Below are 57,671 nucleotides of genomic sequence, written 5' to 3'. Positions count from 1 at the left end.
GGTGCTCAAGCACTCCAAGGACTTCAACCTCGCCCGCGAGAGCGTGCTGGGCAGCAAGCTCTCGCCCGCGACGGCGGCGTCGGACGTCCAGATGGCGTGCGGCACCGGATTGCAGGCAGTCATCAACGTCGCCCACAAGATCGCCCTCGGGGAGATCGATTCGGCGATCGCGGGCGGCGTGGACACCACGAGTGACGCCCCACTGGCGGTGAACGCCAACCTGCGCCAGATCCTCGTGCAGCTCAACGCCGCGAAGACGCTCGCCGACCGGCTCAAGCTGGTCGCGAAGCTCCGGCCGGGCCACATCGTCCCGGAGATCCCGCGCAACGCCGAACCGCGCACCGGATTGTCGATGGGGGAGCACGCCGCGCTCACCGCGCAGGTCTGGGACGTTACCCGCGAGGCGCAGGACGAACTCGCCGCGACCAGTCACCGCAACCTCGCCGCCGCCTACGACCGCGGATTCTTCGACGACCTGGTCACGCCGTACCTCAAGCTCGCCCGCGACCAGAACCTCCGCCCGGACTCCTCGGTCGAAAAGCTCGCCAAGCTCAAGCCGGTCTACGGCGGCCCGGACGGAACCATGACGGCGGGCAACTCGACGCCGCTCACCGACGGCGCGTCGACCGTGCTGCTCGCGACCGAGCAGTGGGCGAAGGCGCACAACCTGCCGGTGCTGGCGTACCTGACGTTCAGCCAGACCGCCGCCGTCGATTACGTGCACGGCGACGAGGGACTGCTGATGGCCCCGGCGTACGCGGTGCCGCGGATGCTCGAACGCGCCGGATTGACGTTGCAGGACTTCGACTTCTACGAGATCCACGAGGCGTTCGCGTCTCAGGTGCTCGCCACGCTCAAGGCATGGGAGGACCCGGCGTTCGCCAAGGAGAAGCTCGGCCTCGACGCGCCGCTCGGCTCGATCGACCGCGCCAAGCTCAACGTGAACGGCTCCTCGCTGGCGGCCGGGCACCCGTTCGCGGCGACCGGCGGCCGGATCGTCGCGACGCTCGCGAAGCTGCTGAACGAGAAGGGTTCCGGGCGCGGCCTGATCTCCATTTGCGCGGCGGGCGGCCAGGGCGTCACCGCGATTCTGGAGAAGTAAGCCAAGGTCCGTGAAGGGCTCCTTGAGGGAATCTGATTCCCTCAAGGAGCCCTTCACGGACGTTGAGCCAAGTCAGTCGGTGAGCGACTTCTCCGCGCGCTTGGCCAGTTTGTCGGCGCGCTTGCCCGCCTTCTTCGCCGTGCGCCGGGCCCGCCAGCCCAGCGACGGCTTGCCCGCCGTGTCGCCCGCGGCCAGCAGCAGCCCGCCGGCCAGCGACGCGTTCTTGATGAACTGGATCTGCTGGGCCTGCTTCTCGCCCGGATCGGTCAGCGCCCAGAACCGGTGCGAGGCCAGCGTCGTCGGCACCAGCGACCCGAGCAGCGCCACCGCCGCCAGGCGCGGGGCCTTGCCGCTCGCCAGCGCGAGCCCGGCGCCGATCTTGACCGCCGCGTCGATCCGCACCAGCGTGGCCGGATCGCGCGGGACCTGGTCCGGCACCAGTCCCTCGACCTTGTCGAAGGTCTCGGTGAGGAACGGTTCGGCCGCCTTCGCGTGGCCCTGGGTGTCGCGCAGGGCACCGATGCCGCCGAACACGAAGATCGACGCGAGCAGTGGACGTGCCACCCGGCGCAGTATCACGGTCTCGCCTCTCTGGTCTGGAATCCCTGAAGAAGAACCTACAACCGGGATTGCCCGCCCCGCTCCCCGCCGAACCGAGCTAGCGATACCTAGCAGAATATTGCTCTGGTCCTAGATTACCTTAGACAGCTCTATCGGGCTGCGGGCTTGACCTTGACGCTACGTCAACCTCTACCGTCGAAGCCGTGGTCAGGACGGAATGGTCGATCCAGGACATCGCCCGGTCCGCGGGCACGACGAGCCGGACCCTGCGGCATTACGACGCCGTCGGGCTCCTGCCGCCGACGCGGATCGGCAGCAACGGCTACCGCTACTACGACGAGAACTCGCTCGTCCGGTTGCAGCGGATCCTGCTGCTGCGCGAACTGGGACTGGGTCTGCCCGCGATCGCCGAGGTGCTCGACGGACAACGCGACGGTGTCGCGGCGCTCGAAACGCACCTGGCGCTGCTGAAGCAAGAGCAGCAGCGGATCGGGCGGCAGATCGATTCCGTGCGGACCACGCTCCGGAAACTGAAGGGAGGTGAACGACTGATGGCAGAGGAAATGTTCGACGGTTTCGACCACACCCAGCACAAGGAAGAGGTCACCCGGCGCTGGGGAGCCGAGGCCTACCGCAAGGGCGACCAGTGGTGGAGTTCGCTGTCAGCGGCCGAGAAGAAGGCCCACCAACAGGAGCAACTCGACATCGGCACCGCGTTCGGAGCCGCTCGCGACGCTGGTCACGACGCCGGTTCAGCTGAGACGCAGGCTGTCACCGCACGGCTGCACGAGTGGTTGAAGCCCACCGGGATGGAGATCTCGAAGGGTTACTTCGCCGGTCTCGGACACATGTATGTCGCCGACCCCCGGTACGGCGCGTACGACGAGCGGCACGGCCCCGGCACGGCCGAGTACATCCGCGACGCGATGAAGATCTACGCGGAGCGGAACCTGACGGACTAACTCTCCGTCAGAGTGTGCGCTGGGGGTAAGGATGGACGGGGCTGCAGACCCGGCCATCCTTCTGCGACACGCCTCCGCCTTCCTCCCCTCCGCCGCCCTCAACGGAGTGGCTGCGCCACGCTGTGCTATCTCGGTATATCCCTGAATATCGGGTCCACGCTAGATACCTCGATACGGTGACAGAGTGGACCCCATCCGCAACCCCTTCGCGCCCGGCGCCGGGCAGCGGCCGCCGGAGCTGGCAGGCCGGGAAAGGGAGCTGAAGGCGTTCGAGGTCGTCCTTGAACGCGTCGCTCGCGGACGCCCCGAGCGCAGTCTCGTGCTGACCGGCCTGCGCGGGGTCGGCAAGACGGTGCTGCTGGGGGAGTTGCGGTCGATGGCCGTCCGGCACCGGTGGGGTGCGGGCAAGATCGAAGCGCGACCGGACGCGGAGCTGCGGCGTCCGCTGTCGGCGGCCCTGCATCGGGCGATCCGCGACCTCGCCGTGCGGCATCGCGCGCCGGACCGGGTCGAGGAAGTGCTCGGGGTGCTGAAGGCGTTCGCGCTCAAGGCGAACAAGCCGGACGCGAAGCTGCGCGACCGCTGGCAGCCCGGCATCGACGTGCCCGCCGCGCAGGGCCGGGCGGATTCCGGCGACATCGAGATCGACCTGGTCGAGCTGTTCACCGACGTCGCCGAGCTGGCCGCGGACGTCGGCACCGGTGTCGCGCTGCTGATTGACGAGATCCAAGACCTGCAGCCGGACGACGTTTCGGCGCTGTGCGCGGCTTGCCATGAGCTGTCGCAGTCCGGCGCGCCGCTGGTCGTGGTCGGAGCGGGGCTGCCGCATGTGCCGGCGGTGCTGTCGGCTTCGAAGTCGTACTCCGAGCGGCTCTTCCGCTACTCGCGCATCGACCGGCTCAGCCGCGAGGACGCCGACTACGCGGTGATGGCCCCGATAGAACGCGAGGACGCCGGGATCGAACCGGAGGCGCTCGACGCGCTCTTCGACGCGTCCGGCGGTTATCCGTATTTCATCCAGGCCTACGGCAAGGCCGCCTGGGACGCCGCGCCCGCGGACCCGATCACGGTCAAGGACGTGCAGGTCGCCGCGCCTGAGGCGGAGTCCGAGCTGGCGGTCGGGTTTTTCGGGTCGCGCTACGAACGCGCGACGCCGGCCGAACGCGAGTACCTGCTCGCGATGGCCGAGCTGACCCAAGGCCGCGACGAGGCCGCCGGCACCGCCGATGTGGCCGTCTACCTGGGGCGCAAGCCCTCGTCGCTGTCGCCGGCACGCGACAGTCTGATGAAGAAAGGCCTGGTCTACTCCGCCGAACGCGGGCAGATCGCCTTCACTGTGCCGCACTTCGGGCACTACCTGCTCGGCCGCGACTGAGCGAATCTTCCCCTCGCTACCGGTCTATGCGGCTGCCTAGCTGTTTCTAGCGATTGTGCTAGATAGTCGTAGAGAGCGTTAGCGCGTTAGCGGCTTGTGACTGCCGACACGCGATCTGTCCGGTGATCTTCAGGAGACCGCCGATGATTCTTCGGCAAGTGCCCCATGTCACCGTAGATTCGTTGGCTTCCTTGTGAAAAAAGGTGCATACTAGAGACACAGCCACCGAAGACCTCTGAAGGGGATGCAAGAGACCATGAGCAACATCGCCGCCAAGCTCCGTGCCCGTCGCGCCGAGGCTCGCACTCGCCGGGCGCTGAACCGGGCGATCGACACCGCGGCCACCTCGACGGTCCGGCAGGAGCTCATCGCGCTCGCCCAGGCGCGTCAGCCGTTCATGCGCTGACCTGCACAACCAACCTGTTGGTGGGTCACTCACGCGAGTGATCTAGACCACAGCGAATCCTGGGTGTAACGCCGCGGAGAGCCGCGTCGATACCCACTACGACCCCGTGATGCTGGCGGACCCCCGACCTGGCAGCATCACGGGGTTTCCATATGTCTGGACCATTTTCGCTCCGGCTCCACCACCGGGGGAATTCCCTTGCCCCGAGCGGGCGACGGGGAGATGCTTGACTTAGTCAACGATCGAGTCAAGGTGGTCCCCGTGCCGGATTCCGTCCTCGCCGAACGCGTCGCCACGGTTCGCGCTTTCAACCGGCTCTACACCGGCGTGATCGGTGTCCTCGACGAGGGGCCGGCCGACGCCGAATACTCGCTGAGCGAAGCGCGGGTGCTGTTCGAACTCGCCCAACAGGACCAGCTGCAGGTCAGTGATCTGCGCAAACGGCTCGCCCTGGACGGCGGCTACGCGAGCAGGCTGCTCGGCAGGCTGGAAACCCGCGGCCTCGTCACCCGCGAACGCTGCGCGGACGACGCGCGCCGCCAGCTCGTCACGCTCACCGCCGAGGGGCACGCCGCGTTCGCCGACCTCGACCACCGCTCGGCCAGCCAGATCGGCGGCCTCCTCGACCAGTTCGCGGACGCCGACCAGCGCCGCCTGCTCGGCGCGATGGGGACCATCACCGCACTCGTCGGCGAACAGTCACCGGAACCGGCGGTCACCGTGCGCGCGCCACGACCGGGCGACCTCGGCTGGGTGGTGCATCGGCACGGCGCGCTGTACGCCGAGGAGTACGGCCTCAACGAACGCTTCGAGGCCATGGTCGCGCGCGTGGTCGCCGATTTCGCCGAACACCGCGAAGACCCGCGCCAAGCCGGCTGGATCGCCGAACTCGACGGCGAACGGGTCGGCAGTATTTTCTGCACCCCCGGCGACGAGGACGGCACCGCGAAACTCCGGCTGCTCCTGCTGGAACCGGCCGCGCGCGGACACGGCGTCGGCAAACGGCTGGTGCGCGAATGCGTCGAATTCGCCGCCGCGCAGGGGTATCGGGCGATGGAGCTGTGGACGCTGTCGCTGCTCGCCGCCGCGCGCGGGATCTACCGCGGCGCCGGATTCGAACTCGTCGGCAAAGAGGAGACGGACGCGTTCGGCCCCCTCGTGACCGGCGAAACCTGGCGGCGGGAGTTATAGATGTTCGTCTTGTACTGCCCGGTGTGCGATCGCCGGACGCTGCTGGGCGTCGACGAGGTCGACTGGGTCGAGAACCTGACACGCGGCGTGATCTCGGTGTCCGGCCACTGCCCGCTGGGCCACGCCGCGGTCATCCTGACCGGCGACGCGTTCACCCCGCACGCGGACCCGAGGTATTTCGGGCCCGCGCCGCGAGTGTGGACGAAACCGGTGCACCGCCTGCGCGGCTGGCTGCGCACCCGGTTCGAAATGAGCCGCGATCTGCCCGGCCCGTTCTACCGTTTCTGACGCCCCATCAAGTAAAACTCCGGATTCGGCTTGAGCGCGGTCAGATGCGCGAGCCGGTTGGACATCGCGAACAACGCGGTGATCGCGCCGACGTCCCAGATCTCGTCCTCGGTCAGCCCTGCCTCGCGCGCCATCGCCAGGTCGCCCTCGCCGAACAACGCGGAATCGCGGGACAACGCCAGCGCGAGATCGACGATCGCCCGGCCGCGCTCGTCGAGTTCGACCTGCCACGGGTTGGTCGCGACCTGGTCGGACAGTTCGGGGTCCTTCGCGCGGATCCGCAGGATCGCTCCGTGCGCGACGATGCAGTAGGTGCAGTGGTTCGCGCCGGAGGTGGCTACGACGACCAGTTCGCGTTCGGCTTTGGTGAGTCCGCCTTCGCGTTCCATGAGCGCGTCGTGGTAGTCGAGGAAGGCCCTCAGCTCGGCGGGGCGGTGGCCCAGCGCGCGGAAGATGTTCGGCGTGAAGCCGGATTTCTCCGCGATGGCGCCGATGCGCTCGCGGAGATCGTCGGGAAGGTCTTCGAGTTCCGTCACGGGGAACCGGCTCACGGGGTTGGTCATGCCGCCCACGCTAACCCGCGAGGTTTGCGCACGGGAGGGGGTCGGATGGGCCAAGGTGGCGGGGTGAAGGAACGACTGGCGCTGAAGCCGATACCGCGGTGGGTGATCTGGGCCGGGCTTCCGGCGATGGTGGCGCTTGCCGCGGTGGCGGTGTGGGTGCTGCTCGCGTTCGCGCCGGATTCGGCCCAGCTTGACGCGATCCGCACCGGTGGGACGCTCGGGGTCGGGCTTGGCGGTGCGGTGGCGTTGTGGCTGGCGGTGCGACGGCAGCGGTCGACCGAATTGGATTTGCTGCAGAAGCACGAAACACATCGCCTTGCGGAACAGGTCGCCGCGGACACTCGGGAGCATCAGCTTCGGACGGCTGCGGATGCTCGGGAGGACGCGCTCGCGCGGCGGGTGACGGAGCAGTACGGGAAGGCCGTTGACCAGCTCGGGTCAGAGCGCGCGCCGGTGCGGCTGGGTGGGTTGTACGCGCTGGAGCGGCTTGGGCAGGACCATGCGGACAGCCCGTTGCGGCAGATGATCGCCGACGTGTTGTGCGCGTATCTCCGGATGCCGTCGGAGGACACGGCGGAAGAGGCGCAGGTCCGGCGGACCGCGCAGAAGATCATCGCGAACCATTCCCGCCCGGCCAACGAGCGGCATTGGCCGGGGCTGCACCTCGATTTCTCCGGGGCGAACCTCGACCAGGCCGATTTCGGCCAATGCCGGTTCGACAACATCCTCTTCACCGGAACCGCTTTCACCGGCATCGCCAACTTCGCGGGCACGGTGTTCAGCGTCCGCGCCGGTTTCATCGGAGCGAGTTTCCACGGGACCGCGGACTTCGAGAACGCGAGATTCCCCGCGGAGGCGGACTTCCGCGGCGCGGACTTCGCCGCCACCGCGGAGTTTTCGAGCGCCCGCTTCGCCGACGCACACTTCGACATGGCGACTTTCGCCGACGCACATTTCCGCGACGCGAAGTTCCGCGGCCGAACTTCCTTCGACGGCTCGGTCTTCGCCGAACACGCCGCGTTCCAGCAAGCCAGGTTCGGCGGGCACACCTCGTTCGACCACGCGAAGTTCCGCCACGATGTCTCCCTGCACCGCTCCCGTTTCGCCGACAGCACGTCCTTCGCGGACGTGTCTTTCCAGCGCTATGCGGGTCTGCGTTCGATCCGTTTCGACGGCCCGGTGAGATTCCGCAAGGTCCGATTCGGCGGAGACTTCGATTTCGGCGAGTCGGAGTTCGCCGGGGCAGCCGAACTCGGGCATGCCCTGGTGTGGCTGGACCGCGAGGGAGCAGTGCTGCACAACTGCCCGGAAGGCTGGACGCTCGGCGATCCCGAGGACGGCTGGGCGCCGCTGACCCGGACCGACTGACCCCCGGATGTGGCCCGTTCACCCGGAAGGGGTTTGCTTACCCGGTGAACTGGACCGCGTACGTGGACGGTTACTGCGAGCGCACCGCGCCCGGACTCTGGGGTGAACCGCTCAACGACTTGGCCAACCTGGCCTTTCTCGTCGCCGCCGGGATGGTCTGGTGGTACGCCAACGGGCAGCGAACCGGGCGGGTGCTCGCTGTCCTGATCGGGTTGATCTTCGTTGCCAGCAGCGTGTTTCACCTGGTCGCGACGCGATGGGCGGCGGTCGCCGACTCCACCGCCATCCTGCTCTTCGTGCTGTTCTACGCCGCGCTCTTCCCGCGGGTCTTCTTTCGGGTGAAAGCGAAGTGGGCCTGGCTCGGCGCGGCCGCGTTCCTGGCACTCACCGTCGCGTCCGGGGCGCTCGGCGGCGGGCTCTATCTGCCCGCGCTCGTCGGGCTCGCGGGATTCGCCGTCGCGCTGGGGGTCAACCGCGACTCGTACTGGCTGGACTTCGCCATGGCCGCCGCGGTGTTCGCGTTGTCCTTGGCGTTCCGCGGCATTGACGACGTGGTCTGCGGGGACTTCCCGGCCGGCACGCATTTCCTGTGGCACGTGCTGAACTCGGTCGTGCTGTACCTCGTCGCGAAGGCGATGATCGGCAAAATGCGAGAGGCCCCCTCGCCGGACGACGGCGAGGGGGCCTCTGTCTAAAAAGGACTCAGTGCGCGCCGATCGGGCGCAGGTCCTTGTCGTGTTCGTCGGCGTGGTAGTCCTCGGGTGCCGTTTCGTCGTTGCCCGGGCTCCACTTCAGCGCCCGTGCGATGACCGAAACCACCGCGGCCACCACGATGTTCGCGACCAGGGCCACGAAACCGGGGTAGATCTGCACCACCGCGAGACCGGTGCCGCTGAACGGGTGCCAGCCGAAGATCGACAGGTTGCCCATCGCCAGCGCGGAACCGCCGAAGTGGAGTTTTCCGTTGGCCGGGTTGGGGATTCCGTACAGCATGATCAGGCCCCAGCCCATGCCGACGATCCAGCCGGCGATGAGACCCGCCTTGTGGAACCAGCGCGTGTACAGGGCGATGGCGACCGCGGGCAGGGTCTGCAGGATCAGCACGCCGCCGATGAGCTGCAGGTCGATCGAGAACTGCGGGTCGATCAGGATGATCACCAGCACCGCACCCAGCTTGACCACCAGCGACGCCAGTTTGGCCTGCTTCGCCTCCTGCTGCGGCGTCGCGTCCTTGCGGAGGTACTCCTTGTAGATGTTGCGCGTCCACAGGTTCGCCGCGGCGATCGACATGATCGCGGCCGGCACCAGCGCGCCGATGCCGATCGCGGCGAAGGCGATGCCCGCGAACCAGTTCGTGAACTGCGAGTCGAACAGCAGCGGGACGATCGTGTTGCCGTCCGGCTTTCCGGTGGCCGCGTTCGTCAGCGGCTTGACGCCCGCCGAGATCGCGACGTAGCCCAGCAGCGCCAGCAGGCCCAGCACGAAGGAGTAGGCCGGAAGCGCCACCATGTTCCGCTTGATCACGTTGCGGCCGCGCGAGGCGAGCACGCTCGTGAGCGAGTGCGGGTACAGGAACAGCGCGAGCGCCGAACCGAGCGCCAGCGTCGCGTACTGCAGCTGGTTGCTCGAGGTCAGCAGGATCGAACCGGACGGCTTGCCCGTCTTCGGGTTCGGCTTGGCGAGCGTTTCCTTGGCGGTGTTGAAGATGTGGTCCCAGCCGCCGAGCTTCGAGGGCAGGTAGATGATCGCCACGATGATCACGATGTAGATCAGGATGTCCTTGACGAACGCGATCAGCGCGGGCGCGCGCAGGCCCGACTGATACGTGTAGAGCGCCAGGATCACGAACGCGATCAGCAGCGGCAGGTGCCCGACGATGCCGGAACCGTTGATGCCCATCGTGCGCAGCACGGCTTCGAGGCCGACCAGCTGCAACGCGATGTACGGCATGGTCGCGACGATGCCGGTGATCGCGATCAGCAACGCCAGCGTCGGCGAACCGAAACGGCCGCGGACGAAGTCCGCCGGGGTCACGTAGCCGCGCGAACGGCTGACCGACCACATGCGCAGCGCGGGCAGCAGCACGATCGGGTAGACGACGATCGTGTAAGGCAGCGCGTACAGGCCGAGCGCGCCGGCGCTGAACACGAGCGCGGGCACGGCGACGAAGGTGTAGGCCGTGTAGAGGTCGCCGCCGAGCAGGAACCAGGTGATCCACGAACCGAACTTGCGGCCGCCGAGGCCCCATTCGTCGAGGTGGTCGAGGCTGCCGCCGGCTTTCCAGCGCGAGGCGACGAAGCCAAGCACGGTGACGACGACGAACAGGAACGCGAAGACGATCAGTTCGACCCACTGAATGTTGTTCATCGGGCGTCCCCCTCGTCCAAGTCGTCAACGCTCAGCTCGTCCTGGCCCTGGTTGCGCGGCTTGTCCTTGGTCGCCAAGTAGACGATGCCGGTGCACAGCACGCCCAGCACGACGAACGCCAGCTGGAACCAGTAGAAGAACGGAAGGCCGAACAGCCGCGGCCCGTCGAAGTTGAACAGCGGCGTGACCAGGATCAGCAACGGGATCAGCAACAGCAGGTTCCAGGCACTGAACTGGAACCCGCGCACCCGACCGCCCGGTTTGGCAGTGGACATCGAACCTCACCTAACACTCACGTGACACGCGACCGCCTGACCCTAGACCGCGCTCATCCCGCCGTCATACGACTTCGATATCGATTCGATCAGCACTGCGAACACGTTCCAGGGTGTGGACAACCTCGGGGACAACCCGCTCCCGCGCGGCCTCAGTGAGCTGTTCGCTACCCCTATCGGCGGGACCGGACCGCCCCGAATGCCCCAAGGACTTGTGCCGACCGGCGGTTGTCCACGGGGTTCGACAGCTTGTGCACAGAGTTATCCACAGGCAGTGGACAACTCTGTGGCTAAACTGAACGGCATGGTCCGCGTGCCCCTCACCGACGAAGAACGCTCCCGCGGCGAGCGGCTCGGCCTGGTGCTGCGCGCCGCCCGGGCCAGCCGCAGCATGGTCGACGTGGCCGCCGAAGCGGGCATTTCGGTCGAAACTCTGCGCAAAATCGAGACCGGCCGGATTCCGACGCCCGCGTTCTTCACCGTCGCCGCGATCGCCGACGCGGTGGGCATGCCGCTGGACCGGCTGCGCGTCGCGTGCGATGGCGATCCGGCGGCGTTTTCGCAGGCCAGTTGAGGTTTGCCGGGCTTGGCGGGTTGATCGGGCAGCCGCGCTGGGCGGACGGGCAGAGCAGCTGAGTCCGGCCGCGCGGGGCAGGATGGGCGAGCTGAACGGGCAAGCGCCCGACGTCTGTGGACAACTGTGGACAGCTCACGACTCGACGCGCGACCGCGGACCGGACGAACGCGGCCACCTCCGGCGAGCGGCTGGTAGACGGCATCGGTGCACAACTGGGGACAACTCAAGCCCCGGCGCGAAGCGCGACCGCGGCCCGGACGAAAGCAGCCACCTCCGGCGAGCGGCTGGTGGACGGCCAGGCGAGCAGCGTCGTGACCTCCGGCGCGTCGACGACCGGGACCGCGACGTGTTCGGGCCACTGCCAGGCTCGGCTCGAGGCCGGGATCACCAGCAGCGTCCGGCCGAGCGCGACGAGCTGGGCCAGTTTCGACTGGGTGCGTGCCTCCGGACCCGGGCCATCCGGGTAGCTGCCGTCGAGGCGGGGCCAGCGGGCGATCGGCAGGTCCGGCACGTCGCTGACCTCGGCCAGCGTGAGCGTTTCCCGGGCGGCGAGCGGATGGGTCGCCGGAAGGATCGCGACCTGGCCCTCGACCTGCAGCGCCTCGGTGTCGAATCCGGCGAGGTCGTCGTAGGGGTGGTGCACGATCGCGACGTCGGCGGAACCGTCGCGGAGCAGTCCGGCCTGTTCGCCGACTTCGCACAGCAGAATCTCGACCGGCGGCGCGTCCGGGGCGTCCAGCAGCCGTTGCAGGAGTTCGTGCGACGCCCCGGCTTTGGTCGCCAGGATCAGCTGCGGGTCCCCGGCTCGGCGCGTGCGACGGGCGGCGGCTGCGACTGCGGCGAGGGCCAGCCGGGATTCGCGGAGCAGCACCCGGCCGGCCTCGGTCAGCGCGACGCCGCGGCGGTTTCGGTCGAGGAGTTGGACGCCGAGCCGCCGTTCCAGCTGGGCGATCGCGCGGGACAGCGGCGGCTGGGCGATCCCGAGGCGCTCAGCAGCGCGGCCGAAGTGCAGTTCATCCGCGACCGCGGCGAAGTAGCGAAGCTCGCGGGTCTCCAGGTCGTCCACAAAACCAGCGTAATACCCGGTGGGTATCACAGCGGACCTCATTGATCTTGGACGACGCATCGACCGGTGCCGATCATGGGCGGAGTGAACGACACGAAGACCGCGCTGGTCACCGGCGCGAACAAGGGAATCGGCCTCGCCATCGCGCACGGCCTCGGCTCGATCGGCTTCACGGTTGCCGTGGGTGCGCGGGACGAAACCAACCGCGAGAAGGCCGTCGAGGAACTGCGCGGCGCGGGCATCGACGCGTTCGGCGTCGCGCTCGACGTCACCTCCGAACACAGCGTCGCCGCCGCGGCCAAGGCCCTCGAACGGCTCGACGTTCTGGTCAACAACGCAGGCATCAGCGGCCAGCTCGACGGCGGCGTCCAGGATCCGACGACGCTCGACCTCGACGTCGTCCGCACCGTCCTCGACACGAACGTCTTCGGCGTCGTCCGGGTCACAAACGCGATGCTGCCGCTGCTGCGCCGCGCCAATTCGCCGCGCATCGTCAACATGTCCAGCAACATGGGCTCGCTGGAGCTGCGGACGGGTCCGGTCCTAGCCGCCTACGCCCCGTCGAAGTCGATGCTCAACAGCATCACCGTGCAATACGCCCGCGCGCTCGCCGACACGAACGTCATCGTCAACGCCGCCTGTCCCGGTTACGTAGCAACGGATTTCAACGGCTACGCCGGAACGCGCACGCCCGAGCAGGGCGCGGCGATCGCGGTCAAACTCGCGACCCTCCCGGACGACGGGCCGCGCGGCGGGTTCTTCGACGACGCCGGGGTCGTCCCCTGGTGACGCCTCAGCCGCGCAGGTCGGCGAGCACCCGTTCCCGGTCGTTGAGGTAGCGGCAGTCGCGGACGGGCAGCTCGAAGGAGTTCAGCAGCTTCTCGAAATCCGCGTACTCGTCCGGATTGAGCTGGATGCCGGTGACCTCGAAGTGCGCGGCCATGGTGTCGGCCAGTTCCTCCCATTCGCCGGACCACTGCAAGTCGCGGTAGTGCTCGAGGTCTTCCGCCGGCATCCGGTCGGCGAGCAGCCGCAGGACGCTGTCGACGAAGTAGCTGATCCGGTTGCCCGACCGGTCGTCGACCGTCGGGTTCGCCGGGTCCCGCGCGGCGTCCGGATTCCGGACCACACCGGGGCCCGGCAGCGGGAAGCTGGTGTGCACGAGACCGTCGCCGTTGACCAGGACGACCACGCGCACGCCGTACCGTTCGCCGACGCAGCGCCAGCGGCCGTTGTACTGCTGCCGCCGCGGCTCGCCCGGGTCGTTGGCGACGTCCTTGACCACCGCGATGATCTGCTCGTCGGTCCATCCGGGCGGAAATTCGCAGGTCGCCCTGCGGCCGATGCCGGAAGCGTGTCCACCGCCCACGTTCGGCTCCTCTCGTCGGCACGGAGCCTAACCCGGGAGCGCCCGTTCAGCCGACTTGTGCCAGCACGAAGATGCCGATCGCCAGCACGTCCGGACCGCGGAACAGTTGCCGCATAAGGTTTGCCGGCATCGGACCGGCGGGGGTGTCGACGAAACCCGCGCTGCTGTAGTCGACCGGCTGGCGCGTGACGGTGCGCAACACCGAAAGCACCGCCAGGGCGACAGTCACCCACGAGAGCGCCGAAAACGTGGTGCCCAAAGCCAAAAGTGCCACGGAGAGCAGAGCCGACCAGACCAGGCCGACCACGACCAGGGCGGTTCCGTGCGCGATCACCAGCTCCCGCGACGACGAGCCCAGCCACCTCCGGCGACCCGGATTCCGCCACAGCACGCCAAGACCGGCCCCGAACGGAGTAAGCGCGACGTACGCGCCGATCCCGACGAGCACCGGTCCCGGGAGAGTGGGAACAGCAACATGCCCGACGGCTACCGCGAAAGCCACTAACAAGACCGCTCCCGCGTACCGGGAACGGCCGACGATCCCGGCCCACGCGAGCCGGAACGCGGTGGGCGGGCGCAGCGACCACGAGCCCGCGGGCGCGGATTCCGGCAGCATCATCATCGGGTCGAGGAACGTCACCGCCATCGCGCGCAAGACCCTGGCATTCCAGCCGTCGAGCAACACCGCGCGCCCGGCGCCGCTGACTGCTTCGCCGCCGAAAGCCAGCAGCAGACCGCATAACGCGAGCGCCGCGCCGACGTATTGCACTGCCGTCGCGTCGAGACGAGCGGCGGCGATGACCACGCCAGCCACTGCGAGGAGCAGCGGTCCGGCGGCTTCGAAAAGGAACGCGGTGCGACGCGCGGTGGTGAAGGCGAGAATCGTGCCGCCCGCGACGAGCGCTGCCGCGGCGCGCCACCAGTCGATCGAACTGCCGCCGACCGCCAGCATCAGCGCGGCGAGATATCCGATCACCACCACGAATCCGGTCAGCACGCTGGCCAACCGGGTCGCGACGACGCGGCGGCGGTCCACCTGGGCGAAGTCCATCCAGGTCAGCTCAGCCGGTTCGGCCCAGACGAAACCGCGCCGCAGCAAGCTCCGCCAGCCCACCGCGGCGCACAACGCGACCAGGCCGAGCACCGCCGAATAGTCCACTGCGGACGGTCCAAAGAGGACTCGATGCCACGCGTCGGTGCGGAAGAACGCGGTGAACAGGAAGCCGACGCCGAACATCAGCACGAACGTGGGGCTGTCGCCGCTGAAGATGCCGCCGAACCGCTTACGGCCGGGCACGCGCAACCGGGTCACCATAGTTCGAGCACGCTGTCTGCCGTGTCCAGCAACGGTTGATGGTGCGTGGCAACGACAACTGCCGCACCAGCCGCGGTGGAGCGGCCGATCAGCTTGACCAGCCACTCCTTGCCCGCGGTGTCGAGCGCGCGTTCGGGTTCGTCCAGCAACAGCACTCGATGCGGCCTCGCGGTGACGCCCAGCAGCAGCAACCGGCGACGCTGTCCGGCCGAAAAATGCCCGGCAGTGACCCGGGCGCGTTCGGCGAGACCCGCGTCCTCGAGAAGTTCTTCGAAATCGCCGAGATCCTCGCCGAACGAACCGGAGAGCAGCTCCAGGTGCTGCGTCGGGGTGAGTTCGGCGAAGAAGTCGGAATCGTCGAAGAGCACGGAAACCTTGCGACGAAAGGAAACGCTGCGTTCGTCCGGCTTCGCGCCGTCGATCAGGACCCGGCCTCGCTGCGGTTGCTGCATGCCGTACAGACACCGCATCAACGTGGATTTGCCGACACCGTTAGGCCCGACGAGCACCGCGCATTCGCCGGGATCGACGGAGAAATCGAGATCTTCCAACAGCCACAGGTCACCGGCCTTCACGCCGAGCCCGCGCGCGTCGACTATCGGCGACACAGCAGATCCACCACCGGGGCCAGCACTTCGAGGTTGGGTTCCAGGACCGTGAAATAGCTGAAGCCGAACCGGGCTCGGTGCGCGACCAGCTGGTCAGCGATTTCCTCGACCGTCCCGACCAGCACCGTCGGAACCTCGGCCAATTCGTCGAGCGTCAGCGTGTCACTAAGGCGGGCGTGGATTTCCCGCAATGCGCCTTCACGGTCGTCAGTGATCTGGACGAATTGCACGAGCAGGTTGAATTCCGCTTCGCGGCCAGCCAGCCGTTCGATGACAAACCGCGTGCGTTCTTCCACCGCGTCCGCTGTCGCCAGCATCGGCGGCGCACCGTCGCGCACCTTTGCCGTGCCGCTGAAGGCAATCGTCGCCGCGTGCTCGGCGGCAAGCGAAAGCAGCCGGTCTCCGCGACCGCCGATCATCAACGGGGGACCACCGGATTGCGCGGGCTGCGGCGCGTATTCCGGATCCGCGTACAGCCGCTGGAGTTCCTTGATCACGAGTTCGAGATGATCGACCCGCGCGCCCGCACCCGGAAACGGCATTCCGGCCGCTTCGAACTCCTCTTTCACATATCCGGCGCCGAGGCCCAGTTCGAGGCGTCCGGACACGAATTGGTCCGTGCCCGCGACGTCGCGCGCGAGCAGCGCCGGGTTGTAGAACGGCGCGTTGAGCACGAAAGTGTTGAGCCGCACCCGTTCGGTGACCGCACCGGCCAGCACGAGCGCGGGAAACGGCGGCGCGATGCCGAGATGATCGGCCACGCTCAGCACGTCGTAGCCGAGTTCCTCGACCCGGCGGCACTTCGCGATCCACTCGTCGCGCGAGCCCGGCCGCACCATGTTCACGCCGAACCGGAAAGTCTTCTCCCCATCAGAGACCATGCGGCCACGCTACCGTTACCCGCGCATGAAGAAGGGGACGTCCGCCGCCCGGTGCGAACGTCCCCTTCCTCAAGCAGTCAGGCCACTGCGTCAGCCGAGGCGCTGGGCCAGCGCGTCGAGCTCGTCGCGCAGCGAGGACGGCACCTCGCCGATCTTCGCGAACCACTCCTCGATGAGCGGCAGCTCCTCGCGCCACTCCTCGTTGCGCACCTCAAGCGCGGCCTGGATGTCCTCGACCGGCTCGGACAGGCCCTCGAGGTCGAGGTCCTCGGCGTTCGGCACGAAGCCGACCGGGGTCTCGACCGCGTTGCCCTTGCCCTCGACGCGCTCGAGCACCCACTTGAGCACGCGCGAGTTCTCGCTGAAGCCCGGCCACAGGAAACGGCCGTCGTCGCCGCGGCGGAACCAGTTGACGTAGAAGATCTTCGGCAGCTTGTTCGCGTCGGCGTTCTTGCCGAGGTTCAGCCAGTGGTTGAAGTAGTCGCCGGCGTGGTAGCCGAGGAACGGCAGCATCGCCATCGGGTCGCGGCGCACGTTGCCGACCGCGCCGACCGCCGCGGCGGTGGTCTCCGACGACATGGTCGCGCCCATGAACACACCGTGCTGCCAGTCGCGCGCCTGGTTCACCAGCGGCACCGTCGTCTTGCGGCGGCCGCCGAACAGGATCGCCGAGATCGGCACGCCCTGGGGGTCGTCCCACTCCGGCGCGAGGATCGGGCACTGCGACATCGGCACGCAGTAGCGCGAGTTCGGGTGGGCGGCCTTCTCCTCGGAGTCGGGCGTCCAGTCCTGGTGCTTCCACGAGGTGGCGTGCGCGGGCTTGTTCTCCATGCCCTCCCACCACACGTCGCCGTCGTCGGTGAGCGCCACGTTCGTGAAGACCGTGTTGCCCTTCTCGATCGTGCGCATGGCGTTCGGGTTCGTGTGGTTGTCGGTGCCCGGCGCGACGCCGAAGAAGCCGAACTCCGGGTTCACCGCGTACAGCCGGCCGTCCTCGCCGAAACGCATCCACGCGATGTCGTCGCCGAGGGTCTCCGCGCGCCAGCCCGGGATGGTCGGCTGCAGCATGGCGAGGTTGGTCTTGCCGCAGGCGCTCGGGAACGCCGCCGCGACATAGTGGACCTTGTCCTCGGGCGAGATCAGCTTGAGGATCAGCATGTGCTCGGCGAGCCAGCCCTCGTCACGGGCGATGACCGAGCCGATGCGCAGCGAGTAGCACTTCTTGCCCAGCAACGAGTTGCCGCCGTAGCCCGAGCCGTAGCTCCAGATCAGCCGCTCCTCCGGGAAGTGCGAGATGTACTTGGTCTCGTTGCACGGCCAAGCGACGTCCTTCTCGCCGGGGGCGAGCGGCTTGCCGACCGAGTGCAGCGCGGGCACGAACTCGGCCTCGGTGCCGTCGGGCTTGACGAACTTGTCCAGCGCGGCCTTGCCGGCGCGGGTCATCACGCGCATCGACGCGACGACGTAAGCGAAGTCGGTGATTTCGATGCCCAGCTTGGGGTTTTCGTCGCCGAGCGGGCCCATGCAGAACGGGATGACGTACATCGTGCGGCCGGCCATGCAGCCGCGGTACAGCTCCGTCATGGTGGCCTTCATCTCGGCCGGGGCCACCCAGTTGTTCGTCGGGCCCGCGTCCTTCTCTTCCTTCGAACAGATGAAGGTCCGGTTCTCGACCCGCGCGACGTCGTCGGGGTCCGAGGTGGCCCAGTAGGAGTTCGGCTTCGCGTCCAGCTTCACGAAGGTGCCGGCGTCGACCAGCTCCTGGTTGATCCGGGCGGCTTCCTCGTCAGACCCGTCGACCCACACCACGCGGTCCGGGGTGGTCAGCTCGGCGACCTCCCGGACCCAGGACAGCACGCCACTGTGCGTCGTCGGCGCGTTGTCCAGTCCGGGGATGGCGACTGCGGTCATCTCTACTCCTGACTTCCGACGACAAAAGAGCCCACACCGCGAACGACAGTGTTCTTGGTGCGGGCTTCGTTGCCGGCGACCGAATGGCTTCGCACACCGGCGGAAGACCGGTGTGCGGGTTTTGGGATTCCCCGACTGTAGCCGGATGGACGGCAGGTAACCGAGAGCTGACCTGTCGGTTCTCTCACAAGAACGATAAGGGAATCGATTCAGTTTCACCGGAACGGGCCAGCGCCGAAAATCTTTCCGCGTGGCCCGCGTCGCATTCGTGCCGGATGCCGGAGCTGGGCTGATCAGTCCTGATCTTCGCCGGACGCTGCCGGGGTGCCGCCGGGCGCCGGTTCGCCGGACGCGAGCGGACGGCGTGCGGTGTTGGCGTCCCGGAGACAGCGAAACGGGCCCGGCGCGCGGCCGGACCCGTTCGTGTGACGTCAGTTACCGAAGCCTCAGTTGGGGCTGATCCACTGCCCGGTTCCGCTGTCGATCTTCGCGACGCCGCTGAGCAGCTGAGCGCCCTCGCCGCCCCATGCCGAATCGCTGCCGGGGTCGACTGCCGCCGCCGAGTCGAGCGCGTGGTTCGCGCCGTCGGTCTCGGTCCACTGGCCCTGGCCGGTGTGCTCGTAGGTGTGGGTGGAACCGTCCGCGCCGACCTGCACCGCGACGTCGGCCTGGCCGTCGCCGTTGGTGTCGGTGAAGGCGATGGTGCCGCCGGACTTCGTCTCGACGACCGCGGTGTCGTTGTGCCCGTCGTGGTCGGTGTCGATGGTGGCGACCCCGGCGTCGACGTTGCCGTCCGGCAGGTCGGCGTGGATGTGCCCGGTGGTCGAGGTGTCCTGCGAGTGCGTGTCGGTGCCGTTGGAGCCGGACTGGCCGTGGCCGGATTCGACCCAGCTGCCGGTCTTCTCGTCGTAAACCGCCTGGTCGACGACGTGCCCGGTCGAGTCGAGCACCGCGTAGTGGTCGGCGACCCCGTCGTGGTCGGTGTCCGCGAACGCCTGCGCGGTGCCGTCGTCGTGCTCGACGACCGCGGTGTCGGCGACCCCGTCGTGGTCGGTGTCGTAGTTGACCTCGGCCTGGTACTCCTGGCCGTCGACGTGGACGGTCAAGGCCTCGTGGCCGGTCGCGTCAGTGCCGCCGCTCTCGTCGACCCACATGGGTTGATCCCCCTTATTACGCCGGGTCTGCCGCTGGTTTCGCTCGGTATGACTCACGTTAGGCCGGTTCGGTTCCCGTCCACAAGCCGATCACCTGCTCACGGCGGCAAGTTGACCGGGAGGCCGGAGCCGGTGACGAAGACGCACCAGGTCCCGGCTTCTTCGCGGTTGAGATCGAGCCGGGTGTTCGTCGGCGGATGCGCGTCGCGACTGACCTCGACCTCGAAAGACGGCGACGCCACCGCCGGCGAGCAGCACCACCGCGCCCAGGCAGATGCCGACGATCAGCCCGCCCCGGCGGCGCTTCTTCGGCGGCTGCCATCGCGGCGGCGGAGGCCCGCCCCGCTGCGGGGCTGGCGGCGGTTTTCCCCACTTCGGCGGTTGCGGTCCAGGCGGCGGAGATCCAGGTCCGTACGTCACCGGCTGATCATGCCCGATCGCGGACCGTGCGGATGCGGGACAGCAGAGTCTCAGCCCGGGTGTGGCTTTCGGTCACGTCCTTGAGGCGTTTCGAGACGATCGCGATCTTCTTCGCCCGCTCCTGCGCGCTCATCTTGATCGTCTGGTCCACCTCCTTCAGCTCCGCCTCGATCGCCTCGATGCGGCGGCCCAGCGCCTCGTCGAGGGCGAGCGACAGCTGCTGTTCGGCCTCGATGAGTTGTTCGGCGATCAGCTGGTCAAGCGTTGAGCGGGCGTCGGCGATGGCTTCGACCAGCCATTGCTTCAGGTGCTGTTTGTCCGAGGCGTGCTTGCGAGTGCGCGCCATCCACCAGCCCGCGCCGAGGCCGATCACGATTGTCGCGGGGAGCACCACCGGGTTGAGGATCGCGACGCCGGCCAGCGGCAGGGCGGCGATCTTCCCCGCGCCGACACCGCCGGAAATGCCCATGAACACCAGCAGTTTGTCTTCGGCCGTCGGCGGTTTCTTGTCCGGCGGGCGCAGCACGACCGGCGGGCCGCCGGCGCGGGCGAACTGGGCGCGGATCACGTCGAGTTCCTCGGCGGAGAACAGCTCCGACAGCGCGGTGTTCGTGACCTGGTTCAGGCGTTGCGACAGCTGCATCGACACTCGCTGCGACGCGGTCTGCAGCGCGATGTCCACTTCCTGCGGCAACGCGGCCAGCTCGTCGCGCTTGGCCGCGTCGATGCGTTGGCGGAAATGCGCCTGTGCCTCGCGCATTTCGCGGCTGCTCTCGTGGCCGACCTCGACCCGCGTGCGCTGGATTTCGCCGCGCAACCGCAGCTGCCAGCCGCGAGTGGAAGTGCGGCGCTGGGACTGAAGATCGTCGCGGCGGGCGCGGAGTTGTTCGGCTTCCGCTTCGCCTGCCGACAGTGCCCGGCTTTCCGCTTGCAGCTTCGCCTTGATCCCGGCCAGCGCGCTCGACAGCGAGCGGAGCGTGTTGGCTTCCTTCAACATCATCGACCGGCCGACCAGCAGTTCCTGCAGCGCGACCTGCACCGCCGCGATGCCGGACTTCTCCCGCAGCATGGCGGCGACCTGCTCGTTCGGCGCCTTCGCGGCGGTCTCGAACACGCGCGCCGACACCGGGTGGAACACCGCGTCGGCGAAGCGCGGCGCGTGTTCGGCGAGCAGTTGGCGGTCGGCTTCCAGGATCTCGCGCCAGCCGCGGAACGCGTCGGTTTTGGCCAGCACGAAGACAACCGTCTCGACGCGGTCCGCGACCTCGCGCAGAAACTGCAGCTCAGTGGAGGTGAACGGGGCCGACGCGTCGACCACGAAGACCAGCGCGGTCGCTCCGGCGGCGGCCTCCTTGGCCAGCTCGCCGTGCAGCGAATCGAGGCCGCCGACGCCCGGGGTGTCGACCAGGGTCAGCCGTTCCAGCAGCGGGACCGGGCCGGAGACCTCGACGTAGCGCGGCGGCAGCTGTCCCGGCGGCAGTTCGTGCGAGGCGGACACCCAGTCGACCAGCTGCGTCAGGTCGAACGGCACCGAAGCCAGCTGACCGGGGTAGCAGGCTTGCGCGCCCCACTGCTGCGCGTGCTCGAAAACGAGGTAGGTCGCGGTGGCCACGTCAGCGTCCACAGGGGACAGTCCCGGAGTCGCGAGCAGGGCGTTGACCAGCGAACTCTTCCCGCGGTTCGTCTCGCCGACGACTACCACGGACGGTTTCTCCGAACGGGCCTTGCGCTGGTCCTCGACCCATTTCGCGGCCTGCGGATCAGCCTCGCGGACGACGCCGAGCAGCTGTTCACGAGCGGCCTGGACCTGAGCGGGGAGCGTCGGTGCGGTCACTGCGCCCGCTTCGCGTAGACGGTGACGATCGGTGCGCGCAACAGCCGTTCCTGGTCGGCGAACCCGACGACCTCGGTCTCCGCGACGACGCCTTCCAGCTCCGGATCGTCGGTGGGCACGGCGCCGCCCGCCTCGTGGCGCGCCGGGTCGAACCGTTCGCCTTCGGCACGCAACGCGGTGACGCCGATGTCGGCGAGCCCGTGTTCGAGCCGTTCCACGACGCCGCTGCTGCGGGCGCGGTCCAGCGCGTACAGGCAAAGCTGGATGAGCGCCTGCCGGTCGGAAAGCGCGCGTTCGAGGTCACCCGGGGCAGCTACGAGGTCCACATCGGGATCCGACGCATCCGCCGCGGCGTCGGTTCCGTCCGCTTCGGCGATGATCCGCGCGATGGCCTCCGCGCTGATCTCGCCGGTCGGCGCTTCGGCCGCGTCGGCTGCTTCCTCGTGGCCGAACCACGCCATCTAGACCCTCCCCTGGCCGTCCCCGTGATTCCACCAGTTTGCGGCGCCTCGGCGCGCGGCGGGGGCGGATCACTCAGACGGGCCGAGAATCCGCGTCAGCAACTGCCGCAGCACCGCCTGCTCATGTTCGACGTCCAGGTCGGGATCGAGGCTCGCGCGGGACAGCAAGGCGTCGACGAGCGCGACGATCCAGTTTCCCGCGTCAGCCGGGGACAGCATGGGGGATAAGCGCCCGGTCCGGACGCCGCGTTCGACCAAGCCCGCGAGGCCAACGCGCATGAGGTCGTCGTTGCTGCGGATCAGCTCGTTGAACTCGGGATCGCGCGCGGCTTGCGCGGCTGCTTCGAGGATCAGCCGCACGACACCGGGCAGGACGATCGCCGACGTCATCCGCGCGACCACGGCGAGCACGCCTTCCCACGGGTCGGCCATTTCCACCGCGGTGGCGAGCAGTTCCTCGTTCTCGGCGGTGTCCGCCTCGAAAATGCCGACGAACACCGCGCGCTTGCTGGGGAAATAGTGGAACAGGCTGCCGGAGCTGATCCCGGCGGCGCGGCAGATGTCCGCGGTGGAGGTCTTTTCGAAGCCGTCGCGGGCGAAGCACCCGGCTGCCGCGTCGAGAATCGCGCGCCGTTTCGCCGCGTGCTTCTCGGGGTCGACCGTCCTCACCACGGGGACATCATCGCTCAGGCGGCGGTTCGTCGAACCACGGGCGGCCGTGCGCGGTGAACGCTTCGGCCAGTTGCCGCCGGGAAAGGTCCGTCTTCTCCTTGGCCACTTCGCGATCGTTTTCGCCGAGCAGCACGAGCTTGCCGTCGTCGAAGAACACCGCGGTGAGGGGAGTGTCAATGCGCCGTCGGCGCTCACGTCGTTCGAGCGTGACGCGCGTGGCGGACACCGTGACGATCAGCCGGTCCCACGCCCAGAACCAGGCGAACGCCACCCCGAGCAGCAGCCCGACGACGACCGCGCCGATCAGCCGCCACGGCTGCGGGATCTGGTGCAGCAGCCGGAACGGGCCCTGCACCGGGAACCACGGCAGCGACGCGATCCAATCCGCGAGCGCCTGCCCGCCCCAGCCCAGCAGCGCCCCGCCGACCGGGCAGGCCAGCCAGGACCCGCGGCGCAGCCACGCCGGTTCGTCGACCACTGTCTCCATGGTGGGCAATAGTAGACCGCGCGCTCGGTTTATGAATATCCGGCCTGGTCGAACGCCCCAATGTGGCATTGGGTGCATGGGACGCACCGAACGCCACATTGGGTGCGTCTAACGCACCCAACGCCACATTGGGGGCACCGCGGGTTCAGGCGAGTTCGTGGATCAGCGAGCGCATGGCCTGATCAAGGGCCGGGACGTCCGCGGCCAGCCGGGACGAGACCAGCAGCTGGTGCTCCGCGGTCCGCAGCCAGACCCGGCCCGCGACCGGGATCTCCAGCACCGACAGCCGGAACGGCCGGGCGCGGCGGCCCAGCTCGACCTCGGTTTCGCGGACAAGGCGGCCCAAGCGTTCGCCGGCGAGGATTTGGCGGCGGTGGAAGCCGGACGAGACCGGACGGCGCGCCGCGGCGAAGTGTTCGGCGGCGGCCGGCGCGAAGTGCTGTGCCGCGAGGTCTATCGCCGAACCGTCGCCGGGAGCAGGGCTTTTCCGGCGGGTGCGGGCCGAACCGCGCTCGCGCAGGAAGGTCAGCAGGCCGTTCCACCACGGTTCCCACTGCGCCTGCACCGCCGCGCGGTCGAGGGCGGGCGGGACGTGCACCGGGACCGCAGGCTCCACTGGCGGCAGCAGCTGGCCGTCGGCGATCGAGAGCGCGAGGACGTCCCGGAGGAACAACGCCACGTCGACGTCGTGGTCGCTCCCCCAGTTCACCCGCCACGAGGTGGTGTCCTCCAGCCGCACGACATTCAGCCTACGCGTCGCGGGCGAGTTGTTTACTGTTCGCGAATCTGTTGCCAGATCAGGAAATAGGCGCGGTGCACGACGTGGGCCACGCGGCTTTGCGCCGGAGTCGCGCCGAACGACGCGAAAGAACGCCACCAGCCCGCGCGTTCCAGCGCGTGCGCCGCCAGCTCCGGGCGAGGCGCGCCGGGAAGGCCGAGCTGCGCGCCGATGTCGGCGTTGCTGCCGACCCGAAGCACCTCTTCCGCCAGGTCTTCCGGCATCTCGACCGCCCCCGACGCGACGAGCGTCAACGCCTCCAGCAACCGCAGCTGATGCGCTTCCGGACGGGCCAGCAGCACCTCGATCGCGTCGTGCACGCGCTGCCGTTCGCCCGGGTCGCCGGACGTGTGCGCGAGCGCGGTCACCGACGCCAGCGCGGCCGCGGCCTTGATCCCGTCCGCGCGGGCGGCGAAGACGATCGACAAGCGGCGGCGGACCGCGTCGAGTCCGGAGATGTCGAGAAGCTTGCGGCGCAACGCTCCCGCGGTGATCTCCGGTTCCGTGCGAATCGCCTCGACCGCGCAACGGATTCCGAAGAGGTCGAGCTTTTCCAGCAGCCGCAACCGGATCCCGGTCGGGATGTCGCACTCCCAGCTGGTGAAGATGTCGGCCGCGATGAGCATCGTCTCGAGGATGTCGTCGTCGAGCGCGGCGAGCTGGCCGAGTGCCTCGGCATCGGCGGAGGTGAACCCGCCGGACTCGGCCGATTCGGCGATCAGGCCGATCACCGGAAGCACGTCCGCGACGCGCGGCTTCAGCGTCGAGGCCTGTTTCTCGGCGAGCAGTTGCGCGGCCTTCCAAACGTCCCCGCCGGAGCCTTCGACAGATTCCGCGACGACCGTGTCCGCCTTGTTCAACACGGCGATCGCGTTGACCGGCCCTGCTTCCCGGCTCGCGGTCGCCGCGGTGAACGCGGCCAGCGCCTGCTGATCGTCCGCGCGCACGCCCTGGGTCACCACGTAGAGCACGGCCTCCGCGCCGGCGACGGCGTTGCGCGAGGTGTCGTCGAGGTCGTCGGAACCCTCATCCTGCTCGGCCGCGCCCAGCAGCTGCTCGGTCCGCGACACCGACGCCGCGTCGAGCGAGCCGAGGCCCGGCGTGTCGATCACGGTCATGTCCTGCAGCACCGCGTTGGTCAAGTACGCCTCGAGGTGCGAGACCTCGGAGATGTCGACGCCGAGTTCCGCCGGGATCGACCCGTCCGCGGCGAAGGGCAGCACCTGCTTGCGGCCGTCGAGGAACACCACCTCGACCCGGTCGACGGTGCCGTACTGGAACCGCGTGACCAGCCGCGTGCACTCGCCGACGTCGGTGGGCGCGACGAGCCGCCCGATCAGCGCGTTGACCAGCGTCGACTTGCCCGATTTGATCCGCCCGGCGACCGCCACCTGCAGCGGCGCGCCCAGCCGGCGCAGCACCTCGGCGAATCCGGCGGCCGTGCGCGGGGACACCTGGGACCGCAGCCGGTGGCACAGCTCCGCCACCGACGCGGACAGCGGGCCGGCGAGCCGCCCCCGTTCCGCCGCTGCCGTCACCGCCCCGGCCCCCTTCCGGCTCGTTCGCTCCCCCGTGCGGGAATCGTCGCATGCCGGTCATCCTTCGGTCGCACCGAAGGTGCTACCCGCGACCGACGCGCCCGCCGGCCGCGCGACCTACTGTTGAGTCGTGCGACGGCTCAGCCTCTGGATGCGTGCCCACCCGATGGTGGGGGACTCGCTGCTGGCGCTGTTTCTCGCCGCGTTCGACATCCTGGTGTTCGCCACCGGCGGCCTCGATCCCACGCTGCCCGGCCCGGAGTGGTACGTCGCGGTCCCGATCGACCTCGCCGTCGTCGCGCCGCTCGTCTTCCGCCGCAAACGGCCGGTGCTCGCCGCGTACATCGTGTACGTCATTTCATTCGCGCACAGCGCGCTGGACCTCGGGGTTTCCGGTCTGGCGGCGCTCGCGATCAGCCTCTACTCGGTCCAGGTCTACGTCGGGCGCAAGCAAGGCCTGCTCTACGGCGGCGCGTTCGTGGTGGCCATGGTCGTCACCGCGATCGTCAAACCCGAGCCGTCGATGGCGGCCCAGCTGCTGTTCAGCGCCTTCACCATCGCCTTCTGCTGGCTGCTCGGCGAGTTCATGTACGCCCGCCGCGCCTACCAGCGCGAACTGGAGGCCCGGCTGCACCTGCTGGAGACCGAACGCGACCAGGCCGCGCGCATCGCGGTGGCCGAGGAGCGCGGCCGGATCGCCAGGGAACTGCACGACGTGGTGGCGCATTCGGTGAGCGTGATGGTCGTGCAGGCCGACGGCGCGGCGCTCGCCCTGAAGTCCAATCCGGAGCTGGCCGGCCGCGCGCTCGGGACGATCTCCGAAACCGGCCGCGGCGCGCTCGGCGAACTGCGCCGGCTGCTCGACGTGCTGCGCAACGACCACGGCGACGGCGAACCGCGGGTGCCGCAGCCGGACGCGACCGCGCTGGGCGACCTCGCCGAGCGGATGCGCGCCGCGGGCGTCCCGGTGGACCTCGTCCTCGGCGACGGGCTGGACGAACTTCCCGCCGGGGTGTCGCTCGGGATCTACCGGATCGTCCAGGAATCGCTCACCAACACGCTCAAGCACGCCGGTGCCGGGGCCAGCGCCGCGGTGCGGGTGCAGCGGACCGGCGACCAGGTCGAGGTTCTCGTGCGCGACGACGGCGCCGGGCGAGCTCGGCGGCTGGAACAGGTCGGGGCGGGCGGAACTGGCGCGGCGGGGTCGGCTGGAGCGACTGGGGCGGCTCGGCAACCGGCGCCGCGGCTGTCGGTCGCGGGCGGGAACGGGCTGATCGGGATGCGGGAGCGGGCGAACGTGTACGGCGGAACACTGGAGGTGGGCCCCGCCGCCGGCGGTGGCTGGCAGGTGCGAGCGGTGCTGCCGGTTAGGTTGAACTCGTGATCCGAGTGGTGGTCGTCGACGACCAGGAACTGATGCGCGTCGGGTTCCGGATGGTGCTGGGCGCGCAGGCCGACATCGACGTGGTCGGGGAGGCCGGCGACGGCGCGCAAGCCGTGCGGATGGCCGCGGAACTGCGGCCCGACGTCGTGCTGATGGACGTGCGGATGCCGGTGCTCGACGGCGTCGAGGCGACGAAACAGATCGTCGCGGCCGGCACCGCGCGGGTGCTCGTGATGACCACCTTCGACCTCGACGAGTACGTCTACGCCGCGCTGCAGGGCGGCGCGTCCGGCTTCCTGCTCAAGGACACCCAGCCGGACTACCTGGTGTCCGCGCTGCGTTCGGTGGCCGACGGCGACGCGGTGATGTCGCCCTCGGTCACGCGCCGGTTGCTCGACCGGTTCGTCGGCTCCGGCGGCGCGGAAATGCGCGATCCGGCCGAACTCGACGTGCTGACCGACCGCGAACGCGAAGTGCTCGTGCTGATCGCGAAAGGCATGTCGAACATCGAAATCGCCGAGACGTTGTTCCTTTCCGAGGCTACGGTGAAAACACACGTGGGACGGATCCTGTCGAAACTCGACCTGCGCGACCGGGTGCAGGCGGTCGTCCTCGCGTACGAGACCGGGCTCGCCCGGCCGGGGATCGGCTGAAGCGTCCATTTCGGACACTGTCCACACCGGACCCCGCTGCGGATTTCGTAGCGGGGTCTTGGCGGTTCGGGCAAAATTCAGGGTCGGCTCAGGGACATCCCCCATCGCGCTCAACCCTGCGACACGATTGAGTACTACTCAGGTCGGGTAGCCGGTTCGGTCCACGGGATGACGCGAAAACGGCCGAGCTGAGACAGGATGAATTCCGTCAGCACCGCCGTAGAGGGAGCAGGGGATGATCGAGGCAACAGGTCTCACCAAGCGTTACGGGAACACGCTCGCGGTGAACAACCTGTCGTTCAGCGTGGCAGCGGGGAAAGTCACCGGATTCCTCGGTCCGAACGGCGCGGGCAAGTCCACCACCATGCGCATGATCCTCGGCCTGGACAACCCCACCGAGGGCCAGGTCCGGATCGGCGGGAAGCTGTATCACGACCTGAAGGAACCGCTGCGCACGGTCGGCGCGCTGCTCGACGCGAAATGGGTGCACCCCAACCGCTCGGCCCGCGCGCACCTGCAGTGGATGGCCCGGTCCAACCGGATCCCGGCGGCGCGGGTGGACGAGGTGCTCGACACCGTCGGCCTCACCAGCGTCGCGGGCAAGCGGGCCGGCGGGTTCTCGCTCGGCATGTCGCAGCGGCTGGGGATCGCCGCCGCGCTGCTCGGCGACCCGGAGGTGCTGCTGTTCGACGAGCCGGTGAACGGCCTCGACCCGGAGGGCATCCTCTGGATCCGGAAGTTCATGCAGCGCCTCGCCGCCGAAGGCCGGACCGTGTTCGTGTCGAGCCACCTGCTTTCGGAGATGGCGCTGACCGCGACCGATCTCGTGGTCATCGGCAAGGGCCAGCTGATCGCGCAGTCCACCACCGAGGAATTCGTGGCGCGGGCCGCGGAGAACACCGTGAAGGTGCGCTCGCCGCAGCTTCCGGCGCTGCGCCAGCAGCTGATCTCCGCCAGCGCGCAGGTGACCGATTCCGGCGAAGCGCTCATTGTGTCCGGAATGGACAGTGCGAAGATCGGCGAGATCGCCGCTTCGGCGAACCTCGTGCTGCACGAGCTGAGCCCGCAGACCGGCTCGCTCGAGCAGGCCTTCATGCAGATCACCGGCGACTCCGTCGAGTACCACACCGGGCTCGAGGCAGAGGCGCAGCAGGCCGCGGCCATCCGCTGACCACACTCTCGTTGGGAAGAGAAACATCATGACTTTGCTCGCGGTCGAACGCATCAAGCTCTTCACCACCCGGTCGCCGTGGTGGTGCGCCCTCATCGCCGTCGTTCTCACCGTCGGTTTCGCCGCCCTCATGGCCACCGCGCTGCCGAGCGGGGAATCGATCACCGTCGCCAGCACCCAGGCCGGACACCAGTTCGGCATCGCGGTGATCATGGTGCTGGCAGCGCTTTCGGTGACCACCGAATACCGCTTCGGCACGATCCGCACCACGTTCCAGGCGGTGCCGCACCGGGGCAGCGTGCTCGTCGCCAAAGCCACCGTCGTCGCGCTGCTGTCGTTCGTGATCGGCGAGATCGCCGCCTTCGGCGCGTGGGCGCTCGGCTACGCGATCCGCCCGTCGGACTCGGTGGCGCTGAACACCTCCGCGGACTGGATCAACGTCGCGGGAGTCGGCGTCGTGTTCGCCTTCGCCGCGGTGATCGCGGTGGCGGTCGGCACGCTGATCCGGCACAGCGCCGGCGCGCTCTCGCTGCTGCTGATCTACGTGCTGGCGGTGGAAAGCCTCGTGCAGCTGATCCCGACGGTCGGCCCGAAGATCCACCAGTGGATGCCGTTCAACGTCGCGGAGCGCTTCCTCGGCGGTTCGGCTTCCTCGCGAGGGCCGGGCCTGCCGGACGCGGTGCTGTCGCAGTGGGGCTCGCTGGCCTACTTCGCCGGGGTGGCCGTGGTGCTGCTGGCCATCGCGGTCGGCGTCGCGAAGAAGCGCGACGCGTAAAGACCCACAGGGGCGTTCGGACGAGTCAGGCGGGGGCCGGGCCAGCCGAACAAGGGGAAAAAGGGGAAAAGGGGAACAAGATCCGGGTCGCCTTTCGGGGGGCGGCCCGGATCTTTTCGTTTCGGTAGAGTTCGGGTCCACGAGAAGGGGGACGGCGTGCTCCAAGCGACTGGACTCACCAAGTCCTATGGCGACACCGTCGCGGTGCGGGACCTGACGTTCACCGCGGAAGCCGGTCGCGTCACCGGATTCCTCGGCCCGAACGGGGCGGGAAAATCCACCACGATGCGGCTGCTGCTCGGGCTCGACGCGCCCACCGCGGGCACCGCGCACATCGAGGGCAAGCCGTACCGGCAGCTGTCCGATCCGCTGCGCACGGTCGGCGCGCTGCTCGACGCGACGTGGCGGCACCCGGGTCGCTCCGCCCGCCAGCACCTGCGTTTCCTCGCCGCGACGAACGGGCTGCCGGACCGGCGCGCCGACGAGGTGCTGGACCTCGTGGGGCTGTCCGCGGTGGCGCGCAAGCGGGCGGGCACGTTCTCGCTCGGCATGCTGCAGCGGCTCGGCATCGCGTCCGCGCTGCTCGGCGACCCGCGTGTGCTGCTGTTCGACGAACCGGTGAACGGCCTCGACCCCGAGGGCGTGCACTGGGTGCGCCAGCTGCTGCACGGGCTCGCCGCGGAGGGCCGCACGGTGTTCGTGTCGAGCCACCTGCTGCCGGAGATGGAACAGACCGCGCAGGATCTCGTGGTGATCGGCCGCGGCCAGCTCATCTATCAAGGCACCATGGCCGATTTCGTGGCCCGCGCCGGTTCGCGCGGGGTCCGGGTGCGCACGCCGCACGCCGACGCGCTGCGAAAAGCGCTCACCGAAGCGCGCGCGGTTTTCACCGAGGATTCCGGTGCGTTCCTCGTGTCCGAAATGGACAGTGACGCGATCGGCGAACTCGCCTACGCCGCGCGCGCCACGCTGCACGAGCTGAGCCCGCTGGCCGGTTCCCTCGAACACGCCTACCTCGAATTGACCGGCCAGGCGGCCGAATTCACCAGTGGAGGTGCGCGGTGAATCTGCTGCGGGCGGAACGGATCAAGCTTTTCAGCACTCGCGCGCCGTGGTGGTGCGCGCTGATCGCGGTGGCCGCGCCGATCGCGTTCACCGCGTTGTTCCTCGGGCTTTCCGGGGCGGAAATCACCGCGGACGTGAGCAACACCCAGCTCGCCACGAGCACCGGCCGCACGGTCGCGCTGGTGCTGGCGGTGCTCGCCGCGACCGCGGACTTCAGCTGGGGCACGCTGCGGTTGACTTTTCAAGCAGTGCCGACGCGGACGCCCGCGCTGCTCGCCAAGGGCGCCGTGGTGTTCACGGCCTGTGCGGTGCTGGGCCTGCTCGCCGGCGTCGGCTCGTGGGGAATGGCGCACCTCGTGCGGCCGGACGCCGACCTCGGCCTGCACTCCGGAGCGGACTGGCGGATCGTGTTCGGCCAGCTCCTGACGTTCGCGCTGACCGGGCTGCTCGGCGTCGGCGTCGGCCTGCTGCTGCGCAGTTCCGCGCTGACGCTGGCGATCGTGCTCGTGTGGACGCAGCTGGTCGAGGGCCTGGTGCTGCTGATTCCCAAGATCGGCAGCGATCTCTACCAGTGGATGCCGTTCTACGCCGCTTCGCAGTTCGCCGGTGGCGATTTCACCAGGACGACGCTGAAACTGTCGCCGCCTTTCGGCCCGTGGGGTTATCTCGCGTATTTCGCGGCGATCAGCGTGGTGTTGTTCGCCGCGGGCGTGGCGACCGCGAATCGGCGGGACGCCTGACCTGCACGTGCACATTCCCGATTGCGTGGCGGGCAATCGGATTAAATTCACGTAAACCGGTGTGGCTTCTCTCACAGGGAGCGGACATACTGTCGGAAAGCCACGGATATTCACAGCAGAGCCCCGTCTCAGCTCTCCGGAGGTGAACCGTGACGGTGGACGTTGATCAGGAACTCATTTCCCGCGACGCTGCGGTACCGACCCCCCGGCTCGAGCCGATGCTGGACCTCGAATGGTCCCAGGCGATCGAACTGCCCCGGTTCGCGCTGCCCGCGACCCGGCCCGCCGAGCTGCGTCAGGCGTGGGTGCACCGCGCCCCCGAGGACGCGGTGCTCGGGCTGTACCGCCGGACGAGCGGCACGGACGACGCACTGCCCGCGCCCTGGTGGCTGCGCGCGGTCGCGAGCGGGCGGCTCGAATCGCGCGAACTCGGCTTCCGCATCGAAGACCGGGTGGCGCAGCTGCTCGGCAAGCGGATGGGCTGGGAGTTCGTGCCGTGGGCGGCCGACGGCGAATCCGGGTACTGGGAGTTCATGCCCTCCGAACGCGGCAAGTCCGGCCATTCCATCCCGACGACCGTGCTGAACACCGACCGGCACGACGGCTGGATCGACGTGCTGCCCGCGCATTCCGCCCGCGCCCCGGAGCCGGTGGCGGTCGCCGGACTGGCCGGGTTGCGCTCCCGGCTCGGGGAGTTCGAAGCGGTCCGCTGACCCGCCCGTATGTTGTCCGGGTGGAGAACGAGGACCAGCCACGGCTGCGCAGCGTGGTCAGCTACGTCAAACGCGGCGGACGGATGACCGTCGGCCAGCAGCGAGCCTGGGAAGAACACTGGCCGCGACTCGGCCGGACGGTGTCGGAGCTGCCTGCCGGGCCGGTCGACTTCACGGCCTGGTTCGGCCGGGAAGCGCCGGTCATGCTGGAGATCGGCTCCGGCATGGGCGAGACGACCTCGCAGCTGGCCGCCGCCGCGCCGGAGCTGAACTATGTCGCCGCCGAGGTGTACGACCCCGGGCTTGGGCAGTTGATGCTGCGCGCGGAAAAGCTCGGCGTGACAAACCTGCGGCTGATGCACGGCGACGCGGTGGTCCTGCTGACGTCGCACGTCGAGCCCGGCACGCTGTCCGGCGTGCGGTTGTTCTTCCCGGACCCGTGGCCGAAGAAGCGCCACCACAAGCGGCGGATCGTGCAGCCGGAGTTCGTGGCGTTGATCGCCTCTCGGCTCGCGCCGGGTGGGACATTCCACATGGCGACGGACTGGGAGCACTACGCGGAGCAGATGCTCGAGGTGTGCTCGGCGGAGCCTGCGCTGCGGAACCGGTATGCGGATGAGCCAGGTGGCTGGGCGCCGCGGCCGGAGTGGCGGCCGGTGACGAAGTTCGAACAGCGGGCCGACCGGGAGGGGCGGGTTTCGCACGACTTGATCTTCGAGAAGCGCTGATCTCGGCGTTGATCTTGGACTGATCGCGAAGTGCCGAAGGGCCGTCGCCGGGTTCCCATCCCCGGCAACGGCCCTTCGTTCCCTTCACCCCCGGTGCCGCCCCTCCCCCGACGAGGGGCGGCCGCCAGCTATTCGTCGGCCAGTGGTTCCGCCTGAACCCGCTTCAGCGCGGGCGTGCAGACCGACGCGCCGAGCAGCGCGACCCCGATTCCGAGCACCACCGGTGCGGCGATCCACGGGCTGAACACGACCGACCCCCGTTCCATCGTTGCCATGAACAGCCCGAGGCCCACCACGACGCCGGTCACGCCCGCACCGATGGTCGCGACAAGGGCAGGCAGCGCGGCTTCCATTCGCAACGCCCGGGACAGCACCCGCACCGGTGTGCCCGCCGCCATCAGGGCGCCGAACGTCCGGCGGCGGTCCATGACCGAGCCCGCGGTCGCGACGGCGGCGCTGCAGCCGGCGAGGATGCCCGCCGCGATCAGGCCGATGACGGTGACCCGGCGCAGGTCGCTGAGCTGCACTTGCTGTCCGTAGAGGTGCTGCTCGCGGCTGCCGATTTCCTCTCCGACCGCGTTCGGCACCAGCGCGGTCCGCACGGCCTCGCGGTTCGCCTCAGCGGTCGGCACGACCAGGGTGACCTGGCTCGGCTTGATGCCGGCCGGCACCGCGGACGGGTCGATCACGTATTCGCCGAAGCTGTTGTGCTTTTCCGGCTGGTAGGTGCCCGTCTTGACCGCGCCGAGCGGGATGCCGGTGCTGTCGTCGCCGCCGAACCGCGCGACCCGCAGGTTGCCGGTGTCCAGCTGGTACGGCGTGTACAGCCCGACACCGGGCTTGCAGTCCTGCTGCGTGATCCCGAGCCGGGTCAGCTTCGCGGCGTCGGCGCAGTTCATGACGTAGGCACGCTGCATCGACCGGTAGTTCCCCTCGCCCTGCATCACGTAGACGCTGGCCACCGGGACGACGCGTTCGGACAGTCCGGCCTTCGCGAGCGTCGCGTTGGTCCGCTCGGTCGCCTCGGGAGCCCGGTTCGCGGTGACGTCGACGTACAGCGCCGAGTCCACGTATTGGCGTCCGCCGCCGGCGAGGGATTCGATCGACGGCAGCAGGGTGAGCGCCATCGACCCGGTGAACACCGCGAGCACGATCCCCGCCGAAGCCCGGTAAGAACCCTTGGGGTCATTGCGCAGCCGACGTCCGGCCAGCAGCGACGACGGGCGTCGCCAGGCCCGCACGAACGTGCCGCCGACCGCTGAGGTCACCCAAGGCCCGACCACCATCGCCGAACCGACCACCAGCAACAGGCCGAACAGCACCAGGTTGCTGCTGCCGCCGCCCCGCGCGCCGAAAACGGTGTAGAAGAAGAACAATCCGGCCGCGGGCAGCGCGAGCAATCGCCACCAGCGCAACGGTTTCACGGTATGCCCGCCGCTCGCGAACAGCGGCGTGCGCACCACCCGGCGCAGGCCGAGCACCCCGGCGAGCACGACCAGCACCGGGACCAGCAGCACGGCCAGCACAGTCAGCCCGACCGGCAGCGCGAAGTCCGACGCCAGCCAGGTTCCGCCGTCCCACGGCACGAAGGTGGCCAAGCCGCGCAGCGCCGGGCTCAGCAGCAGGCCGAGCAGCGCGCCGACGCCTGCGGACAATCCGGTTTCGGCGGCGACCATCGCAGTCACCTGACCCGGTGTCGCACCGGCCAAGCGGATCGCGGCGAGCCGTTGTTCGCGGCGGGCGGCGGTGAGCCGGGCCGACGACGCGACCAGCACCAGGCTCGGCACGAGCAACACGATGATGCCGACCCAGGACAACACCGTCAGCAGGCCGTCCGGATGTCCCTGTCCCCCGGGGAAGGCCGAGGCCGGGAACGCGTCCTGGCCGGGCAGGTCCTTGTGCCCGTACGGCCGCATCTCCTGCGTGCTGTGCCCGACCAGCGCGACGAGCTGTTCCGGGTACCGCAGCGCCTCGTCGCCGAAGGCCGCGACCGGCTTGCCGAAGCGGTTTCCCAGCTGATCGGCGGGGGTGGCGTTGAGCAGTTTCCCGAGCGCGGGCGACACGATCGTCTCGCCGGGGCCGGGCAGCTGCGGGATGCCCGGGGGCAGTCGCAGCGAATCGACCGGGCCGGTGACCGCGATGTCGACGCGGGCGACCTGCTTGCCGTCGAAGTAGTCCTTGGAGGAGTTGACGAGCAGGGCGTTCTGCTGGCCGGAGTCGTAGCGGCCGCTGCTCTGCCACAGCGCCCGCTGCTCGCGCGCCTGAGTGGCGTACGGCAGGGTCGCCAGCAGCAGGACGAGCCCGGTCGCGACGGCGACGCCGACCGCGGTGAGGATCGCCGAGGTGCGGGTCCGCCGGTCGCCGCGCAGCACCCGCAGGGCGAGCTGGAACGGGTTCATGCCGCGAGCCTCGTCGCGATCAGGCCGTCGCGGATCGCCACGGTGCGCGGCATCGATTCGGCGAGTTCCCGGTCGTGGGTCACCACGAGCACGGCGGCGCCAGACGCCTGTGCGGCGGCCAGCAGCGCGTCCATCGTCTCGCGGCCGGTGCGGGTGTCGAGCGCGCCGGTCGGCTCGTCGGCGAAGATCACCTTCGGCCGGTGGGTGAGCGCGCGGGCGATCGCCACGCGCTGCGCCTCGCCGCCGGAAAGCTCGCCGGGACGGCGGGCTTCTTTGCCGGACAACCCGAGTTTGCCGAGCCATTCCCGCGCCGCCGCAATGGCTTCGCCACGAGTTCCGCCGGCCAGCAGCGACGGAAGTGCGACATTCTCTTCCGCGGTCAGTTCGGACACGAGCATTCCGGATTGGAAGACGAAACCGAATTCGGTACGCCGCAGTTCGCTGCGCCGCTTTTCGCCGAACTGGTCGATCCGCTGTCCCTGCAACCAGATCTCGCCGCTGTCGGCGCGCAGGATGCCGGCCAGCACGTGCAGCAGCGAGGTTTTGCCGGATCCGGACGGGCCGACGATGGCGATCGCCTCGCCCGGCTGGACGTCGATGTCGATTCCGGCCAGCGCGTGCTGCTGCCCGTAGCGCTTCACCAGCCCGCGCCCCGACAACACCGGTCCGGCGCTCCACTGTGGATTCGTCATCCGCCAGCTCTCTCCCTGTTTCCGTCATTCGTCTTCGACTGCGACGGAAGGCAGCTTCGCGGATTCGGGCGGAGGTCCACTTCGGGCAGACGGCCGGTAACGGCGGAGCCGCCATCGGCCGATCGGCCGATGGCGACGAACCACGTGGCCAAGGTGCGCGCGGGCGCGAATCATCTACCGTCACGGTGTGCCGCACTCCCCGCCGTCGAAAACGCTTGCCGCGCGGGCGACCGAACTCGCCCGCCGCCTCGACATGTCCGTGCTCGTGCTGCTCGCCGCGCTGGCGTTCGACCTCGTGTTCGTGACTGACGCGGCACTCGACAACGTCGGCCCGCGATTCGTCGACCTCGGGCTGTTCCCCGGTGTTTTCTCGATGGCGGCGTGCGCGTTCTGGGCTCGCAAACGCGCGGCGGTGGCGGGTGTGTTCGGCGCGCTGACGCTGATGTTCTGCACCTTCGTCATCCGATATCTCGCTGTCCCGACGTACTCCAGCGTGCTGGCGAATCTGACCGTCACCGAGTTCGTCGCCGGGATCGAGATGGTCTATTTCCTCGCCCGCCGGGCTCGCCCCGGGGTCGCCTTCGCGGTGATCAGCGCGCTGGTGATGGGCGCGCTCACCGCGGTTTTCGGCCGCGGCTCCTACCGCGACCTGTCCGCCAGCAGCATCGCGCAGACCATGCTGTTCGGGTTCCTGTTCCTCGTCGGGACGGTGATCACCGGCGCGGTCGGCCGCCCGCGCCGCGAACGGGACCCGGCGACGGTGGAACGCCTGCGCACCATGCACCGGTTCACCGAATTGGTGCGCGGCCAGTGGCCGTTGATCGGCATGCTCGGCATCGGCGTGCTGATCGAATTCGGCTACACCTACGAAAGCGGCAGCCGCGGTTTCCCGCTGCTGGCCTGCTCGATCGGCGCCGCCGCGGTGACCGCGCTGTCGCCGCGCCGTCCGCGAGACGCGATTCTCGTGGTGGCCGGGATCCTTCTGCTGTCCGCGCTCGCGACGCCGTTCCTGCATCCCAGCCACAGCTACCAACTGCTCGGCGGCATCCCGCCGACCCAGATCGTGGCCGCCTTCGGCGTGGTCGTGAACGTCGTGCGCGCGGTGCCGCTGGCCCGGGCGTGGCCACGGATCGCGCTGCTGTCCGGCGTGGTCGCGGTCGGCACGATCCTGAACTTCAGCCAGTACCGCACCGGCCGCCTGCTCACCGACCCGGCGACGCTCGGGATGCTCGCCACCGTCGCGGTCCTGCTCCTCGGCATCGCCATCGCGATCGGCCTCTACCTGCGTTCCCGCGATTCCGAGCGCGCGCAGGTGGTGAAATCGGCGGTCACCGACGCGCAGACGTCCGAGCGGATGGCGCTGGCCAGGGAGCTGCACGACGTCGTCGCGCACCACGTGACCGGGATCGTCGTGCAGGCGCAGGCCGCGCGGATGATGGGGGAGAAGAACCCGGAGCTCGCGCTGGAGGCGATGGGCCGGATCGAGAACGCCGGTGTCGAGGCGCTCGCCGCGATGCGCCGCCTGGTCCGCAGCATGCGCGGCGACGCACAGGCCGGTTCGGGCGAATTCAACGAGCAGGCGACCACCGACCTGGCCGCCGACCTGCACCGGCTCGTCGAAGCGGGCAACCACGGCGTGCCGACGAAACTGGAGCTCAACCTTCCGCCGGACCTGCCGCACGAGGTCGGCCGGTCGGCGCTGCGGCTGGTCCAGGAGTCGCTCACGAACGTCGGCAAGCACGCCTCGGACGCCACCGAGGCGCTCGCGCTGGCCGAGGTCGTCAACGGCGAACTGCACTTGCGGGTGACCGACAACGGCAGCGGGCAGACTCATCGTCCGGCCGGCGGATCGGGCGGATACGGTCTGGTCGGCATGCGCGAACGCGTCGCGCTGCTGCACGGCAGGCTTTCGGCAGGCCGCGAGCCGAACGGCGGCTGGCGGGTCGAGGCGTGGCTGCCGCTCGAGGCGAACGGGGAGACAGACGGGTGATCCGGGTACTGATCGCGGACGACCAGGAAATGGTGCGGATGGGCTTCCGCATGATCCTGGACGCCCAGGACGACATCGAGGTGGTCGCGGACGTGCCGGACGGGATCTCCGCGGTCTCGAAGGCGCGCGAACTGCGCCCGGACGTCTGCCTGCTCGACATCCGCATGCCGGGGCTCGACGGGCTGGAGGTCACCCGCCAGCTGGCCGGGCCGGAGGTCGCCGACCCGCTGAAGGTCGTCGTGGTGACCACCTTCGATCTCGACGAATACGTGCACACCGCGCTGCGCAACGGAGCGAGCGGCTTTCTGCTCAAGGACGCCGGTCCCGCGCTGCTGATCGAAGCGGTGCGCGCAGCCGATCGCGGCGACGCGCTGGTGTCGCCGCAGATCACCGTGCGGCTGCTGAAGCATTTCGACGGCGGCACCATCGCCAAGCGCGAGGCTCCGGCACCGTCGGAACCGCTCACCGCGCGCGAGATGGACGTGGTGAAAGCTGCCGCACGAGGACTCACGAACACCGAGATCGGCGCGGAGCTGTTCCTGTCGCTGTCGACGGTCAAGACGCATTTGGCTTCGGTACAGGGCAAAGTCGGCGCGCGTAACCGAGTGGAAATCGCAGCTTGGGCTTGGCGTAGCGGCGTAGTGGATTAACCGCTACTGGCACGCCCGTACTATCTCGTTATGTCGCGTCGATTCCATGCCCCGGTAGTTCTGCCCGCCGACCCGTCCTGCTCGCTGCTCCGCGACGCCGTCGTGGATGTCGACGACGAGGGCCGGATTTCGTTCGTCGGACCGGCATCCAGCGCGCCGGAGTTCGCCGGCGAGGAAACCCGGCTGACCGGAATCCTGTTGCCCGGCTTGGTGAACTCGCACGCGCACAGCCCGATGACGCTGCTGCGCGGGATGGGCGGCGACCTTCCGCTGCTGCGCTGGCTGCGCGAGATCATCTGGCCGACCGAAGCGAAGCTGAAGCCCGCCGACGTGCGCACCGGCATGCTGCTCGGGTCGGTCGAAATGCTCCGGCACGGCGTGACGACCAGCGCGGAAATGTATTTCGAGGGCGAGCAGCTCGTCGACGCGGTGCTCGCCACCGGCGGCCGGGTGCTCGTCGCGCCGCCGGTGATCGAACTGCCCGGGCTGGACTGGCGCGCGACGCTGGCGGCGATCGACCGGTGGATCGACGCCGACGGGCTGCGGTTCGGTCCGGGGGAACGGATCGAGCTGGGTTACGGCCCGCATTCGGCGTACATGCTGAACCCGGACGGACTGCGCGCGACTGCGGAATCCGCGGCTGCCCGAGGGGCGCTGGTGCAGATTCACGTTGCCGAGGCGGCGGCGGAGGATCTTGAGCAGCGCAAGGAGCACGGTTCGGTGCCGAAGCTGCTGGATTCGCTGGGGATGTTCAACGGGCGGACGCTGGCGGCGCATTCGGTGCATTTGTCGGATGAGGACATCGCGATCTTCGCCGCGCGCGGGGTCGGAATGGCGCACTGCCCCGGGTCGAACGCGAAGCTGGCTTCGGGGATCGCGCGGATCAAGGACTTGCGCGCGGCCGGGGTCGCGATCGGGCTCGGCACCGACGGTCCGGCCTCGAACGACGACATCGACCTGTGGGAAGAGCTGCAGCTGACGGCGATGCTGGCCCGGCTGGCCAACGACGATTCCACCGTGGTGACCGCGAAGGACGTGTTCCTGATGGCCACCCGCGGCGGCGCCGAAGCGCTCGGCCGCCACGACCTCGGCGTGCTGGAGCCGGGCCGCTGGGCCGACCTGGTGCACGTCGACCTCGACGACCCGGCCTTCGCCACCGGTCTGGACGTGCCGGACGAGCAACTGCTGGCGAACCTCGTGTGGGCAGCCGGTTCGCGCCGGGTGCGGGACGTGTGGGTCGCCGGGGAGCAGGTTGTCGCCGAGGCCGAGCCGACGCGGGTCGACCGTCGCGAGATCCAGGCGTCGGTGGCCGACACCGCCGCCCGGCTGCGCGCCTGACACTGTCCGTCAAGGGCTCCTTGAGGGAATTAGCTTCCCTCAAGGAGCCCTTCACAGACCTCAGCGGGGGCGGACCTGGATTTCGGTGAAGTGGGCTTCCGGGGTGGCGGTCACGGCGGTGAGCACGGCCGTCGCCACGGAGTCCGGGCGCAGGTACTTGTCGGCTTCGTAGTCGCCGCCTTCTTGGGCGCGGGCCTCGCGTTGCATGTCGGTGTCGGTGCGGCCGGGGAAGATCGACGTCACGCGCAGGTCTGGTTCTTCGGCGCGGAGTGAGTCGGTGAAGGCGCGGACGGCGAATTTGCTTGCCGCATAAGGTCCCCAGCCGGGACGAGCGGTGTAACCAGCACCGGAGTTGATCACCACGACGTGGCCGTTCGCGGCGCGGAGCGCGGGCAGCAGCAAGCGGGTCAGCTCGGCGACCGCGATGACGTTGACCTCGAGGTTCGTGCGCCAGACCGAGGACGGCGACTCGGCAACGGTGCCGATCTTGCCGACTCCCGCGGAGTGGACCAGCACGTCCAGGCGGTCGATCTTGCTCGCGGCGGCTTCCAGCGAAGCAGCGTCGGTGAGGTCGACCTGCCAGGGCTCGGCACCGGGGAGTTCCTGGGCCACCTTCGCGAGGGCGTCGGTGTCGCGGCCGCCCAGGAGGAGGCGGTGCGTCGGGGACAGCTGGTGCGCGATAGCCGCGCCGATGCCCCGGGAGGCACCGGTGATCAGGGCGAGCGGGAGGTCGGTCATACCGGCCACGGTAGGCGTCCGACGCTGATTCGCCAGTCCGGGGAGTCGGCGATCACTTCGCCGGGGCGCAGGAGGCCGCAGTCAGCGGGTCTCGGGAAAAGCGGATTTCCGTCCGGTGCAGTGCGCCGGTGAAATTGTCGATAAACCGACTCCAGGTGAGCGGCTCGCGGGTCGAGGCGAGCACCTCGCGGACGTCTGGGCAGCGCAGCGCCTGGCGGGCGGCGTCGATGACGACGGGCTGGAACATCCGGATCTCGCCGTCGGTGGCCAAGTCGCCGTATCCGGCCTCGGCAATCTCCCACGCCCCGACCAGCCACTTCGAGTGCCCGGGGCGGCCGTTCGGGATGGTCGACGAGTGCGCGGCGAGGTCGCTCGCCAGGCCGTAGCCGTCGTGGATGCGGACGTCCAGGGACACGATGTTGCTGATCGCGCCCATGCTGTCGGCCGCCATGGTCACGTACGGCCGGGTGGTCGGGAAGCGGAACCACTTCTTCACGTCGCCGTAGCTGTAGACGACCACCGCCGGCTGCTTCGTCTCCTCTACCGCCTCGACCGCATGACGGGTGACGTCCTGGCCGAGGTAATCCGTCGCCAGCAGCGGGTGTTCGTGGCCGGTCGCCCACGACCAGTACCCGCGTTCGTCGGTGACGCTCACCGCTTGATGCGTGTTCTCGTACGGCACGCGCAGCCAGCCGCCCGCGACCACGGCCCACGCCGCGACCCCGGCGGCGATCGCGATCGTCTTCTGGGTCAACGGGATCGCCATGACCGGCAGCAACAGCACGAACAACGCGGGCAGCAGCATCCGGCCGTGCATGAAATCGCCGCCGACGCGGACGACGTACAGCGCGAGCAAAAGCGCGCCCACCAACGAAGTTGGTAACAAGATCCGCGACCGGCTCGTCAGGATCGCGGCAATCACGAGCAGCAGCAACGGAATCCACAGCACGTACGGGCTGATCAAGTCAGTCAGGTACGCGAAACCGCGCGGCCAGTCGCTGTTGGCCGCTTCCTTGGCGAGCGCGGTGTTCGGCGTGAGGAGACCGTAGTAGCCCATCCGGAACACCTGGTACGCCAACGGAATCGCGACGCCCGCGCCGAGCCAGCCTAGTGCGGCAAGCCATCGCGGACGGCGCAGCAGGACGAGCGCGATGAAGCCGATCACGCTGAACAGCGCCAGATCCGGCCGGACGAGCGGACCCAGTCCCAGCACGATCGCGGTGGCGACCGGCGTTTTGCCGCGCACCAACAGCCACCAGCTCAGCCCGAGCCACAGCAGCACCAGGCCGGTTTCGAGGCCGGAGGTCGCGAAGTCCCGGAACGGCGGGAGCGCGCACACGATCAGCGCGCCGGCGGGGGCGACCGGCCCGGCGTAGCGGCGACGGGCGCCGTCGAGGCCGAAAAACAGGCCGCCGACCGCGCACAGCAAGCCGGTGATCACCGCGACCCATTCCAGCGGCGGGCCGGGGATCGTACCGAGTCCGGCGAGCAGCCAGGTCCACAACGGACTCGTGCTCGCTTCGACGCGCTCGCCGACGTTGAACACCGGCCCGTTCCCGGCGAGGATCTGCCGGACGGTTCGGAGCACCAGCAGCCCGTCGTCGCTCATCCACCGGCGCTGCCACGCGAGCACCGTGTACAGCACGAGGACCGCTCCGGTGGCGGCCCACGTCCAGGTCATCGGGCGGCGATACCACGAGGTCGGGTCGTCCGGCGGCGCGCCGGCGGACGCGGTCATGATTGGTCCAGACCTCCCCGAGACGTGGTGTGCAGCCACAGTCTCGCATCCGCCTGGAAGTGACGCTCAGTGGTCGCCGTGATTGTCCGTGAAGGGCTCCTTGAGGGAATCTGATTCCCTCAAGGAGTCCTTCACGGACAACTAGCGGGCGGGCGCGGCGGAGGCGGTGGGCGAGGGCGGGACGGTCGGCGCGGGCGGAGCCAGGCCGATGTCGAGGTCCATCCGCTCGCGGTCCTTGCCGCCGAGGGTGAACGGCGAGGTGCAGCCGGTCGCCGGGTCGACGGCCGAATCGAGGCCCGGTGCGCCCGCGCCGCGCTGGGTGACGGTGAGGCCGTCCGGCAGCTTCGAGACGTCGAAGCACACCTGGTAGGTGCCGTCCTTGCGCTGATCGAACAGGTAGCTGCCGTCGGCGTTCGTGCGCGTGGTGGCGACTGTGCCGCCCGCGCCGTCCTTGAGCGTCACCGGCAGGTCCGGGTAGCCGGGTTCGTCGTCGTCCTGCATGCCGTTGCGGTTCAGGTCTTTCCACGCGCGGTCGCCGATCTTGCCGACCGCGGGCTGCGGCGTGACGGTGACCGTCGCGGTCGCCTTCTGCTCGGCGAGCGGGCCGCCCGGAGCGGTGGCGGTGACCTTCGCGGTGTTGACGTGCCCGTTGTCGTCCTCGGTGAGGTTCGGGTGATCGCAGGTGAGTTCCTTCGACGCGCTGGCGGCGAGGTCGAACGCGCCGGGAAGACCCGCGCACCACGGGTCTTTCACGAGCAACCCGGTGAGCGGCTGGGAACCGGTGTTGGAGACGGAGATGCGGAAGTGCGCGGCATCGCCGGCCGGGATGGCAGCCGACGGGCCCCACGTTCCGTCCGCCGGATTCCGCACCTCCATCTTCACCGCGAACGCGGCGAGAGCCACGTGCACGCAGTCCCACAGCACCCAGTTGTGGTTGGTGCTGGCGAAAAACGAGACCGCCGCGGTGTCGTCGGGCGCGGTGACCGGCGGCACCTCCTGCTGCGCGAGCTTGCCGTCGGACGCGACGTCGTGCGTCACCGCGAGCGGTTTCTCCACCAGCACCCGGCCGGTGCTGTCAGCGAAGCGCAGCCCGGTGGTCGCGCTCGCGTGCGAACCGAGGCCGGACTGCGCCGTGCCCGCCCACACCGACAGCGAGTATTGCCCGCCGGGCACCGCTTTCACCTGCTGGACGGCCGAGCTGACCCGGCCGTCCGGCGTCTGGATCTGGGCGTTGACCTGACCGTCGACCGCGTGCGCGGTGCTGGTGACCAGCTTCGGCACCCGGTCCGGCGGGGTGCTGCGCGGAATCGGCGCGGCGGGGCTGAACAGGTACCCCCGCGGCGGTCCGCCGGGCGAACCGGCGTCCTCCACGCTCGGGTTGGCCGCGATGCCGCCGCAATCCGGAGCCCCCTCGGCGGGAGCCGACCCGGGAGTGACGACGGCGAGCGCGCCGACCAGCATCGCAGTGCCCGCCGCCGCGCCCGCCGTGCGTCCGATCGCGACTTTCCTTGCCCGCCTCACGCGGTGAAGCTAGACCCAGGAAGGCCGATCGGCGGTAAGAAACACTCCAAAGTGTTACTTGCGGCCGATCCGGCCGGGCAATCCGAAGGTCCCCTTCTTCCATACCGACACGATCGCCGGCCGCGGCTGGGAGCTGCCGCCGTCCGGCCAGTGCGAGGTCGGGTTCGCCGAACTCGGCGCGTCCTCGCCCGGATGCTGCACCGCGACGAGCACGAGGTTTTCGGTGACGACCGGACCGCACGTCTCGGCGCCGACCGGCACGGACAGGAACTGCTTCACGTGCCCGCGCTCGGGACCGCTCACCGGAACCGAGAAGAGGCCGTCGTTCGCGCCGAGGGTGTTGCCGTCGGTGGAGATCCACAGGTTGCCGTGCGGGTCGAAAGCCACGTTGTCCGGGCACGAGATCGGGCTGACCTGGTCCTTCGGGAAACCGCCGAAGTAGGTGTCGGCCGTGGCCGGATCGCCGCAGACGAGCAGCAGCCGCCAGGAGAACCGGGTGGCGGCGCTGTCGCCGCGGTCCTCGTCCCATTCGAGGATGTGCCCGTTTTTGTTGCGGGTGCGCGGGTTCGCCTCGTCCGGGCTCGCCTTGCCCGCCGCGCCGCGGTCGGAGTTGTTGGTGAGCGCGGCGTAGATCCGGCCGTTGACCGGGTTCGGCTCGATGTCCTCCGGACGATCCATTTTGGTCGCCCCGGCGCGGTCGGCCGCCTGGCGGGTGAACACGTAGACCTCCTCCGCGGTGAATCCGTCCACAAAGGACTTGTCGCCGCTGGCAAGGGGAATCCACTCGCCGGTGCCGTCGAACTCGCCGTCGGCGGGCAGCTTGCCGGAACCGTCGATCTCGCCAGGGCTGTTGCCGGAGAACTTGGCGACATACAGGGTTCCGTCGTCGAGCAGCGCCGAGTTGTGCCGCCGGGCGAGCGCGGAATTCCCCTTCTTGTACTTGCCCTTCGAGACGAATTTGTAGATGTACTCGAACCGCTCGTCGTCGCCGGAGTACACCGCGACCCGGCCGTCCGCGGTGATCTTGACGTTCGCCGCCTCGTGCTTGAACCGGCCGAGCGCGGTGTGCTTCACCGGCGTGGAATGCGGGTCGTTCGGGTCGATTTCCACGACCCAGCCGAACCGGTTGGGCTCGTTGGGTTCGCGGGAGACGTCCCAGCGCTTGTCGAAGCGCTCCCACTTGCGCGTGCTCTCGCCGGTGCCGACCGCGTACCGCTTGAGCCGCGCGGCCTCCGCCGGGTCGGAAACCTTGTCCGCGTGGGCGAAGTACTGGTGGAAGTTCTCCTCGCCGGACAGCACGGTGCCCCACGGCGTGACGCCGCCGGAGCAGTTGTTCTGCGTGCCGCGCACGCGCTTGCCGGACGGGTCGGCCGACGTCTTGAGGTACTTCGAACCGGCCGCCGGGCCGCGCACCTCGAAGATCGTGTCCAGCGTGATCCGCCGGTTCAGCGGGCTCGGAACGGTGCGCAGCGCGCCGCCGATCGGGTCGCGAAGCGTCTGCAGCACCGACAATCCGTGCGCCGCCCAGGCGATCTTGACCTGTTCCTCGGTCGGGTCGGCCGGGTCGTACTGATCGGCCGGGAAGAGGTGCACCTCGGTCGTGTACTCGTGGTTGACCACCAGCAGGTTGCGCAGGCCGAGCGGATCCTGCGGGATCAGGCCGACGAAGTCGTTGTTGTAGCCGAACTGCTTGGCCTGCGCGGCCGCGGTCTGCTTGCGGAAATCGAACTTCGGCGCGCCGGGGACGACCGGGTCGCCCCAGCGGATCACCACGTGCTGGGCGTAGCCGTCGGGGATGCTGACGACGTCGAGTTTGTTCGGCGGCACCGGCGTGAAGTCCGTGCCGGGCACCGCGCGGCCCTTCGCCAACGGCGCCGGGGCCTGGGTCGGCGTGGCTGCCGCGGCGGTGCCGGACAGCGCGGCGAATCCGCCCGCCGCCGCGGCCATCACCGCACCGGCCTTGAACACGCCGCGCCGCGAGACGCCCTTGGCGATGTCGCCGAAGTACTCGTTGCCGGTCGGGTTCGGGGCCTCGTGCGCGCAGGCGTTGCCGCAGCGGTATTCGCAGGTGATCGGTGACCGGCCGCCGGAATGCGCGGTGAACAAGGGCAGCAGTCGTCCGGGCTCCAGGGACACGGGGCCTCCAGGGTCGCTTCTCGGTGGGAACCCGGCGACCGTATGCGGCGAAAACCCCCTGAATCGGACTAAAAGGTGAACGGCGGATGTATTCGGCGAAAGACGACGATCGCCCCCGAACAGACAGTCCGGAGGCGATCGCCGAGTGTCGCGGAAAGGCTCAGAACTCCTCGTCGCCGACGAGCGCGGCCTCCTTCGGCACGGTGTGCGGATCGGCCTTCTTCTCCCGCTGCGACAGCAGGACGGCGGCGATCACGCAGAGCACGGCGGCGACCAGGAACGGACCCTGCTCCCAGCCCATCCACTCGGCGATGTGGCCGACGAGCGTGGCCGCGACCGCGCCGCCGAACCAGCGGCAGAAGTTGTACCCGGCGCTCGCGACCGGCCGCGGCGCGTCGCTGATCGACATCGCGGTGCCGGTGAACAGCGTGTTCAGCAGCCCGGAGACCAGCCCGGACACGATGATCCCGACGACCACCACCGGCTTGCTCGGGATGGCCAGCACCAGCATCAGCACGGTGTAGCCGGTCACCGCCAGCGCGGCGGCGTGCCGTTCGCCGAAGCGGGCGGCCATCTTCGGCGCGAGCACCACGCCGGCGATCGCCACGCACAGGCCCCAGCCGCAGAAGATCAGGCCGACCGCGATGGCGTTCCAGCCGAGCACGAACGGGGACCAAGCGAGCACCGCGAAGAAGGCGGCGGTGTAGAGCGCCGAGGCGACCGACGTCCGCAGCAGGCCGGGGTGCTTGAGCGCACGGATCGGGTCGAGCAGCTTGATCGGTTCTCGTTTCTCGGCCGAATCGCTCTTCAGGAAGATCGAGCACAGCACCAGCGCGGCGACCATCAGCACCGCGGTGCCGAGGAACGGACCGCGCCACGAGATCGTGCCGAGCAGCGCTCCGAGCAGCGGACCGACGGCGAGCCCGACGCCCAGCGCGGCCTCGTACAGCAGGATCGCGCCGGATTGGCCACCGGTCGCCGCGCCGACGATCACTGACAGCGCCGTGGCGATGAAGAAGGCGTTGCCGAGCCCCCACACCGCGCGCAGGCCGACGAGCTGTTCGATCGAACCAGCGGCGGCACACAGCGCGGTCGCGGCGACGATCAGCGTCAGCCCGACCAGCACGGTCCGCTTGGCGCCGAACCGGGCCGACATCGCGCCGGTGAAGAGCATCGCGATCACCTGCACGCCGAGGTACGAGGTGAACAGCAGCGTGACCTGGGACGGCGACGCGTTCAGGCCCTTGGCGATGGAGAGCAGGATCGGGTCGACGAGGCCGATGCCCATGAACGCGATGACCGCGGCGAACGCGGTGATCCACACCTGTTTCGGCTGGCCTTTGACCGCGTCCAGCAGGCTTGAGTGGTGCTCAGCGCTCATTGCGGATCAGTTCCTCCTTCTGGAGTTCGGGAGTTTCGGGGGAGTGCGGGTCGTCGCGGTGGAAATCGGCGATCAGCTTGGTGAGAGCGGGAAGCGCGGCGTCGATGGCGGCGCGCTCGGCCGGGTCGAGGCGCTCGAGCAGCGCCCGCAATTCCGCCTCCCGGCCGGCGATCATCTCGGCGTAGAACCGCTCGCCTTCCGGCGTGGCCTCCACGAGCACGGCGCGCCCGTCGTCGGGATCGGGGCGCCGGGTCACCATGCCGAGCCGTTCGAGCCTGCGCACGACGTCGGTCATCGACGGCATCCGCACGCGCTCGAGCCGGGAGAGCCTGCTCATCCGGCTCGGCCCGCGGCCGACCAGCTCCGACAGCACCGACCCCTGGGTCAGGGTCAGCAGCTGCGCGGATTCGCGGCGCACCAGGTAGTACAGCCGGAACACCACCGGCCGCAGCCGCTGCGCCAGATCGCCCGTCGAGGAAGTCACTTAGCTAGGCTAACAAAAATTAGTTAGGGTGGCGAAGTAATTCGGCTCACAAGGTGGTCCAGGCCAGGCCCCCTAGGCTGTACCGGTGGATGCGGTGATCTTCGACCTCGACGGCGTACTGGTGGACTCCGAGACGACGTGGGACGAGGTGCGCCGCTCCGTAGTAGCCGAGCACGGCGGGACCTGGCGGCCGGAGGCGACGCGCGCGCAACAGGGGATGAGCACGCCGGAATGGGCGCGCTACCTGGTGGAAACCCTGGGCGCGCGGCTCACCCCGGACGAGATCGCGCGCGTCGTGATCGACGAGATGGCCGCCCGCTACGCCGACCGCCCGCCGGTGATCGACGGCGCCGACCAGGTCGTCCGGGAGATCTCCCGGCACTGGCCGGTCGCGATCGCCAGCTCGTCGCCGCCGGTGCTGATCCACTCGTTCCTGACCGCGTGCGACCTGACGTCGCTGGTCCCGGTGGCGGTGTCGAGCGAGGAAGTGGCCGCGGGCAAGCCGGAGCCGGACGTCTACCTGCGTGCGGCGATGCTGCTGAACGTCGACGCTTCGCGGTGCGCCGCCGTGGAGGACTCGACGAATGGCCTGCGCGCGGCGTTCGCGGCGAACATGACGGTGTTCGCGGTGCCGAACCCGCACTTCCCGCCGGACCCGGAGGCGCTGCGCGAGGCCACGGTGCTGCCGAATCTGGCCGCGCTGCCCGCCGCACTCAGCGAGTAATGCAGCTCACAGCCGGGTAGCAGGCGCGGTGCCATTCTGAGCCTTCATCTGCGAGAGGGGCGGAAATGGCTGTGCCGCAAGGGGACTGGGACATCGTCAGCAGCATCGGGCTCACCGCGCTCGGGGTGACCGCCGGCCGGGCGATCGCGACCGCGTCGCCGGAACCGCTGGTCAGAGATCCGTACGCGGCGGAGTTCGTCCGCGCCGCGAACCCGCCGCGGCCGCTGCCGACCGAACCGGGCGACGACGCGCTCTGGCTGGGGATCGCCGACTACGTCCAGCTGCGCGCGCGATTCTTCGACGACCTGATCACCGGATCCGACGCACCGCAGGTCGTGCTCCTCGCCGCCGGACTCGACGCCCGCGCCTTCCGGCTCGACCTGTCCGGCCGCGACGTCTACGAGGTCGACCAGCCGCGCGTGCTCGCGTTCAAACACGACGTGCTCGCTCGCCTCGGCGCGACCCCGCGATGCCGACGGCATCCGGTCGGCGCGGATCTGCGCGAAAACTGGCCCGCCGCACTGGAAACCGCCGGATTCGACCCGGCCCGGCCGTCCGTGTGGATCGCCGAAGGACTGCTGCCGTACCTGCCCGCGCTGGCCGAGGAACTGCTGTTCGACCTCGTGCACGCCCGGTGCGCGGCGGGCAGCCGGATCGGGGCCGAGCACATCCCGCCCGGCGACCTCACCGAACTGTCCGGCACCTTCCAGACCTCCGAGGCGGGCAAGCAGATGGGCTTGGCCGCGGACAACGTCTTCTCCACCGAACCGCGCCGGGACGCGGCCGAGTGGCTCACGGGGCAGGGCTGGGACGTCCAGGTGGACCGCGTCGCCGACCTCGCCGTCCGGTTCGGGAAACGGATGCCCGACGTCCTCGCCGGCCAGATGGCGAAAACCGAACTGATCTCCGCCGACCTTTGACGCCGTGAAGGGCCCCTTGAGGGAATCTGATTCCTTCAAGGGGCCCTTCACGGACGGTCAGAGCTGGGGTCAGCGCTCCAGTTCGCCGCGGATGAAGGCATCGACCGAGTCGCGGGCGGTCGAGTCGTCGTACTGCTCCGGCGGCGACTTCATGAAGTAGGACGACGCGGACAGGATCGGGCCGCCGATGCCGCGGTCCTTGGCGATCTTCGCCGCGCGCACCGCGTCGATGATGATGCCCGCCGAGTTGGGGGAGTCCCACACCTCGAGCTTGTACTCGAGGTTCAGCGGCACGTCGCCGAACGCGCGGCCCTCGAGGCGGACGTAGGCCCACTTGCGGTCGTCGAGCCACTGCACGTAGTCCGACGGTCCGATGTGGACATTGCCCTTGCCGAGCTCGCGGTCCACCTGCGAGGTGACCGACTGGGTCTTCGAGATCTTCTTCGACTCGAGCCGCTCCAGCTCCTTCATGTTCAGGAAGTCCATGTTCCCGCCCACGTTGAGCTGCATCGTGCGGTCGAGCTGCACGCCGCGGTCCTCGAACAGCTTCGCCAGCACGCGGTGCGTGATGGTGGCGCCGACCTGGGACTTGATGTCGTCGCCGACGATCGGGACGCCCGCGTCCTCGAACTTCTTCGCCCACTCGGGGTCGGAGGCGATGAACACCGGCAGCGCGTTGACGAACGCGACCTTCGCGTCGATCGCGGCCTGCGCGTAGAACTTGTCGGCCTCTTCGGACCCGACGGGAAGGTAGGAGACGAGCACGTCGACCTGCGCGTCGCGCAGCGCGGCGACCACGTCGACCGGAGTCTCGTCGGACTCCTCGATCGTCTCGCGGTAGAAACGGCCGAGGCCGTCGAAGGTGTGCCCGCGCTGGACAGTGACGCCGAGCGGCGGCACGTCGGCGATCTTGATCGTGTTGTTCTCGCTGGCGGAGATCGCCTCCGAGAGGTCCCGGCCGACCTTCTTCGCGTCGACGTCGAACGCGGCGACGAACTCGATGTCGCGCACGTGGTAGTCGCCGAACTGGACGTGCATCAAACCGGGGACGCGCGCACCGGGATCCGCGTCGCGGTAGTACTGGACGCCCTGGACCAGCGACGAGGCGCAGTTGCCGACGCCCACGATGGCCACCCGAACGCGGCGGTTCTCGCCCATGCCGGTTTCTCCTTCAATCTCATTCACTTGCATCTGCAGGTCTGCCGCCCCGTTGCGGCCGCCGCTCAACCCGGTCCCGGCTGCTCCGGACCGCGCTGCTCGGCTTGTTCGTGCGCGATCAGCTCGTTGAGCCAGCGCACCTCCCGCTCGCTCGACTCCAGCCCCAGCCGGTGCAGCTCGCGGGTGTAGCGGTCGATCTTCTCCTCGGCCCTGGCCAGCGCGTCCCGCAAGCCTTCGCGCCGCTCCTCGACGCGGCGGCGCCGTCCTTCCAGGATTCGCATCCTGACGTCGGCCGGTGTCCGCGAGAAGAACGCCAGGTGGACGCCGAATCCCTCGTCGTCCCACGTCTGCGGTCCCGCGTCGCCGAGCAGTTCGGCGAAGCGTTCCTTGCCCTCGGCGGTGAGCTTGTAGACGCGGCGGCCGCGCCGGGACCAGGCCCGGTCGTCCGCCTCGTCGAACTCCTCGACGAGATAACCGGCCCGCAGCAGCCGGCGCAAGGTCGGATACAGCGAGCCGTACGAGAACGTCCGGAACATCCCGAGCGTCTCGTGCAAACGTTTGCGCAGCACGTACCCGTGCATGGGCGTCTCGTGCAGCAATCCGAGGATCGCGAGTTCGAGCACACCACACCCCGCTTTCGGGAATACGCCGCGACCGGCACCGTTGACCACACGGGAACCGGCTCAGCCAACCTACTCGCCGAGTATATCGCGCCGATACATCGAAGTGGCGGAAGTAACCCGCTACCAGCACTCGCCCGATGATCCGTGATCAGAGCGTTATCTAAGTTTCGGCGTGTCCGAACGGTTGCCCAGGGTGCGGGAAAGCAGGGGGCACCGCGGACACAGAAAGAGCCCGTACTCTGTCCTCGTGCGAAACCAGCGGCAGGTTGTGGATTACGCCTTGCAGCGCCGTGCGCTGCTGGCCGGCGTCCGCTCCGGGCGCGTCGGAGACCATGAGGTCTGCGACGCGAGCCCGTACCTGCTCCGCGCGGCGAAATTCCACGGCAGACCCGAGGACCGGGCCTGTCCGATGTGCCGCCGGACGCCGCTGCACCTCGTTTCGTGGGTGTACGGCGACGAGCTCAAGCACGTTTCGGGATCGGCACGCACCCCCGCCGAACTGGCCAGAATGGCCGGGGTTTTCGGGGAGTTCACCGTCTATGACGTAGAGGTGTGCCGGACGTGCCATTGGAACCATCTGGTCCTGTCCTATGTCCTCGGAACGGGCGAACCCCAGCCGACCCGGCCGCGAAGGACTGCCGGGCAGTGACGAGTACCACAACCGCTGCAGAACGCGGGGCGGCTCCAGTGCAGACAGCGCCGCCTTCGGAGGCCCATTCGTGAACGACGACCGCGACCGCTCCTGGCCGAGCCAGGAGCCAGATGCACCTCGCCGTGCCCGGCGACCCCAGGAGGACCCTGGTCCCGCCTGGCCAGCCGATGACGCCCCCCGGCGCCCCGCGCCGCCCCGCCGTCCTCCCGCGGGCGGCCCGCGCCCGCCGCGCGGCCAAGCCGGCCCGGAGTGGCCGAGCGGCGACGAAGGCGGTCCGCAGTGGCCCGCGGCCGACGAGCCGCGCCGTCCGCAGCGGATGCCGCAGAACCGCGCTCCGCAAGGCCGTCCGCCGCAAGGCCCCGGACCGCAGGACCGCGGTTCGGGCACCCGTGCGTCGCAGATCCTCGACGGACAAGGCGCGCCGCCGCCTCGCCGCCAGCCGCCGGCCGGACGTCCCGCGCCGGGCGGCGGCCCGAACGGCGGTCCTAACGGGAACGCCACCCAGGGCTTCCGGCAGCCGCCGCCCGGCGGACGGCCTCCCCAAGGCCGCCGGGTCCCGCCGCCGCCTCCGCCGTCGTCCTATCCGGAGACCGACCGCGAACCGGACCTGATCACGCACGCCGCGCACAACGGCTACGCCCCTTACGACGACCGGTACGACGACGACCCGTACGACGAGGAAACCCGCCTCGCCCAGTACTCGGACGACGCGGACTTCGAGGACGACCCGGAAGGCGAGGGAGACGGCAAGAAGCCCAAGATCCCGCTCTCGCCGATGCAGCGCCGCAAACGCCGGTGGAAGATCATCCGCCGGGTGCTGTACGCGATGTTCGGCCTGTTCGTCGTGGTGCCCGCGATCGCGTTCGTGATCACCTATTTCACCGTCGACGTGCCCTCGCCGCAGGACGTGCTCGCGAAGCAGAGCCAGCCGATCACCTTCTACTACGGCGACAAATCGGTGATGGGCCGGATAATCCCGGAGGGCGGCAACCGCGAACTGCTGCAGCCCAACCAGATTCCCGAGGTCGTCAAGCACGCCGTGTACTCGGCCGAGGACGCGACCTTCGAGACCAACTCCGGCTTCAACGTGATGGCGATCCTCCGGTCGGTCTTCAACCAGGCGACCGGCGGCACCGGCGGCGGTTCGACCATTTCGCAGCAGTACATCAAGCAGGCGACCAAAAACGACCAGGCCACGCTGTCCCGCAAGTGGACCGAGCTGGCGAAGTCGTTCAAGCTGAACAACGAGACGTCCAAATCGGACATCATCACCGGCTACCTGAACATCGTCTTCTTCGGCCGCCGCGCGAACGGCATCGCCGCCGCGTCGAAGGCATACTTCGGCAAGGACGTCGCGCAGCTCAACGCGTCCGAGGCGGCGCTGCTCGCCGGGATGATCCAGGGCCCTGGCAAGGACCAGGACACCGCGTACGTCCAGAAGCGCTGGACGTACGTGATGGACCAGATGGTGGCCAACCACTGGCTCTCGCCCGCCGACCGCAAGGCCGCGCAGTTCCCCACGCTGATCCCGCGCGACTCGCAGCAGAAGCAGGACGCCGGAACGCTGGACTACCACATCCAGCAGCGCATCTTGCAGGAGCTGGACGCGAAGGGCTACAGCGAGGACAAGCTGGCCTCCACCGGCGCGAAGATCTACACGACGATCGACCCGAACGCGCAGAAGATCGCGGCGCAGTCCGTCCAGGACAACATGGAGGGCCAGACCGACGACAACCTCAGAGGAGCTCTGGTCGCCGTCGACCCGAGAACCGGGGGCGTGGTCGCCTATTACGGCGGGCCGACCACGGTGAAGAACGACGCGGGCAAGGACACGCTGGCCACGGACTGGGCGAATGTGCCGCAGAACCCCGGTTCGTCGATGAAGGCCTACGACCTCACGGCCTGGCTCAAGATGGGCAAGGGGCTCGGCGAAACCTTCGACGGCACCGACCGGCGGGAACTCGGCGGCCGCGTGGTCCGCAACGCGGGTGAAAGCTCCAGCTGCGGTCCGCAGTGCACGGTCAAAAAGGCCATGGAGGTCTCGGCGAACACCGTGTTCTACGACATGGTGCTGAACTGGACGAAACCGGCCCGGGTCGCGGAGGCCGCGAAGGAAGCAGGCGTGCAGGCTGCCCCGAAGGGCAAGGCCAAGCTCGGCACGAGCGACGCCAACATCGCCCTCGGCGGTGGCGCCACCGTGGTCACCCCGGAGGACATGGCCGCCGGGTACGCGTCGTTCGCCTCCGGCGGCGTACGGCGCGACCAGCACTTCGTCTCGAAGCTCACGAACTCCCAGGACGAGGTCATTTTCGACGACTCCGCCGGGCAGGGAAAACCCGCGTTCGACGACAACGCGGACAAGAGCAAGCAGATCGCCGGGAACGTGACCGACGCGCTCGGCCCGGTGATCGCCGAATCGCACCTGAAATGTCCGAGCGGCCACGAATGCGCGGGCAAGACCGGCACGCAGCAGTACGACCCGAAGGACAGCGACCCCGCCTCGTACAAGGACCGCAACGCTCAGACCTGGATGGTCGGGTACACGCCGTCGGTGTCGGCCGCGATCTGGATCGGCGGCGACGGCAACAAGCCGCTGCACGACAAGAACGACAAGCCGATCTTCGGTAAGACGATCGCGGGTCCGGCCTGGCAGGACTTCATGACGAACTACCTGAAGGACAAGCCGGGCGAGAAGTTCGACAAGGTCGACCCGATCGGCAAGGACGCCGACCAGGTCGTCACGTCGAGCAAGGCGCCACCGCCGCCGCGCGAAACGTCCAGCGAGCAGGCGCCGCCTCCGACGACGGAGTCCTCGTCGTCCGCGCCGCCGACCAGCTCGTCGCATCCGACGTCCTCGACGACCAGCCCGACCCGGCCGAGCGGCATCTTCGGCGGCGGCACCGAACCCGGCAATCCGGGCAGCGGCGGCGCACCCGTGGTGAACGGCGAACCGCCGAGGCGCACCGGCTGATCCGCTTCCGCACCCGACGAAGAGGCTCCTCTCCGCACCGGAGAGGAGCCTCTTTTTGCCGGTACCGCCCGGCTGGGGGTGCGGTAGGTTCACCGACGGTCTCCCTCCCCCGCGAAGGGGATCGGCCAGGAGAGTGAACCTCGACCGGGGTTGCCGCGTCTGGTCATCAGAGGGCCTTCTGCGTCCGCAGGCTGCCCGTGTCCGAGAAGAGGATCCGCAGTGAACGACGACCGCAGCCGCTCCTGGCCCGACCGGGATCCCGACCCGCGGCGTCAACCACCTCCCTCCCAGCCCGGGCAGCCGCCGTGGGCCCGCGGTCCGCAGCGTCCCGCCGCGGGTCCGACCCGCCCGTCCGGACCCGCCGGGTCTCCGCCGCCGGGCCGCCGTCCGCCGCCTCCCGGCCGCCGGCCGGTCCCGCCGCCGCAGCGCGAGCCGGAGCTGATGACCCACCGGATGGTCGAGGACGACTACCGCGACCCGGGCTATCGGGGCGCCGATTACCGCGACGCCGATTACCGCGACGAGGGTCCGCTCGATCCGGACGACGGGTATCCGCCGGAGGACTTGGACAAGAAGGGCCGCACGCCCGCGCAACGCAAAAAAAGACGTTGGAAGATCATCCGGCGCTCTGCCTACGCGTTCGTCGGCCTCTTCATCGTGATCCCGGCGATCGCGTTCGTGATCACCTACTTCATGGTCGACGTGCCCTCGCCGCAGAGCATCGCGCAGGGCCAGAACCAGGCCGTCACCTACCTCTACGCCGACGGCAGCCCGATGGGCAAGGACGTGCCCTCCGGCGGCAACCGGCAGATCCTCACCCCCGCGCAGATCCCGGACGTGGTGAAGCACGCGGTGATCGCGACCGAGGACTCGTCGTTCGAGACCAACTCCGGCTTCGACGTCACCGGCCTGCTGCGCGCGGCGTTCAACCAGCTCACCGGCAAGGCGGGCGGCGGGTCCACGATCTCGCAGCAGTACATCAAGAAGGCCACCGACAACGACGCCCCGACGCTCACCCGCAAATGGACCGAGCTGGCGAAGTCCTTCAAGATGAACCAGACGTACGAGAAGCAGGACATCATCACCGCGTACCTGAACATCATCTACTTCGGGCGCGGGGCGTACGGCGTCGGCGCGGCGTCGCAGGCCTTCTTCCACAAGGACGTCTCGAAGCTGGACTACACGGAGGCCGCGCTGCTGGCCGGGCTGATCCAGCAGCCGGGCCGTTCGGAGAACCCGAAGGTGGCCCAAGGCCGCTGGAACACCGCGCTCGACCGGATGCTCGAGAACAAGTACATCACCGCGCAGCAGCGGCAATCGGCGCAGTTCCCGCAGGTGATCCCGCTCGAGGAATCGAAGGACGACGCGAACGCGCCCTACAAGTTCATCAACATGCAGGTGAAGGCCGAACTGGCGCAGCACGGCATCGACGACGACAAGTACTACGCGGGCGGCTACACGGTCCAGACCACCATCGACAAGCACGCCCAGGAGGTCGCGACCCAGGTGGCGACCGACGCGCTGAAGGACCAGTCCGACGACCGGCTGCTCAATTCGCTGGTCGCGGTCGATCCGAAGACCGGCGGGGTGCTCGCGTACTACGGCGGGCCGGCGCTGGTCGACGTGAACGGGAAGAAGCAGGGCGCGCGCGACTGGGCGAACACGCCGCAGAACCCCGGTTCGTCGATGAAGGCGTTCGACCTCACCGCGTTCCTGAAGATGGGCAAGGGGATCAACGAGACCTTCGACGGCAGCAACAACCGGGTCTTCGACGGCCGCAAGGTGCGCAACGCGGGTCCCAGCTCCAGCTGTTCCGGGCAGTGCACCGTCGCCGAGGCGATGAAGCGGTCGGCGAACACGGTGTTCTACGACATGGTGCTGAACCAGACGCATCCGGGCCCGGTCGGGCAGGCCGCCCAGGAAGCGGGCGTCAAGACCAAGGACAACGGCGGCAAGTCGCTGATCTCCACCGCGGACGCCAACATCGCGCTCGGCGGCGGGAACACCCAGATCACGCCCGCGGACATGGCCAGCGCGTACGCGACCTTCGCCGCCAACGGCATCCAGCGCGACCGGCACTTCGTGCTGAAGGTGACCAACGCGCAGAAGGAAGTCGCCTACGAGGCGCAGCCGAGTGCGGGCAAGCCGGCGTTCGACAGCAGCGCGGACAAAGCCAAGCAGATCGCCGGCAACGTGACCATGGCGCTGGGCCCGGTGGTCGACTTCTCGCACCTGAAGTGCCCGTCCGGGCATGAATGCGCGGGCAAGACCGGTACGCAGCAGCACACGATGCGGTCCGGCGAACCCGCGTGGGCGGCGAACGCGAACGCGCAGACCTGGATGGTCGGCTACACGCCGTCGGTCTCGGTCGCCGCGTGGGTCGGCGCGGACGGCGACCAGGCGCTGCACGGTTCGGGCACGTCGCCGATCTACGGTTCGACGATCGCGGGTCCGATGTGGCAGAAGTTCCTCGACGGCTACCTCAAGGGCAAGCCCGCCGAGAAGTTCGACCAGGTGCCGCTGATCGGCGTTCAGGCCCCGCCGCCGCAGGGCGACCAGAACGCGGGCGACGAGCCGCCGCAGCAGACCGCCACCAACCAGCCGGATCCGGGCGGCGACGGCAACGACCACGGCGGCCCGATCACCGGCGGGCCCAGCCAGCCGCATTGGCCGACCGGGCTCCCGCACTGGCCGTCCGGCAAGCCGTCGTCGCACAACCCGCCTACTGGCGGTCCGACGACGGGCGAAGATCCGCCACAGGAGTAAGGAAAAGGCCGTGGCCGCGACGGGTGGGGGGG

At 69.2% G+C, this 57,671-nt stretch carries 54 protein-coding genes (1 of these 54 cut by a window edge); 26 read left to right on the top strand and 28 right to left on the bottom strand.

Going from position 1 to position 57,671, the window contains the following annotated elements; translation table 11 throughout:
- Positions 1–1,102, top strand: partial view of an acetyl-CoA C-acetyltransferase gene (locus ABD156_RS32770; protein ID WP_344282765.1) — the 3' portion only. Its footprint begins 188 nt before the window's first position; 1,102 of the gene's 1,290 nt are visible here — the last part of the coding sequence; the start codon falls outside the window, past its left edge; it ends in the stop codon at positions 1,100–1,102.
- A gap of 72 nt (positions 1,103–1,174) precedes the next feature.
- Here the strand turns inward: ABD156_RS32770 and ABD156_RS32765 are convergent, their stop codons facing one another.
- A complete protein-coding gene (locus tag ABD156_RS32765) occupies positions 1,175–1,681 on the bottom strand; it encodes a DoxX family protein (RefSeq protein ID WP_344282762.1) in 507 nt (168 codons plus the stop codon).
- 185 nt (positions 1,682–1,866) lie between these two features.
- Here ABD156_RS32765 and ABD156_RS32760 point away from each other — a divergent pair, with 185 nt between their 5' ends.
- The 5 genes from ABD156_RS32760 (at position 1,867) to ABD156_RS32740 (ending at position 5,885) form a co-directional block, all read left to right on the top strand.
- On the top strand, positions 1,867–2,625 hold the full coding sequence (locus ABD156_RS32760; RefSeq protein WP_344282760.1) for a MerR family transcriptional regulator: 759 nt from the start codon (positions 1,867–1,869) through the stop codon (positions 2,623–2,625).
- A gap of 184 nt (positions 2,626–2,809) precedes the next feature.
- Entirely contained in the window at positions 2,810–4,000 is a 1,191-nt protein-coding gene (locus ABD156_RS32755; RefSeq protein ID WP_037809009.1) for an ATP-binding protein, read from the top strand.
- Positions 4,001–4,256: 256 nt separating this feature from the next.
- Positions 4,257–4,406: a hypothetical protein gene (locus ABD156_RS32750; RefSeq protein WP_162836041.1), complete on the top strand. Its 150-nt coding sequence runs from the start codon at positions 4,257–4,259 to the stop codon at positions 4,404–4,406.
- Positions 4,407–4,667: 261 nt separating this feature from the next.
- Positions 4,668–5,597 carry a bifunctional helix-turn-helix transcriptional regulator/GNAT family N-acetyltransferase gene (locus ABD156_RS32745; protein WP_344282751.1) on the top strand — a complete coding sequence of 310 codons (930 nt, stop codon included), beginning with the start codon at positions 4,668–4,670 and terminating at the stop codon, positions 5,595–5,597.
- Positions 5,598–5,885 carry a hypothetical protein gene (locus ABD156_RS32740; RefSeq protein ID WP_116199464.1) on the top strand — a complete coding sequence of 96 codons (288 nt, stop codon included), beginning with the start codon at positions 5,598–5,600 and terminating at the stop codon, positions 5,883–5,885. It abuts the gene before it with no gap.
- Here the strand turns inward: ABD156_RS32740 and ABD156_RS32735 are convergent.
- A complete protein-coding gene (locus ABD156_RS32735) occupies positions 5,873–6,448 on the bottom strand; it encodes a peroxidase-related enzyme (RefSeq protein WP_344282747.1) in 576 nt (191 codons plus the stop codon). The two genes, ABD156_RS32740 and ABD156_RS32735, sit on opposite strands and share 13 nt — an antisense overlap.
- 63 nt (positions 6,449–6,511) lie before the next feature.
- Between ABD156_RS32735 and ABD156_RS32730 the strand changes: the two genes are divergently transcribed.
- Positions 6,512–7,816 carry a pentapeptide repeat-containing protein gene (locus tag ABD156_RS32730; protein ID WP_344282745.1) on the top strand — a complete coding sequence of 435 codons (1,305 nt, stop codon included), beginning with the start codon at positions 6,512–6,514 and terminating at the stop codon, positions 7,814–7,816.
- A gap of 44 nt (positions 7,817–7,860) precedes the next feature.
- Positions 7,861–8,511, top strand: coding sequence for a hypothetical protein (locus ABD156_RS32725; RefSeq protein ID WP_344282742.1), 651 nt, complete (start codon positions 7,861–7,863; stop codon positions 8,509–8,511).
- Between the two features lie 7 nt (positions 8,512–8,518).
- Here ABD156_RS32725 and mctP read toward each other — a convergent pair whose 3' ends face one another.
- Together mctP and ABD156_RS32715 are read right to left on the bottom strand one after the other, a co-directional pair.
- Positions 8,519–10,183 (bottom strand): monocarboxylate uptake permease MctP, encoded by a 1,665-nt coding sequence (gene mctP / locus ABD156_RS32720; protein WP_344282739.1) that lies wholly within the window; start codon positions 10,181–10,183, stop codon positions 8,519–8,521.
- Positions 10,180–10,458: a DUF3311 domain-containing protein gene (locus tag ABD156_RS32715; protein ID WP_344282736.1), complete on the bottom strand. Its 279-nt coding sequence runs from the start codon at positions 10,456–10,458 to the stop codon at positions 10,180–10,182. Before ABD156_RS32715 ends, mctP begins: the two co-directional genes overlap by 4 nt.
- A gap of 304 nt (positions 10,459–10,762) precedes the next feature.
- Between ABD156_RS32715 and ABD156_RS32710 the strand changes: the two genes are divergently transcribed.
- Positions 10,763–11,032, top strand: coding sequence for a helix-turn-helix domain-containing protein (locus ABD156_RS32710; protein WP_116199468.1), 270 nt, complete (start codon positions 10,763–10,765; stop codon positions 11,030–11,032).
- Between the two features lie 226 nt (positions 11,033–11,258).
- Here the strand turns inward: ABD156_RS32710 and ABD156_RS32705 are convergent, their stop codons facing one another.
- Positions 11,259–12,101 (bottom strand): LysR family transcriptional regulator, encoded by an 843-nt coding sequence (locus ABD156_RS32705; RefSeq protein ID WP_344282732.1) that lies wholly within the window; start codon positions 12,099–12,101, stop codon positions 11,259–11,261.
- A 75-nt stretch (positions 12,102–12,176) separates the two neighbouring features.
- On the opposite strand from ABD156_RS32705, the gene ABD156_RS32700 reads away from it, so the two are divergent.
- Complete coding sequence (locus tag ABD156_RS32700) at positions 12,177–12,890, top strand: SDR family oxidoreductase (protein WP_344282729.1); 714 nt, start codon at positions 12,177–12,179, stop codon at positions 12,888–12,890.
- Positions 12,891–12,894: 4 nt separating this feature from the next.
- Here the strand turns inward: ABD156_RS32700 and ABD156_RS32695 are convergent, their stop codons facing one another.
- The 13 genes from ABD156_RS32695 to ABD156_RS32635 all read right to left on the bottom strand — a co-directional run bounded on the left by ABD156_RS32695 (position 12,895) and on the right by ABD156_RS32635 (position 25,529).
- Positions 12,895–13,470, bottom strand: coding sequence for an EndoU domain-containing protein (locus ABD156_RS32695; protein WP_344282726.1), 576 nt, complete (start codon positions 13,468–13,470; stop codon positions 12,895–12,897).
- A 46-nt stretch (positions 13,471–13,516) separates the two neighbouring features.
- Complete coding sequence (locus ABD156_RS32690) at positions 13,517–14,785, bottom strand: DUF6297 family protein (protein ID WP_344282723.1); 1,269 nt, start codon at positions 14,783–14,785, stop codon at positions 13,517–13,519.
- The gene (locus ABD156_RS32685; RefSeq protein WP_344282907.1) at positions 14,779–15,384 is read right to left on the bottom strand and encodes an ABC transporter ATP-binding protein; all 606 of its coding nucleotides are present in this window, start codon (positions 15,382–15,384) and stop codon (positions 14,779–14,781) included. Before ABD156_RS32685 ends, ABD156_RS32690 begins: the two co-directional genes overlap by 7 nt.
- Complete coding sequence (locus tag ABD156_RS32680; protein WP_344282720.1) at positions 15,381–16,274, bottom strand: TIGR03621 family F420-dependent LLM class oxidoreductase; 894 nt, start codon at positions 16,272–16,274, stop codon at positions 15,381–15,383. Before ABD156_RS32680 ends, ABD156_RS32685 begins: the two co-directional genes overlap by 4 nt.
- Before the next feature lie 90 nt (positions 16,275–16,364).
- Positions 16,365–18,185, bottom strand: a complete 1,821-nt coding sequence (locus ABD156_RS32675; RefSeq protein WP_344282717.1) for a phosphoenolpyruvate carboxykinase (GTP) — start codon at positions 18,183–18,185, stop codon at positions 16,365–16,367.
- Between the two features lie 446 nt (positions 18,186–18,631).
- The gene (locus ABD156_RS32670) at positions 18,632–19,339 is read right to left on the bottom strand and encodes a hypothetical protein (protein ID WP_344282714.1); all 708 of its coding nucleotides are present in this window, start codon (positions 19,337–19,339) and stop codon (positions 18,632–18,634) included.
- A gap of 98 nt (positions 19,340–19,437) precedes the next feature.
- Positions 19,438–19,581 (bottom strand): hypothetical protein, encoded by a 144-nt coding sequence (locus ABD156_RS32665; protein ID WP_344282711.1) that lies wholly within the window; start codon positions 19,579–19,581, stop codon positions 19,438–19,440.
- 185 nt (positions 19,582–19,766) lie between these two features.
- Complete coding sequence (locus ABD156_RS32660; RefSeq protein WP_344282708.1) at positions 19,767–21,593, bottom strand: dynamin family protein; 1,827 nt, start codon at positions 21,591–21,593, stop codon at positions 19,767–19,769.
- On the bottom strand, positions 21,590–22,054 hold the full coding sequence (grpE, locus tag ABD156_RS32655) for a nucleotide exchange factor GrpE (RefSeq protein WP_344282705.1): 465 nt from the start codon (positions 22,052–22,054) through the stop codon (positions 21,590–21,592). The genes ABD156_RS32660 and grpE overlap by 4 nt, the downstream gene beginning before the upstream one ends.
- 69 nt (positions 22,055–22,123) lie before the next feature.
- Positions 22,124–22,726, bottom strand: a complete 603-nt coding sequence (locus ABD156_RS32650) for a TetR/AcrR family transcriptional regulator (RefSeq protein WP_344282702.1) — start codon at positions 22,724–22,726, stop codon at positions 22,124–22,126.
- Positions 22,727–22,733: 7 nt separating this feature from the next.
- Positions 22,734–23,213 carry a YqeB family protein gene (locus ABD156_RS32645; protein ID WP_344282699.1) on the bottom strand — a complete coding sequence of 160 codons (480 nt, stop codon included), beginning with the start codon at positions 23,211–23,213 and terminating at the stop codon, positions 22,734–22,736.
- A 145-nt stretch (positions 23,214–23,358) separates the two neighbouring features.
- Positions 23,359–23,952, bottom strand: a complete 594-nt coding sequence (locus tag ABD156_RS32640) for a hypothetical protein (protein ID WP_067577726.1) — start codon at positions 23,950–23,952, stop codon at positions 23,359–23,361.
- Positions 23,953–23,984: 32 nt separating this feature from the next.
- On the bottom strand, positions 23,985–25,529 hold the full coding sequence (locus ABD156_RS32635) for a dynamin family protein (RefSeq protein ID WP_344282693.1): 1,545 nt from the start codon (positions 25,527–25,529) through the stop codon (positions 23,985–23,987).
- 166 nt (positions 25,530–25,695) lie between these two features.
- Between ABD156_RS32635 and ABD156_RS32630 the strand changes: the two genes are divergently transcribed.
- From ABD156_RS32630 to trmB, 8 genes are all read left to right on the top strand, one after another.
- Positions 25,696–26,913, top strand: coding sequence for a sensor histidine kinase (locus tag ABD156_RS32630; RefSeq protein ID WP_344282904.1), 1,218 nt, complete (start codon positions 25,696–25,698; stop codon positions 26,911–26,913).
- Entirely contained in the window at positions 26,910–27,566 is a 657-nt protein-coding gene (locus tag ABD156_RS32625) for a response regulator (protein WP_344282690.1), read from the top strand. Before ABD156_RS32630 ends, ABD156_RS32625 begins: the two co-directional genes overlap by 4 nt.
- Before the next feature lie 235 nt (positions 27,567–27,801).
- On the top strand, positions 27,802–28,737 hold the full coding sequence (locus tag ABD156_RS32620; protein WP_344282687.1) for an ABC transporter ATP-binding protein: 936 nt from the start codon (positions 27,802–27,804) through the stop codon (positions 28,735–28,737).
- A gap of 28 nt (positions 28,738–28,765) precedes the next feature.
- On the top strand, positions 28,766–29,512 hold the full coding sequence (locus ABD156_RS32615; RefSeq protein WP_344282684.1) for an ABC transporter permease: 747 nt from the start codon (positions 28,766–28,768) through the stop codon (positions 29,510–29,512).
- A gap of 156 nt (positions 29,513–29,668) precedes the next feature.
- Positions 29,669–30,577 carry an ABC transporter ATP-binding protein gene (locus ABD156_RS32610; RefSeq protein WP_344282681.1) on the top strand — a complete coding sequence of 303 codons (909 nt, stop codon included), beginning with the start codon at positions 29,669–29,671 and terminating at the stop codon, positions 30,575–30,577.
- Positions 30,574–31,317: a hypothetical protein gene (locus ABD156_RS32605; RefSeq protein WP_344282679.1), complete on the top strand. Its 744-nt coding sequence runs from the start codon at positions 30,574–30,576 to the stop codon at positions 31,315–31,317. Before ABD156_RS32610 ends, ABD156_RS32605 begins: the two co-directional genes overlap by 4 nt.
- Before the next feature lie 218 nt (positions 31,318–31,535).
- Positions 31,536–32,030, top strand: coding sequence for a hypothetical protein (locus ABD156_RS32600; protein ID WP_344282901.1), 495 nt, complete (start codon positions 31,536–31,538; stop codon positions 32,028–32,030).
- 20 nt (positions 32,031–32,050) lie between these two features.
- Positions 32,051–32,758 (top strand): tRNA (guanosine(46)-N7)-methyltransferase TrmB, encoded by a 708-nt coding sequence (gene trmB / locus ABD156_RS32595; protein ID WP_344282676.1) that lies wholly within the window; start codon positions 32,051–32,053, stop codon positions 32,756–32,758.
- Positions 32,759–32,886: 128 nt separating this feature from the next.
- Here the strand turns inward: trmB and ABD156_RS32590 are convergent, their stop codons facing one another.
- Positions 32,887–35,157: an FtsX-like permease family protein gene (locus ABD156_RS32590; RefSeq protein WP_344282673.1), complete on the bottom strand. Its 2,271-nt coding sequence runs from the start codon at positions 35,155–35,157 to the stop codon at positions 32,887–32,889.
- Entirely contained in the window at positions 35,154–35,849 is a 696-nt protein-coding gene (locus ABD156_RS32585; RefSeq protein WP_116199489.1) for an ABC transporter ATP-binding protein, read from the bottom strand. Before ABD156_RS32585 ends, ABD156_RS32590 begins: the two co-directional genes overlap by 4 nt.
- 187 nt (positions 35,850–36,036) lie before the next feature.
- Between ABD156_RS32585 and ABD156_RS32580 the strand changes: the two genes are divergently transcribed.
- From ABD156_RS32580 to ABD156_RS32570, 3 genes are read left to right on the top strand one after another with little or no spacing between them, the layout of a single operon-like run.
- Entirely contained in the window at positions 36,037–37,839 is a 1,803-nt protein-coding gene (locus tag ABD156_RS32580; protein WP_344282666.1) for a sensor histidine kinase, read from the top strand.
- A complete protein-coding gene (locus tag ABD156_RS32575) occupies positions 37,836–38,489 on the top strand; it encodes a response regulator (protein ID WP_344282663.1) in 654 nt (217 codons plus the stop codon). Before ABD156_RS32580 ends, ABD156_RS32575 begins: the two co-directional genes overlap by 4 nt.
- Before the next feature lie 30 nt (positions 38,490–38,519).
- Positions 38,520–39,827, top strand: a complete 1,308-nt coding sequence (locus ABD156_RS32570) for an amidohydrolase family protein (protein ID WP_344282660.1) — start codon at positions 38,520–38,522, stop codon at positions 39,825–39,827.
- Between the two features lie 60 nt (positions 39,828–39,887).
- Here the strand turns inward: ABD156_RS32570 and ABD156_RS32565 are convergent, their stop codons facing one another.
- From ABD156_RS32565 to ABD156_RS32540, 6 genes are all read right to left on the bottom strand, one after another.
- Complete coding sequence (locus ABD156_RS32565) at positions 39,888–40,565, bottom strand: SDR family oxidoreductase (RefSeq protein ID WP_344282657.1); 678 nt, start codon at positions 40,563–40,565, stop codon at positions 39,888–39,890.
- A 52-nt stretch (positions 40,566–40,617) separates the two neighbouring features.
- On the bottom strand, positions 40,618–42,303 hold the full coding sequence (locus ABD156_RS32560) for an arabinofuranosyltransferase AftB family protein (protein ID WP_344282655.1): 1,686 nt from the start codon (positions 42,301–42,303) through the stop codon (positions 40,618–40,620).
- A gap of 141 nt (positions 42,304–42,444) precedes the next feature.
- Complete coding sequence (locus ABD156_RS32555; protein WP_344282653.1) at positions 42,445–43,824, bottom strand: DUF7850 domain-containing protein; 1,380 nt, start codon at positions 43,822–43,824, stop codon at positions 42,445–42,447.
- A gap of 54 nt (positions 43,825–43,878) precedes the next feature.
- A complete protein-coding gene (locus ABD156_RS32550; protein ID WP_344282650.1) occupies positions 43,879–45,960 on the bottom strand; it encodes a PhoX family protein in 2,082 nt (693 codons plus the stop codon).
- Positions 45,961–46,120: 160 nt separating this feature from the next.
- Positions 46,121–47,341, bottom strand: coding sequence for an MFS transporter (locus ABD156_RS32545; protein ID WP_344282647.1), 1,221 nt, complete (start codon positions 47,339–47,341; stop codon positions 46,121–46,123).
- A complete protein-coding gene (locus ABD156_RS32540; RefSeq protein ID WP_344282644.1) occupies positions 47,331–47,825 on the bottom strand; it encodes a MarR family winged helix-turn-helix transcriptional regulator in 495 nt (164 codons plus the stop codon). The genes ABD156_RS32545 and ABD156_RS32540 overlap by 11 nt, the downstream gene beginning before the upstream one ends.
- An 85-nt stretch (positions 47,826–47,910) precedes the next feature.
- On the opposite strand from ABD156_RS32540, the gene ABD156_RS32535 reads away from it, so the two are divergent.
- Positions 47,911–48,549 (top strand): HAD family hydrolase, encoded by a 639-nt coding sequence (locus ABD156_RS32535; protein ID WP_344282641.1) that lies wholly within the window; start codon positions 47,911–47,913, stop codon positions 48,547–48,549.
- Positions 48,550–48,614: 65 nt separating this feature from the next.
- On the top strand, positions 48,615–49,469 hold the full coding sequence (locus ABD156_RS32530) for an SAM-dependent methyltransferase (RefSeq protein ID WP_344282638.1): 855 nt from the start codon (positions 48,615–48,617) through the stop codon (positions 49,467–49,469).
- A 69-nt stretch (positions 49,470–49,538) separates the two neighbouring features.
- Here the strand turns inward: ABD156_RS32530 and ABD156_RS32525 are convergent, their stop codons facing one another.
- Together ABD156_RS32525 and ABD156_RS32520 are read right to left on the bottom strand one after the other, a co-directional pair.
- Complete coding sequence (locus tag ABD156_RS32525) at positions 49,539–50,627, bottom strand: inositol-3-phosphate synthase (protein ID WP_344282635.1); 1,089 nt, start codon at positions 50,625–50,627, stop codon at positions 49,539–49,541.
- Positions 50,628–50,692: 65 nt separating this feature from the next.
- Positions 50,693–51,250 carry a PadR family transcriptional regulator gene (locus ABD156_RS32520; protein WP_344282633.1) on the bottom strand — a complete coding sequence of 186 codons (558 nt, stop codon included), beginning with the start codon at positions 51,248–51,250 and terminating at the stop codon, positions 50,693–50,695.
- A 247-nt stretch (positions 51,251–51,497) separates the two neighbouring features.
- Between ABD156_RS32520 and ABD156_RS32515 the strand changes: the two genes are divergently transcribed.
- From ABD156_RS32515 to ABD156_RS32505, 3 genes are all read left to right on the top strand, one after another.
- On the top strand, positions 51,498–51,899 hold the full coding sequence (locus tag ABD156_RS32515; RefSeq protein WP_344282630.1) for a DUF5318 domain-containing protein: 402 nt from the start codon (positions 51,498–51,500) through the stop codon (positions 51,897–51,899).
- Between the two features lie 319 nt (positions 51,900–52,218).
- On the top strand, positions 52,219–54,873 hold the full coding sequence (locus ABD156_RS32510; protein WP_344282627.1) for a transglycosylase domain-containing protein: 2,655 nt from the start codon (positions 52,219–52,221) through the stop codon (positions 54,871–54,873).
- A gap of 441 nt (positions 54,874–55,314) precedes the next feature.
- Positions 55,315–57,639: a transglycosylase domain-containing protein gene (locus ABD156_RS32505; RefSeq protein ID WP_344282625.1), complete on the top strand. Its 2,325-nt coding sequence runs from the start codon at positions 55,315–55,317 to the stop codon at positions 57,637–57,639.
- The last annotated feature ends 32 nt before the right edge of the window (positions 57,640–57,671 follow it).

The sequence above is a fragment of the Amycolatopsis albidoflavus genome (genome assembly GCF_039525725.1).
Lineage (GTDB): Bacteria > Actinomycetota > Actinomycetes > Mycobacteriales > Pseudonocardiaceae > Amycolatopsis > Amycolatopsis albidoflava.
This window is presented reverse-complemented; position numbering and strand designations above follow the sequence as displayed.

What these genes read in the sequence shown, in the direction of transcription:
- ABD156_RS32590 (WP_344282673.1), bottom strand. Translation starts at nt 35,157, where the DNA reads ATGAACCCGTTCCAGCTCGCCCTGCGGGTGCTGCGCGGCGACCGGCGG.
- ABD156_RS32585 (WP_116199489.1), bottom strand. Translation starts at nt 35,849, where the DNA reads ATGACGAATCCACAGTGGAGCGCCGGACCGGTGTTGTCGGGGCGCGGG.
- ABD156_RS32690 (WP_344282723.1), bottom strand. Translation starts at nt 14,785, where the DNA reads ATGGTGACCCGGTTGCGCGTGCCCGGCCGTAAGCGGTTCGGCGGCATC.
- ABD156_RS32560 (WP_344282655.1), bottom strand. Translation starts at nt 42,303, where the DNA reads ATGACCGCGTCCGCCGGCGCGCCGCCGGACGACCCGACCTCGTGGTAT.
- ABD156_RS32645 (WP_344282699.1), bottom strand. Translation starts at nt 23,213, where the DNA reads ATGGAGACAGTGGTCGACGAACCGGCGTGGCTGCGCCGCGGGTCCTGG.
- ABD156_RS32740 (WP_116199464.1), top strand. Translation starts at nt 5,598, where the DNA reads ATGTTCGTCTTGTACTGCCCGGTGTGCGATCGCCGGACGCTGCTGGGC.
- ABD156_RS32600 (WP_344282901.1), top strand. Translation starts at nt 31,536, where the DNA reads ATGCTGGACCTCGAATGGTCCCAGGCGATCGAACTGCCCCGGTTCGCG.
- ABD156_RS32545 (WP_344282647.1), bottom strand. Translation starts at nt 47,341, where the DNA reads ATGAGCGCTGAGCACCACTCAAGCCTGCTGGACGCGGTCAAAGGCCAG.
- ABD156_RS32505 (WP_344282625.1), top strand. Translation starts at nt 55,315, where the DNA reads ATGACCCACCGGATGGTCGAGGACGACTACCGCGACCCGGGCTATCGG.
- grpE (WP_344282705.1), bottom strand. Translation starts at nt 22,054, where the DNA reads ATGGCGTGGTTCGGCCACGAGGAAGCAGCCGACGCGGCCGAAGCGCCG.
- ABD156_RS32680 (WP_344282720.1), bottom strand. Translation starts at nt 16,274, where the DNA reads ATGGTCTCTGATGGGGAGAAGACTTTCCGGTTCGGCGTGAACATGGTG.
- ABD156_RS32570 (WP_344282660.1), top strand. Translation starts at nt 38,520, where the DNA reads ATGTCGCGTCGATTCCATGCCCCGGTAGTTCTGCCCGCCGACCCGTCC.
- ABD156_RS32750 (WP_162836041.1), top strand. Translation starts at nt 4,257, where the DNA reads ATGAGCAACATCGCCGCCAAGCTCCGTGCCCGTCGCGCCGAGGCTCGC.
- ABD156_RS32530 (WP_344282638.1), top strand. Translation starts at nt 48,615, where the DNA reads ATGGCTGTGCCGCAAGGGGACTGGGACATCGTCAGCAGCATCGGGCTC.
- ABD156_RS32675 (WP_344282717.1), bottom strand. Translation starts at nt 18,185, where the DNA reads ATGACCGCAGTCGCCATCCCCGGACTGGACAACGCGCCGACGACGCAC.
- ABD156_RS32670 (WP_344282714.1), bottom strand. Translation starts at nt 19,339, where the DNA reads ATGTGGGTCGACGAGAGCGGCGGCACTGACGCGACCGGCCACGAGGCC.
- ABD156_RS32510 (WP_344282627.1), top strand. Translation starts at nt 52,219, where the DNA reads ATGCCGCAGAACCGCGCTCCGCAAGGCCGTCCGCCGCAAGGCCCCGGA.
- ABD156_RS32565 (WP_344282657.1), bottom strand. Translation starts at nt 40,565, where the DNA reads ATGACCGACCTCCCGCTCGCCCTGATCACCGGTGCCTCCCGGGGCATC.
- ABD156_RS32620 (WP_344282687.1), top strand. Translation starts at nt 27,802, where the DNA reads ATGATCGAGGCAACAGGTCTCACCAAGCGTTACGGGAACACGCTCGCG.
- ABD156_RS32710 (WP_116199468.1), top strand. Translation starts at nt 10,763, where the DNA reads ATGGTCCGCGTGCCCCTCACCGACGAAGAACGCTCCCGCGGCGAGCGG.
- ABD156_RS32735 (WP_344282747.1), bottom strand. Translation starts at nt 6,448, where the DNA reads ATGACCAACCCCGTGAGCCGGTTCCCCGTGACGGAACTCGAAGACCTT.
- mctP (WP_344282739.1), bottom strand. Translation starts at nt 10,183, where the DNA reads ATGAACAACATTCAGTGGGTCGAACTGATCGTCTTCGCGTTCCTGTTC.
- ABD156_RS32525 (WP_344282635.1), bottom strand. Translation starts at nt 50,627, where the DNA reads ATGGGCGAGAACCGCCGCGTTCGGGTGGCCATCGTGGGCGTCGGCAAC.
- ABD156_RS32630 (WP_344282904.1), top strand. Translation starts at nt 25,696, where the DNA reads ATGGTGGGGGACTCGCTGCTGGCGCTGTTTCTCGCCGCGTTCGACATC.
- ABD156_RS32700 (WP_344282729.1), top strand. Translation starts at nt 12,177, where the DNA reads ATGGGCGGAGTGAACGACACGAAGACCGCGCTGGTCACCGGCGCGAAC.
- ABD156_RS32615 (WP_344282684.1), top strand. Translation starts at nt 28,766, where the DNA reads ATGACTTTGCTCGCGGTCGAACGCATCAAGCTCTTCACCACCCGGTCG.
- ABD156_RS32715 (WP_344282736.1), bottom strand. Translation starts at nt 10,458, where the DNA reads ATGTCCACTGCCAAACCGGGCGGTCGGGTGCGCGGGTTCCAGTTCAGT.